Annotated in this window: 50 protein-coding genes; 31 read left to right on the top strand and 19 right to left on the bottom strand. The window is 64.7% G+C overall.

The features are described 5' to 3' along the window. Positions 1-46 precede the first annotated feature (46 nt). A complete protein-coding gene (rpsT, locus tag HU729_RS07715; protein ID WP_029614579.1) occupies positions 47-325 on the bottom strand; it encodes a 30S ribosomal protein S20 in 279 nt (92 codons plus the stop codon). 253 nt (positions 326-578) lie between these two features. Between rpsT and murJ the strand changes: the two genes are divergently transcribed. From murJ to ispH, 6 genes are all read left to right on the top strand, one after another. Next, complete coding sequence (gene murJ, locus HU729_RS07710; protein WP_186709456.1) at positions 579-2,117, top strand: murein biosynthesis integral membrane protein MurJ; 1,539 nt, start codon at positions 579-581, stop codon at positions 2,115-2,117. A gap of 118 nt (positions 2,118-2,235) precedes the next feature. Beyond that, positions 2,236-3,186: a bifunctional riboflavin kinase/FAD synthetase gene (gene ribF / locus HU729_RS07705; protein ID WP_186667585.1), complete on the top strand. Its 951-nt coding sequence runs from the start codon at positions 2,236-2,238 to the stop codon at positions 3,184-3,186. Beyond that, positions 3,183-6,014, top strand: coding sequence for an isoleucine--tRNA ligase (gene ileS / locus HU729_RS07700; protein WP_186709454.1), 2,832 nt, complete (start codon positions 3,183-3,185; stop codon positions 6,012-6,014). Before ribF ends, ileS begins: the two co-directional genes overlap by 4 nt. Beyond that, positions 6,007-6,522, top strand: a complete 516-nt coding sequence (gene lspA / locus HU729_RS07695; protein ID WP_186667587.1) for a signal peptidase II — start codon at positions 6,007-6,009, stop codon at positions 6,520-6,522. Before ileS ends, lspA begins: the two co-directional genes overlap by 8 nt. Beyond that, entirely contained in the window at positions 6,515-6,952 is a 438-nt protein-coding gene (locus HU729_RS07690) for a peptidylprolyl isomerase (protein ID WP_065863423.1), read from the top strand. Before lspA ends, HU729_RS07690 begins: the two co-directional genes overlap by 8 nt. 14 nt (positions 6,953-6,966) lie before the next feature. After that, positions 6,967-7,914, top strand: coding sequence for a 4-hydroxy-3-methylbut-2-enyl diphosphate reductase (gene ispH, locus HU729_RS07685; RefSeq protein WP_186709446.1), 948 nt, complete (start codon positions 6,967-6,969; stop codon positions 7,912-7,914). On the opposite strand, the gene HU729_RS07680 is transcribed toward ispH, so the two are convergent. Continuing rightward, positions 7,915-8,403 (bottom strand): GspH/FimT family pseudopilin, encoded by a 489-nt coding sequence (locus tag HU729_RS07680; RefSeq protein ID WP_186709444.1) that lies wholly within the window; start codon positions 8,401-8,403, stop codon positions 7,915-7,917. Between the two features lie 131 nt (positions 8,404-8,534). Between HU729_RS07680 and HU729_RS26045 the strand changes: the two genes are divergently transcribed. The 5 genes from HU729_RS26045 to thiO are packed head-to-tail and all read left to right on the top strand — an operon-like array spanning position 8,535 to position 11,537. After that, a complete protein-coding gene (locus tag HU729_RS26045) occupies positions 8,535-8,876 on the top strand; it encodes a hypothetical protein (protein WP_346655291.1) in 342 nt (113 codons plus the stop codon). Continuing rightward, positions 8,873-9,538: a prepilin-type N-terminal cleavage/methylation domain-containing protein gene (locus tag HU729_RS07670; RefSeq protein WP_186709442.1), complete on the top strand. Its 666-nt coding sequence runs from the start codon at positions 8,873-8,875 to the stop codon at positions 9,536-9,538. Before HU729_RS26045 ends, HU729_RS07670 begins: the two co-directional genes overlap by 4 nt. Then, positions 9,535-10,017, top strand: a complete 483-nt coding sequence (locus HU729_RS07665) for a hypothetical protein (RefSeq protein WP_186667591.1) — start codon at positions 9,535-9,537, stop codon at positions 10,015-10,017. The genes HU729_RS07670 and HU729_RS07665 overlap by 4 nt, the downstream gene beginning before the upstream one ends. Position 10,018: 1 nt before the next feature. Continuing rightward, positions 10,019-10,408, top strand: coding sequence for a type IV pilin protein (locus HU729_RS07660; RefSeq protein ID WP_186667592.1), 390 nt, complete (start codon positions 10,019-10,021; stop codon positions 10,406-10,408). Positions 10,409-10,439: 31 nt separating this feature from the next. Then, a complete protein-coding gene (gene thiO / locus HU729_RS07655) occupies positions 10,440-11,537 on the top strand; it encodes a glycine oxidase ThiO (RefSeq protein ID WP_186709440.1) in 1,098 nt (365 codons plus the stop codon). A gap of 52 nt (positions 11,538-11,589) precedes the next feature. On the opposite strand, the gene HU729_RS07650 is transcribed toward thiO, so the two are convergent. From HU729_RS07650 to HU729_RS07605, 10 genes are all read right to left on the bottom strand, one after another. Further along, positions 11,590-12,999: an amidase gene (locus tag HU729_RS07650; protein ID WP_186709438.1), complete on the bottom strand. Its 1,410-nt coding sequence runs from the start codon at positions 12,997-12,999 to the stop codon at positions 11,590-11,592. A gap of 1 nt (position 13,000) precedes the next feature. Continuing rightward, on the bottom strand, positions 13,001-14,278 hold the full coding sequence (locus HU729_RS07645) for a Zn-dependent hydrolase (protein ID WP_238348327.1): 1,278 nt from the start codon (positions 14,276-14,278) through the stop codon (positions 13,001-13,003). 111 nt (positions 14,279-14,389) lie between these two features. After that, positions 14,390-15,085: an ABC transporter ATP-binding protein gene (locus tag HU729_RS07640; protein ID WP_063542818.1), complete on the bottom strand. Its 696-nt coding sequence runs from the start codon at positions 15,083-15,085 to the stop codon at positions 14,390-14,392. Continuing rightward, positions 15,085-15,837: an ABC transporter ATP-binding protein gene (locus HU729_RS07635; RefSeq protein WP_186709436.1), complete on the bottom strand. Its 753-nt coding sequence runs from the start codon at positions 15,835-15,837 to the stop codon at positions 15,085-15,087. Before HU729_RS07635 ends, HU729_RS07640 begins: the two co-directional genes overlap by 1 nt. Then, on the bottom strand, positions 15,837-16,841 hold the full coding sequence (locus tag HU729_RS07630; protein ID WP_186667596.1) for a branched-chain amino acid ABC transporter permease: 1,005 nt from the start codon (positions 16,839-16,841) through the stop codon (positions 15,837-15,839). Before HU729_RS07630 ends, HU729_RS07635 begins: the two co-directional genes overlap by 1 nt. Positions 16,842-16,844: 3 nt before the next feature. Further along, on the bottom strand, positions 16,845-17,705 hold the full coding sequence (locus tag HU729_RS07625; RefSeq protein WP_186667597.1) for a branched-chain amino acid ABC transporter permease: 861 nt from the start codon (positions 17,703-17,705) through the stop codon (positions 16,845-16,847). A gap of 65 nt (positions 17,706-17,770) precedes the next feature. Further along, a complete protein-coding gene (locus HU729_RS07620; RefSeq protein WP_054895111.1) occupies positions 17,771-18,973 on the bottom strand; it encodes an ABC transporter substrate-binding protein in 1,203 nt (400 codons plus the stop codon). Positions 18,974-19,064: 91 nt separating this feature from the next. Beyond that, positions 19,065-19,829 carry an FCD domain-containing protein gene (locus HU729_RS07615; protein WP_186667599.1) on the bottom strand — a complete coding sequence of 255 codons (765 nt, stop codon included), beginning with the start codon at positions 19,827-19,829 and terminating at the stop codon, positions 19,065-19,067. Between the two features lie 182 nt (positions 19,830-20,011). Further along, positions 20,012-20,242, bottom strand: coding sequence for a PP0621 family protein (locus HU729_RS07610; RefSeq protein WP_063542822.1), 231 nt, complete (start codon positions 20,240-20,242; stop codon positions 20,012-20,014). Between the two features lie 96 nt (positions 20,243-20,338). Next, entirely contained in the window at positions 20,339-21,358 is a 1,020-nt protein-coding gene (locus HU729_RS07605) for an outer membrane protein assembly factor BamD (protein WP_186667600.1), read from the bottom strand. Between the two features lie 147 nt (positions 21,359-21,505). Here HU729_RS07605 and rluD point away from each other — a divergent pair, with 147 nt between their 5' ends. The 9 genes from rluD (at position 21,506) to HU729_RS07560 (ending at position 30,825) form a co-directional block, all read left to right on the top strand. Further along, positions 21,506-22,468: a 23S rRNA pseudouridine(1911/1915/1917) synthase RluD gene (gene rluD, locus HU729_RS07600; RefSeq protein ID WP_186667601.1), complete on the top strand. Its 963-nt coding sequence runs from the start codon at positions 21,506-21,508 to the stop codon at positions 22,466-22,468. Further along, positions 22,465-23,205 carry a peptidoglycan editing factor PgeF gene (gene pgeF / locus HU729_RS07595; RefSeq protein ID WP_186709434.1) on the top strand — a complete coding sequence of 247 codons (741 nt, stop codon included), beginning with the start codon at positions 22,465-22,467 and terminating at the stop codon, positions 23,203-23,205. The genes rluD and pgeF overlap by 4 nt, the downstream gene beginning before the upstream one ends. A 192-nt stretch (positions 23,206-23,397) precedes the next feature. Next, entirely contained in the window at positions 23,398-26,115 is a 2,718-nt protein-coding gene (locus HU729_RS07590) for a LuxR C-terminal-related transcriptional regulator (RefSeq protein ID WP_186709431.1), read from the top strand. Positions 26,116-26,270: 155 nt separating this feature from the next. After that, positions 26,271-27,878 (top strand): tetratricopeptide repeat-containing response regulator, encoded by a 1,608-nt coding sequence (locus tag HU729_RS07585; protein ID WP_186709429.1) that lies wholly within the window; start codon positions 26,271-26,273, stop codon positions 27,876-27,878. Beyond that, the gene (locus HU729_RS07580) at positions 27,875-28,567 is read left to right on the top strand and encodes a HAMP domain-containing sensor histidine kinase (RefSeq protein WP_186709427.1); all 693 of its coding nucleotides are present in this window, start codon (positions 27,875-27,877) and stop codon (positions 28,565-28,567) included. Before HU729_RS07585 ends, HU729_RS07580 begins: the two co-directional genes overlap by 4 nt. Before the next feature lie 168 nt (positions 28,568-28,735). Then, a complete protein-coding gene (locus HU729_RS07575; RefSeq protein ID WP_186709426.1) occupies positions 28,736-28,990 on the top strand; it encodes an AbrB/MazE/SpoVT family DNA-binding domain-containing protein in 255 nt (84 codons plus the stop codon). Further along, on the top strand, positions 28,987-29,334 hold the full coding sequence (locus HU729_RS07570; protein WP_186709425.1) for a type II toxin-antitoxin system ChpB family toxin: 348 nt from the start codon (positions 28,987-28,989) through the stop codon (positions 29,332-29,334). The genes HU729_RS07575 and HU729_RS07570 overlap by 4 nt, the downstream gene beginning before the upstream one ends. 28 nt (positions 29,335-29,362) lie before the next feature. Further along, positions 29,363-30,007, top strand: coding sequence for an MBL fold metallo-hydrolase (locus HU729_RS07565; RefSeq protein ID WP_186709424.1), 645 nt, complete (start codon positions 29,363-29,365; stop codon positions 30,005-30,007). 95 nt (positions 30,008-30,102) lie between these two features. Continuing rightward, positions 30,103-30,825, top strand: a complete 723-nt coding sequence (locus tag HU729_RS07560; RefSeq protein WP_065863405.1) for an OmpA family protein — start codon at positions 30,103-30,105, stop codon at positions 30,823-30,825. 70 nt (positions 30,826-30,895) lie between these two features. On the opposite strand, the gene pta is transcribed toward HU729_RS07560, so the two are convergent. Both pta and HU729_RS07550 read right to left on the bottom strand, forming a co-directional pair. After that, complete coding sequence (gene pta, locus HU729_RS07555; RefSeq protein ID WP_186667609.1) at positions 30,896-32,986, bottom strand: phosphate acetyltransferase; 2,091 nt, start codon at positions 32,984-32,986, stop codon at positions 30,896-30,898. Between the two features lie 31 nt (positions 32,987-33,017). After that, positions 33,018-33,320 (bottom strand): DUF3565 domain-containing protein, encoded by a 303-nt coding sequence (locus HU729_RS07550; RefSeq protein WP_186709423.1) that lies wholly within the window; start codon positions 33,318-33,320, stop codon positions 33,018-33,020. On the opposite strand from HU729_RS07550, the gene HU729_RS07545 reads away from it, so the two are divergent. The 3 genes from HU729_RS07545 (at position 33,319) to HU729_RS07535 (ending at position 35,691) form a co-directional block, all read left to right on the top strand. Further along, entirely contained in the window at positions 33,319-33,804 is a 486-nt protein-coding gene (locus tag HU729_RS07545; protein ID WP_054925639.1) for a peptidylprolyl isomerase, read from the top strand. The two genes, HU729_RS07550 and HU729_RS07545, sit on opposite strands and share 2 nt — an antisense overlap. 143 nt (positions 33,805-33,947) lie before the next feature. Further along, entirely contained in the window at positions 33,948-34,430 is a 483-nt protein-coding gene (locus HU729_RS07540; RefSeq protein WP_186667611.1) for a glutathione peroxidase, read from the top strand. A 157-nt stretch (positions 34,431-34,587) separates the two neighbouring features. Continuing rightward, positions 34,588-35,691 carry an NADH:flavin oxidoreductase gene (locus tag HU729_RS07535; RefSeq protein ID WP_186667612.1) on the top strand — a complete coding sequence of 368 codons (1,104 nt, stop codon included), beginning with the start codon at positions 34,588-34,590 and terminating at the stop codon, positions 35,689-35,691. Here the strand turns inward: HU729_RS07535 and HU729_RS07530 are convergent. Continuing rightward, positions 35,660-36,874, bottom strand: a complete 1,215-nt coding sequence (locus tag HU729_RS07530; protein WP_186709422.1) for a glycosyltransferase family 1 protein — start codon at positions 36,872-36,874, stop codon at positions 35,660-35,662. The two genes, HU729_RS07535 and HU729_RS07530, sit on opposite strands and share 32 nt — an antisense overlap. A gap of 180 nt (positions 36,875-37,054) precedes the next feature. Between HU729_RS07530 and HU729_RS25955 the strand changes: the two genes are divergently transcribed. Then, positions 37,055-38,371 (top strand): PAS domain-containing methyl-accepting chemotaxis protein, encoded by a 1,317-nt coding sequence (locus HU729_RS25955; RefSeq protein WP_186709421.1) that lies wholly within the window; start codon positions 37,055-37,057, stop codon positions 38,369-38,371. 146 nt (positions 38,372-38,517) lie between these two features. Here the strand turns inward: HU729_RS25955 and cysZ are convergent, their stop codons facing one another. After that, positions 38,518-39,246, bottom strand: a complete 729-nt coding sequence (gene cysZ / locus HU729_RS07520; protein WP_186667615.1) for a sulfate transporter CysZ — start codon at positions 39,244-39,246, stop codon at positions 38,518-38,520. Positions 39,247-39,608: 362 nt separating this feature from the next. On the opposite strand from cysZ, the gene trxB reads away from it, so the two are divergent. Then, a complete protein-coding gene (trxB, locus tag HU729_RS07515) occupies positions 39,609-40,571 on the top strand; it encodes a thioredoxin-disulfide reductase (RefSeq protein ID WP_065863398.1) in 963 nt (320 codons plus the stop codon). A 153-nt stretch (positions 40,572-40,724) separates the two neighbouring features. On the opposite strand, the gene nadC is transcribed toward trxB, so the two are convergent. Continuing rightward, positions 40,725-41,573 (bottom strand): carboxylating nicotinate-nucleotide diphosphorylase, encoded by an 849-nt coding sequence (gene nadC / locus HU729_RS07510; RefSeq protein WP_186667616.1) that lies wholly within the window; start codon positions 41,571-41,573, stop codon positions 40,725-40,727. Between the two features lie 217 nt (positions 41,574-41,790). Between nadC and HU729_RS07505 the strand changes: the two genes are divergently transcribed. From HU729_RS07505 to HU729_RS07490, 4 genes are all read left to right on the top strand, one after another. Further along, complete coding sequence (locus tag HU729_RS07505) at positions 41,791-43,941, top strand: DUF1631 domain-containing protein (protein ID WP_186709420.1); 2,151 nt, start codon at positions 41,791-41,793, stop codon at positions 43,939-43,941. A gap of 83 nt (positions 43,942-44,024) precedes the next feature. Next, positions 44,025-44,585, top strand: a complete 561-nt coding sequence (ampD, locus tag HU729_RS07500) for a 1,6-anhydro-N-acetylmuramyl-L-alanine amidase AmpD (protein WP_186709418.1) — start codon at positions 44,025-44,027, stop codon at positions 44,583-44,585. Continuing rightward, positions 44,582-45,412 (top strand): regulatory signaling modulator protein AmpE, encoded by an 831-nt coding sequence (gene ampE / locus HU729_RS07495; protein WP_186709417.1) that lies wholly within the window; start codon positions 44,582-44,584, stop codon positions 45,410-45,412. The genes ampD and ampE overlap by 4 nt, the downstream gene beginning before the upstream one ends. 125 nt (positions 45,413-45,537) lie before the next feature. Next, positions 45,538-47,550, top strand: coding sequence for a methyl-accepting chemotaxis protein (locus HU729_RS07490; protein WP_186667620.1), 2,013 nt, complete (start codon positions 45,538-45,540; stop codon positions 47,548-47,550). A 10-nt stretch (positions 47,551-47,560) separates the two neighbouring features. Here the strand turns inward: HU729_RS07490 and HU729_RS07485 are convergent, their stop codons facing one another. Further along, positions 47,561-48,718 (bottom strand): hypothetical protein, encoded by a 1,158-nt coding sequence (locus tag HU729_RS07485; protein ID WP_186709415.1) that lies wholly within the window; start codon positions 48,716-48,718, stop codon positions 47,561-47,563. Between the two features lie 65 nt (positions 48,719-48,783). On the opposite strand from HU729_RS07485, the gene HU729_RS07480 reads away from it, so the two are divergent. Further along, positions 48,784-49,368, top strand: a complete 585-nt coding sequence (locus HU729_RS07480; RefSeq protein ID WP_186709413.1) for a D-Ala-D-Ala carboxypeptidase family metallohydrolase — start codon at positions 48,784-48,786, stop codon at positions 49,366-49,368. Here HU729_RS07480 and HU729_RS07475 read toward each other — a convergent pair. Next, entirely contained in the window at positions 49,308-50,225 is a 918-nt protein-coding gene (locus HU729_RS07475; protein ID WP_186709411.1) for a LysR substrate-binding domain-containing protein, read from the bottom strand. The two genes, HU729_RS07480 and HU729_RS07475, sit on opposite strands and share 61 nt — an antisense overlap. A 183-nt stretch (positions 50,226-50,408) precedes the next feature. Between HU729_RS07475 and HU729_RS07470 the strand changes: the two genes are divergently transcribed. Beyond that, on the top strand, positions 50,409-51,026 hold the full coding sequence (locus HU729_RS07470) for a LysE family translocator (RefSeq protein WP_186709409.1): 618 nt from the start codon (positions 50,409-50,411) through the stop codon (positions 51,024-51,026). Positions 51,027-51,077: the final 51 nt, after the last annotated feature.

The raw sequence follows: 51,077 nt of genomic DNA, 5'->3' as shown, positions 1-51,077 counted from the left end.
CAACAAAAAACCGACCCTGAGGTCGGTTTTTGTTAAAGCGCGTCGCTTAGGCAGCTGCAGCTTCTTTCAGTGCCTTGATGTGGCCATTCAGACGGCCTTTGTGGCGAGCAGCTTTATTCTTGTGGATGATACCTTTATCGGCCATACGGTCGATTACAGGTACAGCCAGAGTGTAGGCAGCTTGCGCTTTTTCGGCGTCTTTAGCGTCGATGGCCTTGACTACGTTCTTGATGTAGGTACGGACCATGGAACGCAGGCTGGCGTTGTGGCTGCGACGCTTCTCAGCCTGTTTTGCACGTTTCTTGGCGGAAGGTGTGTTGGCCACCGTCGAGCTCCTCGAAAGACTTTTGGGTAAATAGCAAACAAATAAGGCCGCGAATCATGCCGATGAGTCGGACGGATGTCAAGGCCAGTTGCAAGGATCTGCCGAGTGGCATGCGCGCGCGTAAGGAGAGATTCCTTTCTACGCAACGACCTGTAAACTCGGGAGTTTTTGGCACCCCTGCAAAGAAGCGGGATTATCGCACACTCGGGCGCCAACTGGCAGCGCTCTCAAGTCCCAGGCGTAAAACTTTTCGATGAACCTGCTCAAATCCCTGGCTGCAGTCAGCTCTATCACCATGATTTCGCGGGTGCTGGGCTTCGTGCGCGACACCATTCTGGCGCGGGTCTTCGGTGCCGGCATCGCCACCGACGCCTTCTTCATTGCCTTCAAACTGCCCAACCTGCTGCGGCGTATCTTCGCCGAGGGCGCGTTTTCCCAGGCTTTCGTGCCCATCCTTGCCGAGTACAAGACCCAGCAGGGCGAGGAGGCCACGCGCACTTTCATCGCCTATGTCAGTGGCCTGCTCACGTTGGTCCTGGCTCTGGTCACTGCCCTGGGCATACTCGCCGCGCCCTGGGTGGTGTGGGTCACAGCCCCCGGTTTTGTCGACAGTGCCGAGAAATACGAACTCACCACCGCACTGTTGAGGGTGACATTTCCTTATATATTGCTGATATCCCTGTCGTCGCTCGTCGGGGCGATCCTCAATACCTGGAACCGCTTCTCTGTACCTGCCTTCACGCCAACGCTGCTGAACGTGGCGATGATCGCCTTCGCCGTGTTCCTCACCCCGTACTTCGATCCGCCGATCATGGCCCTGGCCTGGGGCGTTCTGGCGGGCGGCCTGGCGCAGTTGCTGTACCAGCTGCCAGCCTTGAAGAAGATCGGCATGCTCGTGCTGCCACGGCTGAACCTGCGGGATACCGGGGTATGGCGCGTGCTCAAGCAGATGCTGCCGGCGATCCTCGGGGTGTCGGTGAGCCAGATTTCGCTGATCATCAACACCATCTTCGCGTCCTTCCTGGTGGCCGGCTCTGTATCCTGGATGTACTACGCCGACCGCCTGATGGAGCTGCCCTCCGGTGTATTGGGCGTGGCGCTGGGCACCATCCTCCTGCCCACGCTGGCCAAGACCTACGCCAACAAGGACCGCGAAGAGTATTCGCGAATCCTCGACTGGGGCCTGCGCCTGTGCTTCCTGCTGGTGCTGCCCTGCACGCTGGCCCTGGCGATCCTTGCCGAACCACTGACCGTGGCGCTGTTCCAGTACGGCAAGTTCACCGCCACCGATGCGGCCATGACCCAGCGAGCGCTGATCGCCTATTCGGTGGGGCTGCTGGCGATCATCCTGGTCAAGGTTCTGGCGCCCGGCTTCTATGCGCAACAGAACATCCGTACGCCAGTCAAGATCGCCATCTTCACCCTGGTCTGCACGCAATTGTTCAACCTCGCCCTGATCGGTCCGCTGCAGCACGCCGGTCTGGCCCTGGCCATCAGCCTGGGAGCCTGCCTCAACGCCGGGCTGCTGTTCTGGAAACTGCGCAGCCAGGGCCTGTTCCAGCCCCAGGCGGGCTGGGCGATGTTCCTGCTCAAGCTGGTACTGGCAGTTGGGCTGATGTCCGTTGTGCTGCTGTTGGGCATGCACTTCGTGCCGCCATGGGCGCAGGGCGGCATGCTCGAGCGCTTCCTGCGTCTGGGCGCATTGATTGGCGCGGGCGTGGTGACTTACTTTGGTTGCCTTTTCCTGTGTGGTTTCCGGCCCCGGCATTTCGCTCGCAAGGCACTTCACTAGGGCGCGGACAGGGTCAGGCGTCGGTTTTTCGCATTCCATGGCCCACAGTGGCACTGCTGCCTGTCACCAGCGCCCCGGTGTGGTTATAATCGGCCACTTTATGAGCAAGAAGCGCGTTATGCAGCTGGTTCGAGGTCTTCACAACCTGCGCCCCGAGCACCGGGGCTGTGTCGCCACCATTGGCAACTTCGACGGGGTTCACCGGGGCCACCAGGCCATCCTGGCGCGCTTGCGTGAGCGCGGCCAGGAGCTGGGCCTGCCCACCTGCGTGGTAATCTTCGAGCCGCAGCCACGTGAGTACTTCGCCCCGGACACCGCGCCGGCCCGGTTGGCGCGTCTGCGCGACAAGGTCGAGCTGCTGGCCGGCGAAGGCATCGACCGGGTGCTGTGCCTGGCCTTCAACCAGCGCCTGAGCAAGCTCAGTGCCGATCAGTTCGTCAAGGCGGTGCTGGTGGACGGCCTGGGCGTGCGGCACCTGGAGGTCGGTGACGACTTCCGCTTCGGTTGTGATCGCGCAGGTGACTTCGATTTCCTGGTCGAGGCCGGCCAGCAGTACGGGTTCACCGTCGAGGCGGCCAACACCGTGATCCAGGACGGCCTGCGCGTCAGCAGCACCGAAGTGCGCAAGGCTTTGGCCGAAGCCGACTTCGAGCTGGCCGAGCACTTGCTGGGCCGTCCGTATCGTATTACCGGGCGCGTGTTGCACGGCCAGAAACTGGCCCGTCAGCTCGGCACGCCCACCGCCAACATCCAGCTCAAGCGCCGTCGCGTACCGCTGTCCGGGGTCTACCTGACCAGCATCGAGATCGACGGCACGCCCTGGCCGGGTGTCGGCAACATCGGGGTTCGTCCCACCGTCAAGGGTGATGGGCGTCCCCACCTGGAAATCCACCTCCTGGACTACACCGGCGACCTCTATGGCCGGCGTCTGACAGTGGAGTTCCACCACAAGCTGCGCGAGGAGCAGCGATTCGCCTCCCTGGAGGCGCTGAAGTCGGCGATCGACGCGGACATCGCCGCCGCGCGTGCCCACTGGCACGCTCAACCGCTAACCAAGAGCCTGAAATGACCGACTACAAAGCCACGCTTAACCTTCCGGACACCGCCTTCCCCATGAAGGCCGGCCTGCCTCAGCGCGAACCGCAGATCCTGCAGCGCTGGGACAGCATTGGCCTGTACCGGAAGTTGCGCGAGATTGGCAAGGATCGTCCGAAGTTCGTCCTGCACGACGGCCCGCCCTATGCCAACGGCAAAATCCACATCGGTCACGCGCTGAACAAGATTCTCAAGGACATGATCGTCCGCTCCAAGACCCTGTCGGGCTTCGACGCGCCCTATGTACCGGGCTGGGACTGCCATGGCCTGCCGATCGAGCACAAGGTCGAGGTCACCCATGGCAAGCACCTGACGCCCGACCAGACCCGCGAGCTGTGCCGCACCTATGCCGCCGAGCAGATCGAAGGGCAGAAGAGCGAATTCATCCGCCTGGGTGTGCTGGGTGACTGGGACAACCCCTACAAGACCATGGACTTCGCCAACGAAGCTGGCGAGATCCGCGCCCTGGCCGAGATGGTCAAGCAGGGCTTCGTGTTCAAGGGCCTCAAGCCGGTGAACTGGTGCTTCGATTGCGGTTCGGCCCTGGCCGAGGCCGAGGTCGAATATGCCGACAAGAAATCCCAGACCATCGATGTGGCCTTCCCGATCGCCGACCAGGACAAACTGGCCGCCGCCTTCGGCCTGGCTTCGCTGGCCAAGCCTGCCGCGATCGTGATCTGGACCACCACCCCCTGGACCATCCCGGCCAACCAGGCGCTGAACATCCACCCGGATTTCAACTACGCCCTGGTCGATACCGGCGAGCGCCTGCTGGTGCTGGCCGAGGAGCTGGTCGAGTCGTGCCTGAAGCGTTATGCGCTGGAAGGCTCGGTAGTGGCCACGGCGCCAGGCAAGGCGCTGGAGCTGATCAATTTCCGCCACCCGTTCTACGAGCGCTTGTCGCCCATCTACCTGGCCGAGTACGTCGAGCTGGGCGCCGGTACTGGTGTGGTCCACTCCGCACCGGCCTACGGTGAGGACGACTTCGTCACCTGCAAGCGCTACGGCATGGTCAACGACGACATCCTCACGCCAGTGCAGAGCAACGGCGTGTACGCGCCATCGCTGGAGTTCTTCGGTGGCCAGTTCATCTGGAAGGCCAATCCGGCCATCGTCGAGAAACTGCAGGAAGTCGGTGCGCTGCTGCACACCGAAACCATCAGCCACAGCTACATGCACTGCTGGCGCCACAAGACCCCGCTGATCTACCGTGCCACCGCACAGTGGTTCGTGGGCATGGACAAGCAGCCCAACAACGGTGAAAACCTGCGCGAGCGTGCGCTCAAGGCCATCGAGGACACCAAGTTCGTGCCGTCCTGGGGCCAGGCGCGCCTGCACGCGATGATCGCCAACCGTCCTGACTGGTGCATCTCGCGCCAGCGCAACTGGGGCGTCCCTATCCCGTTCTTCCTCGACAAGCAGACCGGCGAACTGCACCCTCGCACCGTCGAACTGATGGAAGAAGTGGCCAAGCGCGTCGAGAAAGAAGGTATCGAGGCCTGGTTCAAGCTCGACGCCCAGGAGCTGCTGGGTGACGAGGCCGGCCAGTACGACAAGATCGCCGACACCCTCGACGTCTGGTTCGACTCCGGCACCACCCACTGGCACGTGCTGCGTGGCTCGCACGACATCGGCCACACCACCGGTCCGCGCGCCGACCTGTATCTGGAGGGCTCCGACCAGCACCGCGGCTGGTTCCACTCCTCCTTGCTGACCGGTTGCGCCATCGACGGCCACGCGCCGTACCGCGAGCTGCTGACCCACGGTTTCACCGTGGACGAGAACGGCCGCAAGATGTCCAAGTCGCTGGGTAACACCATCGAGCCGGAAAAGGTCAACAACACCCTTGGCGCCGACATCCTGCGCCTGTGGGTCTCGGCCACCGACTACTCTGGCGAGATGGCCGTTTCCGAGCAGATCCTGCAGCGCAGCGCCGACGCCTACCGGCGTATCCGCAACACCGCGCGCTTCCTGCTCTCCAACTTGTCCGGCTTCGACCCGGCGCGTGACCTGCTGCCGGCCGAAGACATGCTGGCGCTGGACCGCTGGGCGGTCGACCGCACCCTGCTGCTGCAGCGCGAGCTGGAAGAGAACTACGCCGAGTACCGGTTCTGGAACGTCTACTCCAAGGTGCACAACTTCTGTGTGCAGGAGCTGGGCGGCTTCTACCTCGACATCATCAAGGACCGCCAGTACACCACCGGCGCCAACAGCGTCGCGCGCCGCTCCTGCCAGACCGCGCTGTACCACATCAGCGAGGCGCTGGTGCGCTGGATCGCGCCGATCCTGGCCTTCACCGCTGACGAGATCTGGCAGTACCTGCCGGGCGAGCGCAACGAGTCGGTCATGCTCAACACCTGGTACCAGGGCCTGAGCGAGCTGCCGCAGGACAGCGAGCTGGATCGCGCCTACTGGGACCGCATCATGGCGGTCAAGGCAGCGGTCAACAAGGAGCTGGAGAACCAGCGCGTGGCCAAGGTCATCGGTGGCAACCTGCAGGCCGAAGTCACGCTCTTCGCCGAGGAAGGCCTGAGCGCCGACCTGGCCAAGCTGGGCGACGAGCTGCGCTTCGTGCTGATCACCTCTGCCGCCAGCGTGGTGCCGTTCGTCCAGGCGCCGGCCGAGGCGGTGACAACCGAAGTCGAAGGCCTCAAGCTGAAAGTGGTCAAGTCCGGCCATGCCAAGTGCGGCCGTTGCTGGCACTTCCGCGCCGACGTCGGCAGCCATCCGGAGCACCCGGAGATCTGCGCTCGCTGCGTCGACAACATCAGCGGCAACGGTGAGGTGCGCCACTATGCCTAATCCTGCAGCGGGGCGCTTCGGGCGCCTTGCCTGGCTCTGGCTGAGCCTGGTGGTCCTGGTCCTCGACCAGGCCACCAAGCTGTACTTCGACAACGCCCTGACCATGTACCAGCAGATCGTGGTCATCCCCGACTACTTCAGCTGGACCCTGGCCTACAACACCGGCGCGGCCTTCAGCTTCCTGGCCGACAGCTCGGGCTGGCAGCGCTGGCTGTTCGCCCTGATCGCCGTGGTGGTCAGTGTCGTGCTGGTGGTCTGGCTCAAGCGCCTGGGGCGCAACGAGACCTGGCTGGCGGTCGCGCTGGCCCTGGTGCTGGGCGGTGCCATCGGCAACCTGTGGGACCGCGTCGTGCTGGGGCATGTGGTTGATTTCATCCTCGTCCACTGGCGCAACACCCACTACTTCCCGGCCTTCAACCTGGCTGACAGCGCGATTTCCGTCGGTGCGGTGATGCTGGCGCTGGACATGTTCAAGAGCAAGAAAACCGAGGAGCCGGTCCATGACTGAGACCCGTATCGGCCAGAACACCGAAGTCACCCTGCACTTCGCGTTGCACCTGGAAAACGGCGACACCGTCGACAGCACCTTCGACAAGGCGCCAGCCGTGTTCAAGGTCGGCGATGGCAACCTGCTACCGGGCTTCGAGACTGCACTGTTCGGCTTCAAGGCCGGCGACGAGCGCAAGCTGACCATCGCCCCTGAGAACGCCTTCGGTCAGCCTAACCCGCAGAACGTACAGGTGATGCCCCGTTCGCAGTTCGACGGCATGGAGCTGTCCGAGGGCCTGCTGGTGATCTTCAACGATGCCGCCAACACCGAGCTTCCGGGTGTGGTGAAAGCCTTCGATGACAACCAGGTGACCATCGACTTCAACCATCCGCTGGCTGGCAAGACCCTGAACTTCGAGGTCAAGATCCTCGATGTGAAGGCGCTGTGAGCCTGGAGCCGAGCATGCAAATCAAACTCGCCAATCCGCGCGGCTTCTGCGCGGGTGTCGACCGGGCGATCGAAATCGTCAACCGTGCCCTGGAAGTTTTCGGGCCGCCGATCTACGTGCGCCACGAAGTGGTGCACAACAAGTTCGTCGTCGAGGACCTGCGCAACCGTGGCGCGATCTTCGTCGAAGAACTGGATCAGGTCCCGGACGATGTGATCGTCATCTTCAGTGCCCATGGTGTGTCCCAGGCGGTACGCCAGGAAGCCGCCGGGCGTGGCCTGAAGGTGTTCGATGCCACCTGCCCGTTGGTGACCAAGGTGCATATCGAGGTTGCCAAGTACAGCCGCGACGGCCGTGAGACCATCCTCATTGGCCACGAGGGGCACCCGGAAGTCGAAGGCACCATGGGCCAGTATGACGCCAGCAATGGCGGCGCCATCTACCTCGTCGAGGACGAGAAGGATGTCGCCACCCTGCAGGTCCGCGACCCAGACCACCTGGCGTTCGTCACCCAGACCACCCTGTCGATGGACGATACCAGTCGCGTCATCGATGCCCTGCGCGCACGCTTCCCGAATATCGGCGGCCCACGCAAGGACGACATCTGCTACGCGACCCAGAACCGCCAGGATGCGGTCAAGCAACTGGCCGACGAGTGTGATGTGGTACTGGTGGTCGGCAGCCCGAATAGTTCCAACTCCAACCGTCTGCGCGAGCTGGCCGAGCGCATGAGCACCCCGGCCTACCTGATCGACGGTGCCGAAGACCTGCAGCGTGCCTGGTTCGACGGCGTACAGCGCATCGGCATCACCGCAGGCGCTTCTGCGCCCGAGGTTCTGGTGCGTGGGGTGATCGAGCAGCTCAAGGCCTGGGGCGCTACGGGCGCTGAAGAGCTCGACGGGCGTGAAGAGAACATCACCTTCTCGATGCCAAAGGAGCTGCGGGTTCGCTCGCTGATCTGATCAGGGGTCTGCGCAGCGCGGTGCTTCGCTCGCCCCGCTGCGCAGGCTGACTCGCCCGCTAGGTGCGACAACGACCCGATGCTGACTGTTGCCCTGCGCGCGTTGGCAGACCTGCAAGGTGCCGCCGGAAAATGCGCCATTGTCGCGCAGGGGGACGCCCAGGCCACTGAATCTCAGCTTTTCCAGGTTGGCAGCGATCCTCACGGATCGGCCCAGCCGATGCTCGCGCAGCAGTTGCTGGTCTCCCTCTTGCACTGTTTGCCAACCCTTCCCCCAATCCCCCTCCAGTGGTTGCACCACAACGCTCCGGTTCTGCAGCAGGGCGTGGCTACGTGCACTTCGCAGGCTCTGCGCCAGGTCACGGGCGGCTGCGGCCTGGCGAAGGTCTTCGGTTAAGTTGGCGTAGGCCGGTGCCGCGAGCTGTGTCAGAAGCGCGAGCATGGCCAGTACGCTCATCATTTGTATCAGTGTTACTCCCTGTTGCCGCATCGTGCATTCCTCCCTGGAAGTGCTTCGCTGTAGCTTCGGTGCTGCGGACCAGGAGGTCCAGTCAGCCAGGCCGGTCATGCTTGGCGGGAAATTTCGCAGGAGGCGAAACCATGGTGCACAGGGAGCGGGGCATGACCTTGCTGGAAGTGGTGTTGGCAGTGCTGGTGCTGTCGCTCGGGCTGTTCGCCGCGGCGGCATCGCAGATACGCGCAGTGCAGGTCGGCGAAGGGGCGCGGCGCGATGCGCAGGCCGTGCAGTTGGCGCACTTGTTGTTCGAGCGGGTGAGGGCGAGCGGCACCCTTGAACCCGAGGCGCTGCACAGTTGGCGCGCCCTGATCGGTTCGCTGCTGGGCGAGAGCGGCGAGGGGCGGGCGGTGGTGACCGGGGAGTGGTTGCAACTGGAGATTCGCTGGCACGACCCACGCGGCAGCGAGGCGCAGGTCATCGCGCTGCAGGGCCGGGTGTTGCCATGATGAGCCGACAGCAAGGCTTCGGCCTGTTGGAGGCCTTGCTGGCACTGGCCTTGGGCTTGATGCTGCTGGCCGCAGCGGGGCAGGCCCTGGTCTCGGCCCAGCAGGCCTGGCGCATGCAAGGCGCGTTGTCGCGGATGCAGGATGACGCGTCGCTGGCCTTGCACCGGCTGGCGCAGGACATTCGCATGACCGGCATGTTTGGTTGCCTGGCAGCCGAAACCCTCGAGTTCATCGACCCATCTGCTGCACAGGCCTTTGCCCAGCCCTTGCAGATATCCCACGCCGGCAATGGCCGCGAGGCCACGCTCAGCCTGGTGACCGCCGATGTACCAGGGGCCGGAGGAAACCCGGACTGGACGCTGCTCACCGACTGTCTCGCCTGGGCACAAGTACATCCGGCACGCCAGCCCGGCAGCGGCACCACGCTGGCTTTTCCGCTGCGGCGGCAGACCTACCGCTTTCAAGGCGACAGCCTGATGCTCAGCGGCGGCGGCATGAATGCCGTGCTCATCGACAATGTGCGTGCTTTTCGCGCCACCCGTGTCGTGGGCAATGACGGGGAGCGTGTGGACCTGCAGTTGACCCTTGTCGACCCTGTGCTGGACATCGAGCGGGACTACGCGCTGAGCGTTGCCCTGCGCAACCGGTTGCCACCGTCATGAGCGCCCAGCGCGGAATGGTCTTGCTGCTGGCCCTGGTGCTGAGCCTGCTGCTTGGTCTGTTCTCCATCTCGGCCCTGCGTGACACGCTGCAGCAGATAGCGTTGGCGGGCAGCGCGCTGGCGGCGGCGCGCGCCTTTGAAGAGGCCGAGGCGAGCCTGCTGGCGGGCGCGCTGCAGCTTGCCCTGGCGCCCCCCTCGCCCTGCCAGGTGTGCGCCCCACCGCCCGCACCCCATGACCTGATTGATGGGCGCCCACCTTGGCAGGCCAGCGAGCACGGTTTCTTCCTGGTGCAGCAACTGGGCGTTAGTACCCGCGCTGCGCACATGCCGGAAGGGGCAAGGGTGGTTCTGTTCCGGATCACTGCGGTAAGCCGTCAGGCCCGCGCACGGCAGGTACTGGAGGCGATCTATGCGGTCGAGCCCGGACAGGCCCAGGCACCCCGGCGTATCGCCTGGCGCCAGCGATTCAGGGGGGCTTGAGATGCAACGTGGCCTAAGCCTTATGGAGCTGTTGCTTGTCGTGGCCGTGACCGGCATTCTGGCGAGCGTTGCCTATCCCAGCTACAGCGACCAGCTTCGGCGTGCCGCGCGCGGCGAAGTGGTCGGCCTGCTGCACGATGCCGCCCAGCGTCTGGAATATCACTACGCCCGTACCGGCCAGTATGCCGACAGCGAGCAGTGGCAGACACCGCTGCCCGAGGGTAGCCGTTTCTACCGCCTGCGAGCCTGGCGCGAGCACGGCCAGTATCGGCTACTGGCCGAGCGTCAGGCCCAGGGGCTGATGGCGCGTGATCGTTGTGGCGACTACCAGCTTGACCAGGCCGGTGTGCGCGCAAACCCCGGGGCGCTGGATGAGGCGGATTGTTGGTGAGGCGTTTTTACTTCAGGTGTTGGATCGACAGATGAGCAAGCACGTAGTGATTGTCGGTGGCGGGGTGATCGGTCTGCTGACTGCGTTCAACCTGGCCGCAAAGGTTGACCGGGTGGTGGTGTGCGACCAGGGCGAGGTCGGCCGTGAGTCGTCCTGGGCCGGCGGTGGTATCGTCTCGCCGCTGTATCCGTGGCGCTACAGCCCGGCGGTGACCGCCCTGGCGCATTGGTCGCAGGATTTTTATCCACAGTTGGGCGAGCGCCTGTTCGCCAGCACGGGTGTCGACCCTGAAGTGCACACCACCGGTCTGTACTGGCTCGACCTCGACGATGAAGCCCAGGCCCTGGCCTGGGCTGCGCGCGAACAACGTCCCTTGAGCGCCGTGGATATCTCGGCGGCCTATGACGCCGTGCCAGTCCTCGGCCCAGGCTTCCAGCGCGCCATCTACATGGCTGGCGTGGCCAACGTGCGCAACCCGCGCCTGGTGAAGTCGCTGAAAGCCGCGTTGCTGGCGCTGCCCAACGTCAGTCTGCGCGAGCACTGCCAGATCAGCGGTTTCGCCCAGGAAGGCGGGCGTGTGACCGGTGTGCTGACGAATGAAGGCGTGCTGAGCGCCGACGAAGTGGTGCTCAGTGCCGGTGCCTGGAGTGGTGACCTGTTGCGCTCCCTGGGGCTGGAATTGCCGGTGGAGCCGGTAAAGGGGCAGATGATCCTGTTCAAGTGCGATGCCGACTTCCTGCCAAGCATGGTACTGGCCAAGGGGCGTTATGCGATTCCGCGGCGTGACGGGCATATCCTGGTGGGCAGCACGCTTGAGCACGAGGGCTTCGACAAGACCCCGACCGAGGCAGCGCTGCAAAGCCTGCGGGCTTCGGCGATCGAGCTGTTGCCGCAACTGAAGGACGCGCCAGTCGTTGGGCATTGGGCCGGGCTGCGACCGGGCTCGCCTGAAGGCATTCCCTACATCGGGCCGGTGCCTGGGCATGCGGGGTTGTGGCTCAACTGCGGGCATTACCGCAACGGTCTGGTGCTGGCGCCTGCTTCGTGCCAGTTGTTTACCGACCTGCTGACCGGGGCCGAGCCGATCATCGATCCTGCGCCCTACGCGCCGGCCGGGCGTCTGGGCTGAAAACATGCAGCGGCCTTGCGTTGCGCAAGGCCGCTGCGGACTCTGCCAGCCTTCAGTGCCGGTGCGGCGCCTGCAGGTGCCGACTGGGGTAATGCTGCTCGTACACCTTGCACACCCTGAGCACCTGTTCATCGGCAAAGCGCGCGCCCACCACCTGCAGCCCCACCGGCAACCCCTCGTGCGTGAAACCGCAGGGGACCGACGCCGCAGGCTGCTGGGTCAGGTTGAACGGGTAGCTGAACGGCGTCCACTCCATCCACTGCGCCATGCCCGACCCTGGCGGCACGTTGTGCCCGGCTTCGAACGCGACCAGCGGCAGCATCGGTGACAGCAGCACGTCATGACGCTTGTGGAAGGCGTTCATCTGCGCGATCAGCTCGGCGCGTGCTTCCAGGGCCTGGGTGTAATCGGCCAGGCTGATGCCGGCCCCCTGTTCGGCGATGCCGCGCAGGCCCGGGTCGAGCAAGTCCCGCTGTGCCTCGCTCAGTCCACTGGCCAAGCGTGCCGCGCCAGCGAACCACAGGGTATTGAAGGTCTGCAGTGGGTCGCTGAAGCCTGGATCGACTTCCTCTACCGTTGCCCCCAGGCGCGCCAGGCGCTGCACGGCTTGGGTCACCAGGGCCTGGATCTGCGGATCGACCTTTATGTAGCCGAAGTCGGCGCTGTAGGCGATGCGCAGGCCGCGCAGGTCGGTCGAGTCGTCCAGCCAGGGCGACTGGCGCGGGGCTCCTGCCAGGCCGTCGCGCGGGTCGGGGCGGGCCACGCAGTCGAGCATCAGCACGGCGTCATCCACCGTACGAGTCATCGGCCCCAGGTGCGACAGCACGGTCATGGCGCTGGCTGGCCACTGCGGTACGTAGCCGAAGGTCGGCTTGATGCCGAAGGTGCCGGTGAAGGCGCAGGGGATTCGAATCGAGCCACCGGCATCGCTGCCCTGGTGCAGCACGCCGAGGTTGAGCGCCGCTGCTGCTGCCGCACCGCCAGACGACCCGCCCGCGGTCAGACGGGTATCCCAGGGGTTGCGGGTGATGCCGTACAACGGGTTGTCGGTGACCCCTTTCCAGCCGAACTCCGGCGTTGTGGTCTTGCCCACCAGCACTGCGCCAGCCTCGCGCATGAAGGCGCTGAAGGGCGCATCGACTTCCCACGGCCCGGCGCCTGAGCTGGTGCGCGAGCCTTTGCGGGTCGGCATGCCGCGGGTCAAGGTCAGGTCCTTGATCGACGCGGGCAGGCCGTCCAGGCGCCCGCACGGCTCGCCACGCTGCCAGCGGCGTTCGCTGGCGCGGGCCGCGGCGCGCGCGCCTTCACCGTCGACATGGCAGTAGGCGTTGACGGCAGGGTTGTGCAGGTCGATGCGGGCCAGCACGTCGTCGATCACTTCGAGCGGCGACAACTGGCGGCGGCGGTACAGTTCGAGCAGCTCGGTGGCACTGAATTCACCGATGGCGGTCTTGCCTGTCATCTCAATGGGCTCCCGGGTTGGCGGCCTGGACCATGGCGCGCAGCAGCACATCGCAGCCGTCTGCCAGGTCCTGCGGCGCGGCGTTCTCGATTTCGTTGTGGCTGATGCCGCCTTCGCACGGCACGAAGATCATCCCGGCCGGGCCCAGCTCGGCGAGGAAGATCGCATCGTGGCCAGCGCCACTGACGATGTCCATGTGGCTCAGGCCCAGCGTGCGCGCACCCTGGCGTACCGCATCGACGCACTGCTCGGCGAAGTACAAGGGTGGGAAGTCGGCGGTGGGGGTCAGCTCGAAACTCAGGCCATGGCGGGCGGCACTGGCCTCGATCACCTCGCGTACCTCGGCGACCATTGCATCCAGGTGGGCGGGGTCGAGGTGGCGCAGGTCGAGGGTCATCTGCACCTGGCCGGGAATCACGTTGCGCGAGCCAGGGTGCAGGTTCAGGCAGCCGACGGTGCCGCAGGCATGGGGCTGGTGGGCGTGGGCCACGCGGTTGACTGCGGCCACCACCTCGGCAGCGCCAACCAGCGCATCCTTGCGCAGGTGCATCGGCGTCGGGCCTGCATGCGCCTCGACGCCAGTGAACACCAGGTCGAACCATTTCTGGCCCAGGCAGCCCTGAACCACACCGATGGTGGTGCGCTGGTCTTCCAGCACTGGTCCTTGCTCGATATGCGCTTCGAAATAAGCGCCGACCGGATGCCCGGTGGGCACCCGCGGGCCGGCGTAACCGATGCGCTGGAGCTCCGCGCCCACCGAAAGGCCTTGTTCGTCGACCTTGTCGAGGGTCTCCTGCAGGCCGAACTTACCGGCAAACACCCCCGACCCCATCATGCACGGTGGAAAGCGCGAGCCTTCTTCGTTGGTCCACACCACCACTTCCAGTGGGGCCTCGGTCTGCAGGCCAAGGTCATTGAGGGTGCGCACCACTTCGAGCCCGGCCATGACGCCGTAGCAGCCGTCGAACTTGCCTCCGGTGGGTTGGGTATCGATATGGCTGCCGGTCATGACCGGCGCCAGTGCCGGGTTGCGTCCTGCGCGGCGGGCGAAGATGTTGCCGATGGCGTCGACACTGACCGTGCAGCCGGCCTCCTCGCACCAGCGCACGAACAGGTCGCGGGCCTGTCGGTCGAGATCGGTCAGCGCCAGGCGGCACACGCCGCCCTTGGCCGTGGCGCCGAGCCGGGCCAGGTCCATCAGCGATTGCCAGAGGCGCTCGCGGTTGACCAGGGCGCCCTGGCCGAGCAGGTGTTGCGAGGGATCGATGCGGGTGTTCATGGGGCGTCTCTCCTGTAGCAAATAGGGGGCTTCTTCGCGGGCGGCGCGTGGCGATATCCCAGTGCGAGCGGGCTTGCCCGCGAAGAGGCCGATACAGAGCAATGCCTGAAATCAGGCACTCAGCGCCAGGTAGCGGTTCTTGATGCTCGGGTCGTCGCGAAACTGTGCGGCGGTTCCCTGGTAGGCCACGCGACCCTGTTCGAGCACGTAGTGACGGTCGGCCAAGGCATCGCAGACCATCAGGTTCTGCTCCACCAGCAGGATCGACAGGCCCTCGTCCTTGATCCGCCGCAGGATCTTCACCAACTCGTCGACGATCACCGGCGCCAGCCCCTCGGTCGGCTCATCGAGGATCAGCAACCGCGGGCCATTGAGCAGGGCCCGGGCGATCGCCAGCATCTGCTGCTCGCCACCCGACAGCGCGAAGCCGCCGTTACGGCGGCGCTCTTCCAGGCGCGGGAACATCGCGTAGACGTCACGCAGTTGCCAGCGGCTCTCCTTGCGCGTGGCGATCTTCAGGTTTTCCTCGACACTGAGCTGGCGAAAGATGCCGCGGTGCTCCGGCACCAGGGCGATGCCCCGGCGGGCGATATCGAAGATTTCGCGGCCGACCAGAGGCTGGCCATCGAAGCTGATCTGGCCCTGGCGTGGCCGCACGATGCCGAGGATGCTGCGCAGGGTGGTGGTCTTGCCGGCGCCGTTACGCCCCAGCAGGGTCACCAGTTCGCCGGCACCGACCTGCAGGGAGACGCCTTCGAGCACGTGGCTTTTGTCGTAGTAGGAATGGATCGAGTCGACGTTGAGCATCAGGCGGCCTCTCCAAGGTAGGCGGTGCGCACGCGTTCGTCGTTGCGCACGAATTCCGGGGTGCCCTCGACCAGGATCTGGCCGTGGCTCATGACGGTGATGCGTTGGCTGATCGACATGACGATGCTCATGTTGTGCTCGATCAGCAGCACGGTGTGGTCGCGGCCCAGATCGCTGATCAGCTCGGTCATCAGCGGAATGTCGTCGATGCCCATGCCGGAGGTGGGTTCGTCGAGCATCAGCAGGCTTGGCCTGGCGCAGATCGACATGCCGACTTCCAGTACGCGCTGCTGGCCATGGGAGAGTTCGCCGGCGAGGGTGTCGGCACGGCCTGTGAGTTTCAGGCGCTCGAGCACCTGGTCGGCGGTGTCCCAGTGGCTGCGCTTGTGCTCGATGCTACGCCAGAAGTTCAGCGCGCCCAGGCCATCGCGGCCCTGGGCGGCCAGGCGCAGGTTCTCGCGTACCGAGAGGTTCTGGAACAGGCTGGTGAGCTGGAACGAGCGCGCCATGCCCAGGGCCACGCGGCCATGGGAGGGCTTGCGGACGATGTCGCGGCCATTGAACAGGATGCTGCCGGCGGTGGCCTGGCGTTCGCCGGTCAGGCAGTGGAACAGGCTGGTCTTGCCGGCGCCGTTGGGGCCGATGACCGTGTGGATGGTGCCAGGGCGGACTTTCAGGTCGACACCGCCGACTGCGCGGAACGGCCCGTAGGCCAGCTCCAGGTTGCGGGTTTCCAGCAGGAACTCGCTCATCACAAGGTCTCCTTGGTCTTGGTCGACAACGTACGCCCCGGACGCAGGCGCTTGCCCAGTTCGGCCAGGCCGCCCCACAGGCCGCCACGCATGAACACCACCACCAGGATCAGGATGAGCCCGAGCAGCATCAGCCAACGCGGCCACAGCTCCGACAGCACGTCGCCCAGCACCACGATGGCGCCGGCCCCCAGCAGCGAGCCGAACAGCGAGCCCGTGCCGCCGATGATGGTCATGATCAGGATGTTCTCGCTCATCATCAGGTCGATGTTCGACAGCGGTGCAAAGTGCAGCAGCATGGCGTACAGCGCCCCGGCGATACCGGTGATGGCACCGGACAGCATGAACACCAGGATCTTGAAGTGGCGGGTGTCGTAGCCGATCGCCGCCGCGCGGGTCTCGTTCTCGCGGATCGCCAGCAAGGTGCTGCCGAAGGGCGAGCGGATCACCCGCAGGGCGAAGGCGAAAATCAGCAGGAACAGCAGGGCGACGAAGGCATAGAAATGCCGAGGGTCGGCCAGATCGACCAGTACATGACCGAAGACCTCGATATTCGGCCGCGGCACGTCGAGCAGGCCGTTGTCGCCACCGGTCCAGCCGCTGAGGGTGTAGGCCAGGAAGTACGCCATCTGGCTGAAGGCCAGGGTCAGCATGACGAAGTAGATGCCCTTGCGCCGGATGGCCAGTGCGCCGACCAGCAGCGCCAGCAACGCACCGAATACCGCAGCGCCCAGCAGCGCGGCGAACAGCCCCCATTTCAGATGGATCATCAGCAGTGCCGCGCCATAGGCACCCACGCCGAAGAAAATGCCCTGGCCGAACGACAGCAGGCCGGTGTAGCCCAGCAGCAGGTTGCAGGCGAGCGCCGCCAGGGCAAAGATCAGGATCTCGGTGGCCAGCGTGGCCGAAGGCAGCACCAACGGCAGCAGCACCAGGCTGGCGACCACCAGCAACAGCAGGACCGGCGTGCGCGGCCCGACCGGTAATGGATTCTTCTCGCTCATCAATCATGCTCTCCCGAACAGGCCATAGGGACGGACCAGGATCACCGCGGCCATCGCCCCGTAGATCATCAGGCTGGCGCCTTGCGGCCAGAGGCTGGTCATCATGCTTTGCACCACGCCGACCAGCAGTCCACCGACCAGCGCGCCGCCGAACGAACCCATGCCGCCGATCACCACCACTACGAAGGCGATGCCGAGGATCTCCGGGCCGACGAAGGGCTGGGCACCGCGCAACGGCGCGAACAGCACCCCGGCGACACCGGCCAGGCCCACACCGAGGGCGAAGGTCAGGGAGAACAGGCGGAAGATGTTGGTGCCCAGCAGCGACACGGTTTCGGTGCTTTCACTGCCGGCGCGTACCAGGGCACCGAAGCGCGTGCGTTCGAGCAGCAGCCACAAGGCCAGGCCGATCAGCGCGGCGAAGCCGATCAGGAACAGGCGGTAGTAGGGGTAGATGAAGTCGCCCAGGATCACCACGCCACGGAGCTCCGGCGGTACGGCGATGTTCTTGCCCACCGGCCCCCAGATCAGGACCGAGGCTTCCTGGATGATCAGGGCGATGCCAAGGGTGACCAGGATCTGGAAGGTGTGCGGCAGGTGGTAGATGCGCTTGATCAGCAGGCGCTCCACCGCCCAGGCCAGCGCTGCCACGACCAGCGGGGCAATCAGCAATGCCAGCCAGAAGTTGCCGGTCAGAGCCACGGCGGTGTAGCACAGGTAGGCGCCGAGCAGGAAGAACGCCCCGTGGGCGAAGTTGACGAAGTTCAGCAGGCCGAAAATGATCGTCAGGCCTACGGCGATGAGGAAGTAGATCATCCCCAGGCCCAGGCCGTTGAGCAGTTGGAACAGGTACAATTCGAGCATGAGCGTGCCCTCGACAGCGCGCGGCGCGGCTGCCTGTACAGGTGTGTTTGACTGGCGGCGCGGCCTCAGGCCAGGGCGCAACCGGTGTGATCGACCTCAACGAACGAGCGGCCCGAACTGATGACTTCAGCCAGGTCGTCCTCGTCGCGCAACTGACCCTGGGGCTTGCCGCGCAGCAGGTAGTAGTCCTTGAGCACCTGGTGGTCGCCAGGGCGGATCAGCTCTTCGCCGGTCGGGCCCTGGAAGCGCATGCCCTGCAAGGCCCTGGCGACGCTGGCGCCGTCGAAGGTGCCAGCCTGGACGATGGCGTCGAGCATGACCTTGGTGCCGATGTAGTCGGCGGCCAGCGGATAGTTGGGGTTGATTCCATAGGCCTTCTGCGTGGCGGCGACCAGCGCCTTGTTCAGCGGCGTATCCACCTGATGCCAGTACTGGGCGCCCAGGTAGACCCCTTCGAGCACATCGCTGCCCAGCTCCTGGAACTGGTCGAGCCCTGCCGACCAGACCAGCAGCACCTTCATCCGCTCCTTGATGCCGAAGTTGACCGCCTGGCGCAGGGCGTTGGACGACTGGCTGCCGAAGTTCAGCAGCACCAGCACGTCGGGCTTGGCGGCGATGGCATTGGTCAGGTACCCGGAGAACTCCTGTTCCTGCAGCGAGTGGTAGCTGTTGCCGATGTGCTCGACACCGAACTCGGCAAAAACCTTGCGCGCATTGTCCAGCAGCGCATCGCCGAACACGTATTGCGGGGTGATGGTGTACCAGCGCTTGGCTTGCGGCAGCTGGCGGATCATCGGCACCAGGGTTTCGCGAATCGCGCCGTAGGTCGGCACCGACCAGCGGAATGTCGAGAGATTGCAATCCTTGCCGGTGATCTCGTCGGCGCCGACCGGGGTCATGAATACGCCGCCGGCCTTGTTGATTTCCTTGGACACGGCCAGGGCGGAGGAAGACAGGGTGCAACCCTGGAAGAATCTCGCACCGTCCTGGCCGATGGCTTCCTGGACCTTGCGCACGGCCTTGCCGGCATTGCCTTCGGTGTCGATGACCTTGTACTGCAGCGGCCGCCCCAGCAGTTGCGGGTGCTCGGCGATGGCCAGGCGCGAGCCCATGTCGGCGTACTTGCCGTAGCTGGCGAAGGCGCCGGACATCGACTTGAGCCCGTAGAAGACCAGCGGCTGTTCGGCGAATGCCCGCTGCGCTCCCAGGGGGAGGCTGCCGAGGGCACCCAGGGCAAGACCTGCCTTGAGCAGGGTACGTCTTTGCATGGATAACTCCTTGATTCTGGTTATTAGGCAGGAGTGGCAATGGCAAAGCGGGTACGGCCGGGCCTGTAGGCAGGCCTCTGTGCAGGCTGGATCAGTGGTGGTGCTCGAACTCCAGCAGGAAGTTGCGTTCGACCTCGCCCTCCAGCGCGGTCATGTGATGTTCGGCGTCGCACATGTGCTCGTGCATCAGCCGGCGCACGGCCTTTTCATCGCTGGCGCGCAGGGCGACCAGCAGTTGCTTGTGGTAGTCGATGTTGGCCGCGGCGAACTGCTGGCGCTTGGGCAGGTAGGCCTTCTTCAGTACCACCAGGTCGCGCAGCAGGTCGTTGAGGAACACCGCCATGAAGCGCAGCAGCGGATTGGGGCAGCGGCGTGCCAGCAAGGTGTGGAACTCGATTTCCGCCAGGCGCTGTTCGCGCTGGCCCTGCTCGCTGTCTTCCGGGGTGCTGCAGAAGTCGATGTTGGCCTGCAGTGCGGCATAGTCGGCGTCGCTGAGCTGCCCCATCACGGCCACTGCCAACTCGACCTCGATGACCTTGCGCAACTGGTAGACCTGTTCGCCGTCCAGATGCTGGAAGTGCAGGTAGTTGCGCAGCGCACGACTGGCCGGCTCGGTGCCCACTTCAGCGAGATAGGCGCCGCCGGTCGGGCCGGTGCGGGTGTTGACCAGCCCTTCGACCTCCAGGGCCTTGAGCGCCTCGCGGGCGGTCCCTTTGGAGCATTCGAAGTGCTCCATCAGCTCGCGTTCGGTGGGCAGGCGATCACCGGGGCGCAAGGCTTCGGTGACGATCGAGCGCTTGACCGATTCGACGATCAGGTCCGAGAGCTTCTGGCGCTTGCGTTTGGGCTTGAGCATTTCGCTATTTTTCATATTTATGCGGATAAATAGGATTTAGCGAGTTTTGTCGGGCAGGGTCAATGGTGGCGGGGGAGAGGGGTCGCAAATGGAGCTAAAGGGTCGGGGAGGGATAAGCGGGCCTTGCCCAGGAATCTGAAAACTGGCCCCCTCCTGCACTGGGGGGAGCCAGTTGTCGGCAATCAGCCTTGTCGGCCAGGACCCTGCTCGAGGTGGGCCTGGCTGCAGTACCAGTCCTTGCCGAGCTTGAGCGCCCGGTCGTTGGGCAGGTGTACGCCGCAATGGGCGCAGCGCACCATGGTCAAGGGGTCTTCGAGGCGTGGCTCGGGGCGTGATTGCTGGCTGATCTTGAATTTACGCCACAGCCAGAACGCGGCGGCGATCAGGGCGATCCAGAAGAGTAGACGAACCATGGTGTCCAGCTTGTCGTGAAGGAAGAGGCCACAGTCTAGGACGCGGCCATGAAAAAAGGGAGGCCTGGGCCTCCCTTTCCGTCGTTGCGCGATCTGTCAGTCGAACAGACCGAAGGTCAGGTAGCTGAACCAGGAACGATCCTCTTCGGCTTCCTTGGGGCCAGCCGGCAGGATCGGATCGCCGTTCTCGTCCTTGGGCAGCAGGTCGGCCGGCATTTCCGAGCGGGCGTCCTTGAACTGACGGACCACGTCCTGGTTGGCGCGGGTTTCACCCGGTGGCAGCGGGGTGTCGGTCTCGATCAGGCCCAGGGTAGCCTTGGACAGCCAGGAGCGACCGTCGGACTCGCTCTGCTTGGGTACGAACTGACCGTCGACCAGGCTCGGGTGGTTCGGGTAGTTGAGCTTGAGGGTTTCCAGGCTGGTGGCGGCCAGGTCGTCCAGGTGCATTTTCTGGTAGGCCTCGGTCATCACGGCCAGGCCGTCGGCAACCGATGGCGTTTCCTGGAAGTTCTCCACCACGTAGCGGCCACGGTTGGCGGCGGCAACGTAAGCCTCGCGGCTCAGGTAGTAGTCGGCGACGTGGATTTCGTAGGAGGCCAGCAGGTTGCGCAGGTAGATCATGCGCTGCTTGGCGTCCGGGGCGTAGCGGCTGTTGGGGAAGCGGCTGGTGAGCTGGGCGAACTCGTTGTACGAGTCGCGCGCCGCGCCCGGGTCACGCTTGGTCATGTCCAGCGGCAGGAAGCGCGCCAGCAGGCCGCGGTCCTGGTCGAACGAGGTCAGGCCTTTCAGATAATAGGCGTAGTCGACGTTCGGGTGCTGCGGGTGCAGGCGGATGAAGCGTTCGGCAGCAGACTTGGCGGCCTCCGGCTCGGTGTTCTTGTAGTTGGCGTAGATCAGCTCGAGCTGGGCCTGGTCGGCGTAGCGGCCGAACGGGTAGCGCGATTCCAGGGCTTTGAGCTTGTTCACGGCACTGGTGTAGCTGTGGTTGTCCAGGTCGGCCTGCGCCTGCTGGTACAACTCGGCTTCGCTGAGGTTCTCGTCAATGACTTCCTTGTTCGAGGAACAGGCAGCAGTGAGCCCGAGGATGGCGATCAGCAGCAGGTGTTTCACTTGCATGGCGGCTTGCGTCCTTTGACGGCCGCTGTCTTGGGCGGTGCCGTCCTGTTATGATGAGCGCCCCCGGCCAACCCCGGGGCAAAAGAAGCCGTATTTAACCACAAGCACGCAGCTGAAACCAAAGGCTGTAAGCCCATCGATTCGAGCATGTCCGAGATCATTCAACTTAGTGCAGAGGTCCCGTCCGAGCTGGGCGGCCAACGCCTCGACCAGGTCGCCGCCCAATTGTTCGACGAGTACTCGCGTTCGCGCCTGACTTCGTGGATCAAGGAAGGCCGCCTGACCGTCGATGGTGCGGTGCTGCGCCCGCGCGATACCGTCCACACCGGCTCCGTTCTCGCCCTGGAGGCCGAACAGGAGGCCCAGGGTGAATGGGAGGCAGAGGAGATCGATCTGGACATCGTCTATGAAGACGACCAGATCCTGGTGATCAACAAGCCTGCCGGGCTGGTGGTCCACCCGGCTGTCGGGCATGCCAGCGGGACCCTGCTCAACGCCTTGCTGCACCATGTGCCGGACATCATCAACGTGCCGCGCGCCGGCATCGTCCACCGCCTGGACAAGGACACCACCGGCCTGATGGTGGTCGCCAAGACGCTGCAGGCGCAGACCAACCTCGTCGACCAACTGCAGAAGCGCTCGGTCAGCCGCATCTATGAATGCATCGTGGTTGGCGTGGTGACGGCCGGTGGCAAGATCGATGCACCGATCGGTCGCCACGGCGGCATGCGTCAGCGCATGGCGGTCACCGATGGCGGCAAGCCGGCGGTCAGCCACTATCGCGTGCTCAAGCGCTTCCGCTCGCACACCCATGTGCGGGTCAAGCTGGAGACCGGGCGTACCCACCAGATTCGTGTGCACATGGCCCATGTCGGTTTCCCGCTGGTGGGTGACCAGACCTACGGCGGTCGCTTCCGCATCCCGCCGGCGGCCAGCGTGGCCATGGTCGAGGCGGTCAAGCATTTCCCGCGTCAGGCGCTGCACGCACGCTTCCTGGCGCTGGACCATCCGACGACCGGTGAGCGCATGGAGTGGAAATCGCCCTTGCCGGACGACTTCATGTGGCTGCTGTCGCTGCTCGACCAGGACCGCGAGAGCTTCATCGGATGAGCGAGCTGACGCAATCGCTGATCTTCCCCGACTGGCCGGCCCCGGCCTCGGTTCGCGCTTGCGTCACCACGCGTGAGGGTGGCGTCAGCCTGCCGCCCTACGACACCTTCAACCTGGGTGACCACGTGGGCGACGACCCTGCGGCGGTTGCCGAGAATCGCCGCCGCTTGGGCGATGAATTCGCTATCCAGCCGGCCTGGCTCAAGCAAGTGCATGGCCTGGTCGTGGCAGACGCCGATCCGGCCGTGGTGGCCGAAGCGGATGCCAGCTGGACCGACCAGCCTGGTATCGCCTGTACCGTGATGACCGCCGATTGCCTGCCCGCGCTGTTCTGCGATCGTGCCGGCACGCGTGTGGCGGCCGCCCATGCGGGCTGGCGCGGGTTGGCCGGTGGCGTGCTGGAAGCCACCCTTGATCGTCTGGCGCTGGCACCTGAACAGGTGCTGGTTTGGCTGGGCCCTGCCATCGGCCCGCAAGCGTTCGAGGTGGGCCTGGAAGTGCGCGATGCTTTCACCGCCGTGCATCCGGAGGCTGCCAGTGCCTTCGTCGCGGGCGAGCGCCCCGACAAGCTGATCGCCGACATCTATGCCCTGGCGCGTATCCGTCTGGCCGCGCGCGGCGTGACGGCCGTGTATGGCGGCGGTTTCTGCACGGTCAGCGATCCGCGTTTCTTCTCCTATCGACGCACCCCACAGGGCGGGCGTTTCGCCTCGCTGGTCTGGCTCGAACCTCGCTGAGCCTTTGCGCCCTTGCCGGGGCGGTCTGTGCTATGCCGTGCAATAGATCTCACTGATGTCCATCAGTGTTGTTGCTTTTTGTCGTAGTCTTTTCCCTCTCAAGCGTTTCGATTTTCTTCAAATGCGCCGCAATAGCCGTTAGTCTCGCAACAATCCGTACCGCCGTGATCTTCCAACCAGAACGAGTCGGCCATGACAGATTTGTCCCGTACGCATGGAGTCGCCAGCCAGGCCCTGGGTCTGCTGGACGGGCGTTTCTTCCGGCCACCGCTGCCGGACGGGCATGTGCTGCGCGCGCGCTTGTGCCAGCGCCTTGAAGCCGGGCTGGATGGGCGGTTGCTGCTGGTCAACGCACCGGCGGGGTTCGGCAAGAGTTCGCTGGCCATCGAGTTCTGCCAGCAACTGCCCAGCCACTGGCGCAGCCTCTGGTTGGGCCTGAGCCAGCGCGATGCCGACCCCGGTCGTTTCCTCGAGCGTCTGCTCGAAGGCTTGCAGCAGTTCTGCCCGGCGTTGGGTGGTCAGGCTATGGGCTTGCTAAAGATGCGCCAGCGCCATCAGCCGTTCGCCTTCGAAGAATGGCTCGACAGCCTGCTCGACGAGCTGGCGCTCTACCTGAATAGCGATACGCCGCTGCTGCTGGTGCTGGATGACTACCATCTTGCCCAGGGGCCGGTTCTCGATCGCTGCCTGCAGTTCTTCCTCAACCATTTGCCGCCGGGTCTGGCATTGCTGGTCACCAGCCGTCAGCGCCCCGACTGGCATCTGGCGCGGCTACGCCTGTCGCGCCAGTTGGCCGAACTCAACGAACAAGACTTGCGCCTGACCTCCGACGAAGCCCTCGCCGTGATTGGCCGCCAGCCCACCGGCCTGCGTGGTCAGGCGCTGGACAACCTGATCCAGCGCAGCGACGGCTGGGTCGCCGGGCTGCGTTTCTGGCAACTGGCGACCAGCGAGTCTGGCGAGGACCATGCCTTGCCCCAGGCGCTGCACGGTGGTGAAGGGTTGATCCGCGATTACCTGCTCGAAGAGGTCATCGAGATCCTGCCGGTAGAAGTCCAGGCCTTCCTCTATGACACCGCCTGCCAGGAGCGCTTCTGCATCGAACTGTGCGACGCCCTGCGCGAGCGCGAGGACAGCGCGGCCATCCTGCGTTACCTGCAGGCTCACCAGGTGTTCCTGGTGCCGCTGGATGAGCACGGTCGCTGGTTCCGGTATCACCACCTGTTCTCCGACCTGCTGCGCAGTCGCCAGGCCAGCGAGCCTTCGGCGGCGCTGCATCTGCGTGCCTGTCGCTGGTTCGAGCGCCAGGGGCTGCTCGACGAAGCAGTGGAGCAAGCCTTGCGTGCGGGTTCTCTGGATGTCGCCGCCGATCTGGTGCAGAGCCTTTCCGAAGAGCAACTGCTGGCCGAACAGAACGTCGGCATGCTGTTGCGCTGGAAGATGGACCTGCCTGACAGCCTGCTGATCAGTACGCCACGCTTGATCGTGCTGTACAGCTGGGCACTGGGCCTGGCCTGCCAGTTGGATGCTGCCGAAGAACTGGCGGCCTATCTCAGCCGTTTCCTCCCAGCGCCCTCGGCGACCGCCCAGAAATCCATGCTCGCCCAGTGGCTGGCGCTCAGCGGCGTGATCGCGCGCGGCCGCGGCGATCGCGAGCGCACCCTGGCCTACTGCGAGGAAGCCCTGCAGAGCCTGCCCTGCAAGCGCTATGGCCAGCGTCTGGTGTGCCTGTCGACGCTGTCCAACCTGGCCATTGCCGACGGTGACTTCTGGCGGGCGCGGGGCTGGAACCGTGAGGCGCTGGAGTTGGCCCAGCGTGTTGGCAATCCATTGTTCGAGGCCCTGGCCCATTACGATCGCGCCAGGGTATTGCACGCCCGCGGCGAGGTGTTGCGCGCCCTGGACGAGGTGCGTCAGGGGTTGCAGCGTCTGCAGGGGTTGTCGGGGCAGCGCCTGTACGCCGTGCGCGCCCGCTTGATTCTCTACGAAGGCTACCTGTATGCCTCGCGCCTGCAACCAGGCCAAGGGCGGGCGCGGTTGCGCGCCGGGCTGAGCGAAGCGCGGGCGTGTCGTGATATCAGCGTACTGATCGGCCACTGCGTGATCGCCTCGCTGGAGGGGCGCGACGGTCGCTTCGCCGAGGCTTTTGCGGAGCTCGCCGAGGCCGAGCGGCTGATGCACATCTGGGACGTGCCGCCGATCTTCTACCTGGCCATGATCACGCTGGTGAAGTGCGAACTCTGGCTGGCCCAGGGCCGCACCGACCTTGCCGAGTCCTGGCTGCTGCGCCTGGGGCAGACCTACGGCGGAGAGCAACCGGCCGCTGCACCGGAATTTCATCCATTGCTGCCACTGCATATCGAGCTGCAACAAGCGTTGCTGGAGCGCACCCTGGCACGACCGGAGCCCGCCGAGCAGCGCCTGCGGGCACTGGTGGCACAGGGGGAGGCCAGTGGTGGAATGATGCTGGCGGTCAGCGCGCTGTGCCAGTTGGTTGATCTGTTGCTGGCGCAGGGACGCGAACAGGAAGCGGGCAAGTTGCTGGCCAAAGCACTCGAGGCTGCGCATGGCGGGGCTTTGCACGCTTTCCAGCGGCTGCTGGAGGAGCGTCCGATATGGTTGCGCGAGCAGCTCGCCGCCAGCCCCGTGTGCCCGGTCCAGGCCGAATTGCTGGCACGCCTGCCGCAGACTCCGCCTGTCAGCGTGGCCAGCAACGAGGCGCTCAGCGGCCGTGAGCTGGCGGTGCTGGAGCTGATCGCGCAAGGCTGCTCCAACCAGCAGATCAGCGAGCGCCTGTTCATCTCCCTGCATACCGTCAAGACCCACGCCAGCCATATCAACAGCAAGCTGGGCGTGGAGCGCCGCACGCAAGCAGTGGCACGGGCCAAGTCGCTGGGCCTGCTGGTCTAGAAAGCGCCTTGCAGTTAAAATGATGGCTAGTTGCCATTATCTCGTCATGCGCTGACTTCCCGGTCTCATCTTTCCCGCCGCCCGGCCGATACAGCATTCGCCGGGCCCAGTCGCCGCAGGCCTTTTTCCACTTCTTCTCAATACAGGTCGTGTTGATGCTGCAGTATGGGCAAAAAAGCTTTCTGATCGTCGACGACTTCACCGACTTTCGCACCTCGACGCGCTCCATGCTGCGCGAGTTGGGTGTGCGCGACGTGGATACCGCCGACAGCGGCGAGCAGGCCCTGCGCATGTGCGCGCAGAAGCGCTATGACTTCATCCTCCAGGACTTCCACCTGGGCGATGGCAAGAAGAATGGCCAGCAGGTGCTCGAGGACCTGCTGCTGGACAAGCTCATCAGCCATGAATGCGTGTTCATCATGGTCACGGCCGAAAGCAGCCAGTCGATTGTCCTCAGCGCCATCGAGCATGAACCGGATGCCTATCTGACCAAGCCGTTCAACCGTCTGGGCCTGGCGCAGCGCCTGGAAAAGCTGGTGCAGCGCAAGACCTTGCTCAAGCCGATTCTCCAGGCGCTGGACCGTGGGCGCCCGGCCGAGGTGCTGGCGGCCTGCGCCGAGCTGTGCAAGCAGGATCCGCGTTTCGCGCCGTTGTGCCTGCGCTACCGGGCCGATGCACTGCGCGACCTCAATCGCTTCGACGACCTGGAAAAGTTTCTCACCAACATTCTGGCCAGCCGCCCGCAGCCTTGGGTGTATGCGGCGCTGGGCAGCCTGATGCACAAGCGTGGCCAGTACGAACAGGCCCAGGGCGTCTATGAGCAGGCGCTCAAGGCCTTCCCGATCATGCCAGGGCTTTACGACGGGCTGGCTGAAGTGCTGGTGGCCAAGGGCGACAACAAGCGCGCCCAGCACATGCTCGAGGAAGCCGTGCGCCTGTCACCGCTGGCGGTACGGCGCCAGGCGGCGCTGGGCAAGCTGGCCCTGGACAACGAAGACTACGAAGGCGCATCCAAGGCCTACCGGCACGCCGTGAGCCAGGGGCAGAGCTCGCGCTACAAGAGCGCCGAGAGCAACCTGGGCCTGGTCCAGGCGCTGATGAACAAGAACGCCGGCAATGGCCTCGATGCGCGTACGCGGGTCGAGATCAATACCGTGCTCAGCGAAGTTGCCAAGGAACACACCGAAGACCAGGGCCTGCAAGTTCGCGCCCGCCTGATGAAGGCTGCCAGCCTGCAGCAGGCCGGCGATGCGGAAACTGCGGCCAAGCTCACCGAGCAGGCCATGCAGCGTCTGGAAAAGATGGATCAGTTCTTCTCGGTCGATGCCGCGCTGACCGTGGCCAAGCAGCTCAAGGACCTGGGGCAGGAGTCGGCCGGGACTTCGATTCTCAAGGGGTGCGTGGAAACCTACGGGGATGACCCGAAAGTCATGCAGAGCGTGGCCAAGGTCACCGACGATCCGACGGTGCTCGGAGCCGTCACCGAGGCTGTCGACCTCAACCGCCAAGGGGTGCGCAGCTATCAGGGCGGCCAGTTGAACGAGGCCCTGGAGATGTTTCGCAAGGCCCTGTCGCTGCAACCGAAGAACATCAGCATTGCCCTCAATACCGCCCAGGCGCTGCTGCGTATCGGCGGTGAGAGCCCGTCGGAGCCGATCATGCTCGAATGCCGCAACTGCCTGAACAGCGTGGCTGGCATCCCCGCCAGCGACAGCCGTTTCGACCGCTACCGCAAGTTGCACGTGCGGGTGTTCGGCGCATGAGCCGGGATGAGCAGGGGCTGGATTTCTCGACGGTGATCGCCTCCACCGTGCACGACATGAAGAACTCGCTCTCGGCGCTGATCCAGGCCCACGATCAGTGGCTGGCGCGTTTGCCCGAACAGGCCCGCAGTGGCAGCGAACAAGGGGTGATGGAGCATGAGTTCCGCCACCTCAACGGGATGCTGGTGCAATTGCTGGGGTTGTACAAGCTGGGCATCAACCAGTTGCCGATCTGCCCCGACTACCACGAGCTCGAGGATTTCGTCGAAGCCCAGTTGGCGGCGCAGCAGGAAGTCATCCGCCACCGCGACGTGCTGGCGACCTGGCGCATCGACACCGAAAGCCCGCTGGGCTTCTTCGACCGCGAACTGGTCGCCTCGGTGGTCGCCAACGTACTGACCAACGCCATCCGCTATGCCGGGCATACGTTGCTGATCAGTGTCGAGGAGGAGGGCGAGCAGTTGGTGATCAGCGTCAACGATGATGGTCCCGGTTATCCACAGCGCATGCTCGAGCGACAGCAGGACTACGTGCAGGGCATCGACCAGCAGAGCGGCAGCACCGGCCTTGGCCTGTACTTCGCCGCCAGGATCGCCGCCCTGCACGAGCGCAACGGCGTACGCGGGCGGATCGAAATCGCCAACGGTGGTGCGCTGGGTGGCGGGTTGTTCAGGTTGTATTTGCCTTGACTCTGGCTGTTTGAGTGTCACTTCCCACTGCGTTGTGGGATAGCTCCTGACCTCGGTTTCATGACTTCAGAAGCAGCGCTTCAGATGACAATGTAGACACGTTGTTTCTACAAGTTACTTGCAATCATCTGGAGGGTTTCTACTATGTATCTACCTTTGGAGATACTTATGGAAGTCAAGATTCAACAATGGGGCAACAGTGCTGCCATTCGCCTGCCATCGACCATTCTCAAGCAGATGCGCCTGAGCGTGGGCTCCGTCCTCTGCCTGGATACCGCCACCGGGTCGCTGGTTTTCAAGCCCGTGCGATCAAAACCCAAGTACAAGCTTGAGGAGCTGATGGCCCAGTGCGATCTCGATGCACCTGAGCCGGATGAGCTCGCGGCGTGGAACGCCATTCGTCCTGTCGGTCGTGAGGTATGAGGCGGGCGGGATTCGCCAGGGGCGATATTGTGCGAGTCGATCTTGAGCCTGTTGTCGGTCGCGAGCAGCAAGGTGCGATGCGCCCGGTGCTTGTACTGACGCCGGCTGCCTACAATACCGCGGGCCTGGCCGTGGTCGTCCCGATTACTCAAGGTGGGGATTTCACCCGGCATGCCGGGTTTGCAGTCACGCTCAGCGGGGCAGGTACGCGAACCCAGGGCGTGGTGTTGTGCAACCAGTTGCGTACGCTGGATCTCGAGGCGTGTGGTGCCCGGCGTATCGAGTCTGTTCCCGACGTCGTCATCGATGATGCGCTGGCGCGCGTACAAACCTTATTCGAATGAGCGTGAAGTCGCTTGGAGCTGGACTCCCATGACCCATATCCCTGTATCGCTGATCCGCGAAACCATCCCCGTAGGCCCCCTGCAATGCAACTGCACGCTGATCGGCGACCCGGTCAGCAAGAAGGCCATCGTCGTCGACCCCGGTGGCGACGAGCAGAAGATTCTCGCACGCCTGCAACAGCATGGCCTGACGCTGGTGAGCATCATCCATACCCACGCCCATTTCGATCATTTCCTGGCCTCCGGCAGGCTCAAGGAACTGACCGGTGCGACCCTGCACCTGCACAAGGACGACCAGCCGCTGTGGGACAACCTGGAGATGCAGTGCCAGATGTTCGGTGTGCCCTACACGCCCGTTCCTTCCCCCGACCGCTGGCTCGCCGATGACGAGGCGCTGGCCTGCGGCTGTGGCGTGGCGCTGCACACACCCGGGCATACGCCGGGCTCGATGAGTTTCTGGTTTGCCGAACACAAGCTGCTGATTGCCGGCGACACTCTGTTCCGGCGTGGCGTGGGGCGCACCGATTTGTGGGGGGGCGATCAACGGGCTATCGTTCGTTCCATCAAGGAGCGGCTGTACCGCCTGGATGAAGAGGCGATCGTGGTGACCGGCCATGGTCCGGACACTCGCCTCGGCGAAGAGATGCGTGAAAACCCGTTCGTGCGGGCGTGAAGTTTCATGGAATTTTTCCGCGTCGCTGCAATCCAAGGCTGGCACTGATCCGTATACGATCCGCTGCACTTTCGAATTTCACCAGGAGCTTGTCCATGTTCACCATGCGTCGTCTGATTATCGTCGCTACCGCTGCTGCCCTGATGACCGGCTGTGCCGGCCAGAACCCCTACGACAACCAGGGCCAGGCGCAGGGCGGCTCCACAGGGATGAGCAAGACTGCCAAGTACGGTGGCCTGGGTGCACTGGCCGGTGCCATCGCCGGTGCGGCCATCGATCACAACAACCGTGGCAAGGGTGCGCTGATCGGCGCTGCTGCGGTAGGCGCCGCTGCCGCCGGTTATGGCTACTATGCCGACAAGCAGGAAGCCGAACTGCGCGCGCAGATGGCCAACACCGGTGTCGAAGTGCAGCGCCAGGGCGACCAGATCAAGCTGATCATGCCAGGTAACATCACCTTCGCTACCGATTCGGCGAACATCGCCCCAAGCTTCTACTCGCCGCTGAACAACCTCGCCAGCTCGTTCAAGCAGTTCAACCAGAACACCATCGAAGTGGTCGGCTTCACCGACAGCACCGGCAGCCGCCAGCACAACATGGACCTGTCGCAGCGTCGCGCGCAGGCCGTCAGCACCTACCTGACCTCGCAGGGCGTCGATGCGTCACGGGTGTCGGTTCGTGGCATGGGCCCGGACCAGCCGATCGCCAGCAACGCCGATGCCAATGGCCGGGCGCAGAACCGTCGCGTCGAGGTTAACCTGAAGCCGATCCCTGGCCAGCAGTATGACCAGCAGGGCACCGTTCAGCAGTATCCCTGACCTGTAACGCAGCCGCTTTGCGGCCCTGTCGCGGGACAAGTCGGTACGCCGGCTTGTCCCGCGATGCGTTTCAGCGCACGTGACTGGCCTGGATCGCCGTCAATGCGATGGTGTGCACGATATCGTCCACCTGCGCACCGCGCGGCAAGTCGTTCACTGGCTTGCGCAGCCCCTGCAGCATCGGCCCCAGGCTTACGCAGTCGGCACTGCGTTGCACTGCCTTGTGCGTGGTGTTGCCGGTGTTCAGGTCCGGGAACACGAACACCGTGGCGCGACCCGCTACCTGGCTGTGCGGTGCCAACTGCCGGGCAATCTCCGGGTTGGCTGCGGCGTCGTACTGCAACGGCCCGTCGATCAGCAGATCATGTTCGGCCTGCTGCGCCAGGCGCGTGGCTTCGCGCACCTTTTCCACTTCCTCGTCGCTGGCCGCCGAGTCGCTCGAATAACTGAGCATCGCCACACGCGGTGCAATCCCGAAAGCCTGCGCCGATTCGGCGCTTTGCCGTGCGATTTCCGCCAGCTCCACGGCGCTGGGGTGCGGGTTCATGATGCAGTCGCCATACACCAGCACCTGCTCGGGGAACAGCATGAAGAACACCGACGACACCAGGCTGCAGTCTGGCGCGGTCTTGATCAGTTGCAGGGCCGGGCGGATGGTGTTGGCGGTGGAGTGCACCAACCCTGAAACCAGGCCGTCGACCTCATCCAGCGCCAGCATCATGGTGCCGATCACCACTGGATCCTCCAGCTGCTGCTCGGCCATCGGGGCGTTGAGGTTGCGGCTCTTGCGCAGCTCGACCATCGGCTCGACGTAGCGTGCGCGAATGAGCTCGGGGTCGAGGATTTCCAGGTCGGCGGGCAGGGTGATGCCCTGGGCGCGGGCCACCGCCTCGACTTCCTCGGGCTTGGCCAGCAATACGCAGCGGGCGATGCCACGCGCCTGGCAGATGGCGGCGGCCTGCACCAGCAACGGTTCGGCGCCCTCGGGCAGGACGATGCGCTTGTTGGCCTGCTGCGCGCGTTGGATCAGTTGATAGCGGAACACCGCTGGCGACAGGCGCATCTCTCGCGGCGTACCGCAACGCTGGTGCAACCAGTGGGCGTCGAGGTGGCTGGCGACGAAGTCGGTGATGAACTCGGCGCGCTCGCGGTCGTCCACCGGGATCTCGCGGTTCAGCGAGTTGAGCTGGTTGGCGGTGTCGTACGAGCCGGTGCTCACCGAAAGGATCGGCAGGCCGGCCTGCAGGGCGCCGCGGCACAGTTCGAGGATGCGCGGGTCAGGCTTGCTGTCGCTGGTCAGCAGCAGCCCGGCCAGCGGAACGCCGTTGATCGCTGCCAGGCTCACGGCGAGGATGATGTCGTCGCGATCCCCGGGCGTCACCACCAGGGTGCCCGGCTTGAGCAGCGGCACGGTGTTGGCCACGGTGCGCGCGCAGATGATGATCTTGTTCATCCGCCGCTGTTCGTAGTCGCCGGCATTGAGCACCTGGGCGCCGAGCAGCTCGGCCACATCGCGGGTGCGCGGGGCGTTGAGGTCGGCCTGGTAAGGGATGCAGCCGAGCAGGCGGAAGTCGTTGCCGCGCAGCAGTGGCGAATGCTCGCGCAGGCGCGTGGCGAAATCGGCCATGCTTTCGTCGGTACGGACCTTGTTGAGAATGACCCCGAGGACTTTCGGGTCGCGTGGGCCACCGAACAGTTGGGCCTGCAGTTCGACCCGCCCGGACAGTTCGCTGAGCACCTCGTTCTCCGGTGCCGAGACCAGGATCACCTCGGCGTCCAGGCTCTTGGCCAGGTGCAGGTTGACCCGCGCCGCATAGCTGGCATGACGGGTCGGCACCATGCCCTCGACCACCACCACGTCGTTGCCGACGCAGGCTTGCTGGTACAGGCGGATGATTTCTTCGAGCAGTTCGTCGAGTTGGCCATCGCCCAGCATGCGCTCGACCTGGGCCAGGCTCAGCGGCGTGGGTGGCTTGATGCCGTGGGTGCGTGCGACCAGCTCGCTGGAGCGCTCAGGGCCGGTATCGCCGGGATGCGGCTGGGCGATCGGCTTGAAGAAACCGACTTTCAGGCCGCCGCGCTCGAGGGCGCGTACCAGGCCGAGGCTGATGGAGGTCAGGCCGACACCAAAGTCGGTCGGCGCGATGAAAAATGTCTGCATGCGTGCTTCTCGGAATAAGCGGTGCAAGGGATCAACGGCCAAGGGTAGCGCTATCGGCCCCCTGCGCGCACCAGCCGCAGGCAAAAGCCTGGCCGATGCGCCGGGTGCGCTCGCGTGCATCGAGCACCCAGGGGCGTGCCTGCCACGGCGGCTGGTGGCGCAGGTGCTGGGTATGGCCGCAGGACAGCTCGACCACCCATTGGCCTTCCTCGTCCTGGTGAAAGCCGATGATCCGACTGATGGGCCGTTCGCCACCCGCCGCGCGTTCGCAATCGGGCGAGGCCTTGGTTACACTTGTGCGCTCTACATTCTTTTGCAAAAGGTCTTGCCCCATGCTGATCGCCGCCAACAAGGCAGTCTCCATCGACTATACCCTGACCAACGACGCCGGGGAGACCATCGACAGCTCCGCCGGTGGCGCGCCACTGGTTTACCTGCACGGTGCCGCCAACATCATCCCGGGTCTGGAGAAAGCCCTGGAAGGCAAGCAGGCCGGCGACGAACTGACCGTTGCCATCGAGCCGGAAGACGCCTACGGCGAGTACCTGGCCGAGCTGGTCAGCACCCTGAACCGCAGCATGTTCGAAGGTGTCGACCAACTGGAAGTCGGCATGCAGTTCCACGCTTCGGCGCCGGACGGCCAGATGCAGATCGTCACCATCCGCGACATCGACGGCGACGACGTGACCGTCGACGGCAACCACCCTCTGGCAGGTCAGCGCCTGAACTTCCAGGTCAAGGTGGTCAACGTGCGTGACGCCAGCGAAGAAGAAATCGCTCACCGTCACATCCACGGTGAAGGTGGCCATCACCACTGATTTCTCAGCTAAGCTCTGAGAGTCGTCAGGCGCTCGAGCAAGCCGACCTACCCTCTGCGGGCGGGTACACGGCTTGATCGCGCGCCTTTTTAGTGGGCGCAATTCGCCCCAGCGGCAACCGGCAACCTGAGAGGGGAATCAAGATGAGTGCATTTCACGATCTGACGCTCAAGGCGCTGAACGGCCAGGACCTGCCCCTGGCACCGTTCAAGGGTAAGGTGCTGCTGGTGGTCAATGTCGCCTCCAAGTGCGGCCTGACGCCTCAGTACGCGTCGCTGGAGAAGCTGCACCAGCAGTTCAAGGGCCAGGGCTTCAGTGTGCTCGGCCTGCCGTGCAATCAGTTCGCCGGCCAGGAGCCAGGGAGCGAAGACGAGATCCAGAAGTTCTGCAGCCTGAACTATGGCGTCAGCTTCCCCTTGAGCGCCAAGCTCGAGGTCAACGGGCCTGAGCGTCATTCGCTGTACCGCCTGCTGGCAGGCGAGGGCGCGGAGTTTCCCGGCGATATCACCTGGAATTTCGAGAAGTTCCTGGTGGGCAAGGACGGCCGCGTCCTGGCGAGGTTTGCGCCCCGCACTGCGCCGGACGATCCGACGGTGGTTCAGGCGGTCGAGAAGGCACTGGCCTGATGCATGCTGGAGCGGCGAACCGCCGCTCAGTTTTGCCACAGGTGCAGGAGCAAGCTGCGCCATATCGTGCTCAATCACCCAAATCAATAATGCTGTGCCCGCCACTCGGCTGGCTCTAAGCTCAGGCGCATTTCCTTACCCTCATCGGGAGCGCCGCATGTCCAGCAACCCACTGTTCCAGCCCTTCACCCTGGGCTCCCTCGAGTTGCCGACCCGCGTGGTCATGGCGCCGATGACCCGTACTTTCTGCCCTGGCGGCGTACCGCACGACGGCGTCATCGAGTACTACCGGCGCCGCGCTGCGGCTGGCGTGGGCCTGGTCATCACCGAGGGCACCACGGTCGATCACAAGGCTGCCAACGGTTATCCGAATGTGCCGCGCTTCCATGGCGAAGACGCCCTGGCTGGCTGGAAGAAGGTGGTCGATGCCGTGCACGCCGAAGGCGGGCGCATCGTTCCGCAGCTGTGGCATGTGGGCAGCGTTCGCCGCCTGGGCACCGAACCGGACGCCAGCGTGCCGGGCTATGGCCCGAGCGGTAAAAGCAAGGATGGCCAGGTGGTGGTTCATGAAATGACCCACGATGACATCCGTGAGGTCATCGCCGCCTTTGCACAAGCGGCCCGCGATGCCAAGGCCATCGGTATGGATGGCGTCGAGATCCACGGCGCGCACGGCTACCTGATCGACCAGTTTTTCTGGGCCACCAGCAACCAGCGCAGTGACGAATACGGCGGCGATCTGGCGCAACGCTCGCGCTTCGCCATCGAACTGGTCCAGGCTGTGCGTGCTGCGGTGGGGCCTGGTTTCCCGATCATCTTCCGGTTCTCCCAATGGAAACAGCAGGACTACAGCGCGCGTCTGGTCGAAACGCCCGAGGCATTGGCAGCCTTCCTTAAGCCGCTGGCCGATGCCGGTGTGGATATCTTCCACTGCTCCACCCGCCGTTTCTGGGAGCCGGAGTTCGACGGCTCGCCACTGAACCTGGCCGGTTGGACCCGCAAGCTCACCGGCAAGCCGAGCATCACCGTTGGCAGCGTCGGTCTGGATGGCGAGTTCCTGCAGTTCATGGTCGACACTGACAAGGTGGCCAAGCCAGCCAGCCTGGAAGGCCTGCTGCAGCGCCTGGGCGATGAGGAGTTCGACCTGGTCGCGGTCGGCCGCGCGCTGCTGGTGGATGCCCAGTGGGCGCAGAAAGTCCGCGAGGGCCGTGAGGACGAGATTCTGCCGTTCAGCCGCGAGGCGCTGTCGAGCCTGACTTGATCGTCAGTGGCGTGGCCGCGCGCTCACCCTGGGCGGCGGTCTGCCGACAGGCGCTGTACAAGTGCCCCTCGAACTCTTCGACGATCGCCTGCCAGCCCTGGCGACTGGCGTGCTGGCGGGCATTGAGACGCACCCTGCGCAGGGTCTCGGCGTCCTCGAGCAGCCAGCATGCGGCGTCGATGAATGCTGGCTGATCCCCCGGCATGGCCAGCGCGCCGCTGTGTCCGTGGCGAATATGCTGGGCTGCGGCGGCCTCGTCGTACGCCACTACCGCAAGGCCCGAGGCCAGTGCTTCGAGCACCACGTTGCCGAAGGTTTCGGTGAGGCTGGGGAACAGGAACAGGTCGCCGCTGGCGTAATGTTCGGCCAGTGTTTCGCCGCGTTGCACGCCACAAAACACCGCATCGGGGAACTGCTGCTGCATCTGCGCCCGCAGTGGCCCGTCGCCGACCACGATCAGGCGCAGGCATCGCTGTGGATAACTCTTTTGCAGCCCCTGCATGCAAGGCAGCAGCAGTGCGAGGTTCTTCTCCGCCGCCAGGCGGCCGACGTGCAGCACCGCGACGTCATCCGGGCCAAGGCCCCACTGCTCACGCAGCGCCTGGCTGCGCCGTGCCGGGTTGAACAGTTGCGCATCGACGCCACGCGCCATCAGTGCCAGGCGTTCGAAACCACGGCGCTCCAGTTCCAGGCGCTGGCTGGCGCTGGGGACCAGGGTGGTCGCGGTGCGGCGGTGGAACCAGCGCAGGTAGTGGGTGAGCAGGCGTGCCAGCAGACCCAGGCCGTACTGGCCGGAATACTGCGGGAAATTGGTGTGAAAACCACTGACCACGGCAATCCCCAGGCGCCGTGCGGCGCGCAGGGCGCTGAGCCCGAGCGGGCCTTCGGTGGCGATGTACAGCACATCCGGGCGCAACCGACGCCAGCGTCGCCACAGCTTGTGCATCGACACCTCGCCCCATTGCAACCCCGGGTATCCCGGCAGTGGCCAGCCACGGCACAGCAGTAGCGCGTCGTCGGCGTTGCCCGGCGCATCACCGGCTTGGCGCGGGCGCACCACTTCCACTTGGTGGCCGCGCAGGCGCAGGCCTTCGCTGAGGCGACCAAGGGTATTGGCCACACCGTTGATCTCGGGCGGGAAGGTTTCGCTGACCAGGGTGATGCGTAGGGGCGGTGTATTCATATCAAAAAGTTTCCCCCTGCTGGGTTGCCGTTATGTGACATCCAGATGATCCCCCGGTGACGCCTGTTCTCCAGGTTTTTCCGGCCCCTGGAATATTTCCTTGCCGGGCACTCAAGAACCTCCTGCCCGCAGCCGATGAAGATGCATTCGATGGATGGATTGCGCTCCGGGAGAGCGGTGATGTTCAACAGCAAACTGAAAAAAGAAATCCAGCAACTGCGCGAGGAGCTGCAATCCATCGAGCAGGTGAAGAACAGCCTCGACAGCGAGATGCTGGTCTTGCAGCTCGACCCTCAGGGACGGATCGAAGTCGCCAACGGCAACTTCGAAAAAGAGATGCTCTACAGCAGCGATCGTCTGATCGGCCGCAACATCGAAGAGATCGTCCCGGAGCACGTGAAGAAGCTGGATTTCTACCAGCGCATGAAGGCCGCAATCACCCGCGGCGAGCACCTCAACGGCGCGTTCCGCCTGCTGCGTGGCAATGGCGAAGAAGCCTGGCTGCGCTCGATCCTGCAACCGGTCAAAGGTGTCGACGGGCGGATCAAGTACTTCACCCTGCATTCGAGCGACCTGACCCGCACCATCGAGACTTCGCGCGAGCATGAAAGCCTGATCAAGGCACTGATGCGCTCAACCGCGGTGATCGAGTTCAACCTCGACGGCCAGGTGCTGACCGCCAACGACCGTTTCCTGCAGACCATGGGCTACAGCCTGGAGCAGGTGCGCGGCAAGCATCACCGCATGTTCTGCGAACCCGAGGAAGTCAGCTCGGCGGGTTACCAGCAGTTCTGGGACAAGTTGCGCCGGGGCGAATACGTGGCCGAGCGTTTCAAGCGCATCGACGCCCATGGTCGAGTCGTCTGGCTGGAGGCTTCGTACAACCCGATCATCGATGCCCATGACGTGCTCTACAAAGTGGTGAAGTTCGCCACTGTGATCACCGACCAGGTCAACCAGGAAATCGCCGTGGCCCAGGCCGCCGATATCGCCTACAGCACCTCGCAGGACACCGACGCCAGCGCCCGCAAGGCCACCGGCGTGGTCACCCAGACGGTCGAGGTGATGCGTGGCCTGGAAAGCTCGATGCAGGAGGCGGCCGAGGGCATCCAGGCGCTGGACAAGCAGTCCAAGGTGATCGGCTCGATCATCAAGACCATCAGCGACATTGCCGGGCAGACCAACCTGCTGGCGCTCAATGCCGCCATCGAAGCCGCCCGTGCCGGTGAGCAGGGCAGGGGCTTCGCAGTGGTTGCCGACGAAGTGCGCCAGCTTGCCTCGCGTACCAGCAGCGCCACCGAGGAGATCGCCCGGGTGGTGCAACAGAACGAGCAACTGGCCCAGGCGGCGGTGGACATCATCGACACCAGCAAGCGCCAGGCCGAGCAGGGCCTGACGCTGGCCGGGGAAACCGGCAGCGTGATCGTCGAGATCCAGGACGGGGCGAGGAAGGTGGTCAATGCGGTGGGGCAGTTCTCCAGCCAGTTGAGTCACTGACTGCCGGGCGGTGCCCGCTGCTGAAGGCGGTAGGCGAAACTAAAGACCAGCCCAATCCCTCTGTAGAGCGGGCTGGTCCCGCGAACACGGGCGTAGCCCGTGCCATCCAACGGGGGTGTGAGTTTCGGCACAAGAGCCCGGACGCCTCAGTTGCGCTCCCGCACCCAGAACAACGTCGCCCCCGCCACCGCCGCCGGCATCATCAGCACGTTCACCCCCGGAATCATCAACGCCAGGTAGGTGATGCCACCAAACCCCATCGACTGCCAGCGCTTGCTGCGCAACCAGGCGAGCATGTCCTGCCAGCTCATCTTGTTGTTGTCCGCCGGGTAGTCGATGTACTGGATGGCCATCATCCAGATGCCGAACACCAGCCACAGCGGCGCGGCCACCACGTTCACCACCGGGATGAACGACAGGATGAACAGGCCGATGGCGCGCGGCAGGAAGTAGCCGAGCTTGCGCATCTCGCGGCTGAAGGTGCGCGGCACCATCGCCGCCAGTTCACCCCAGCTGAACGCCGGGAAGGTGTCTTCACCGCGTACCACCACCTCGACCTTCTCCGCGAGAAAACCGTTGAACGGCGCAGCGATGATGTTGGCGAACAGGGTGAAGGTGAAGAACACCATCAGCACCACCAGGGCGACGAACAGTGGCCACAGGATGTAGGTGAGGAAACTCAGCCAGCTGGGCAGGGTCGGCATCAGTGCATCGACCCACAGGCTGAACTGGTGGCCGGCAAAATAGATCAGGCCGCCGAACAGCAGCAGGTTGACCGCCAGCGGCAACAGCACGAACAACCGCAGGTTCGGGCTCAGGACCAGTTTCAGGCCCTCGCGCAGGTACTGGGGGCCGGACAGGACGGGGGCTTGCATCGGGATGCTCCACAGAAGGAAAACGGGCTGACATTACCGAGTTTGAGACGCCGACGAAAGGCGCGACACCGGCTGTAACAAAGCATAGGGACAATCGCAGATCGGATTCGTCCCTGGATAGAGCCTGTCTATAAGGTGGATTGTCGAAGGATATTTCCTTAATCTTTGCCACCTCGCTACAGTGCGCTCAATTTCTGAACGCCGTGAAACGCCGCGAGCCCTCAGTGGGAGGTGGCACCCAGGTTTTCGGACCTGTGCGTTGTAGCCTTCCCCAAGTGCTGCGCAGGTCCTTTTTCATTTCCAGCCGGCGTCGCCGGCACACTGGTGTCGGCCTCATGTGGCCGGCTCGACAGGAGCACGACATGTCCGAAGTTCGTCATTCCCGGGTCATCATTCTCGGTTCCGGCCCTGCCGGTTACAGCGCTGCGGTCTACGCTGCCCGTGCCAACCTCAAGCCGCTGCTGATCACCGGCATGCAGGCTGGCGGCCAGCTGACCACCACTACCGAAGTCGACAACTGGCCGGGCGATCCCCATGGCCTGACCGGCCCGGCACTGATGCAGCGCATGCAGGAACACGCCGAGCGCTTCGAGACCGAGATCGTCTTCGACCACATCAATGCCGTCGACCTGGCCAGCAAGCCGTTCACCCTGACCGGCGACAGCGGCACCTACACCTGCGATGCGCTGATCGTCGCTACTGGTGCCAGCGCCCGTTACCTGGGCCTGCCGTCGGAAGAAGCGTTCATGGGCAAGGGCGTGTCGGCCTGCGCCACCTGCGACGGTTTCTTCTACCGCAACAAGCCGGTTGCCGTGGTCGGTGGTGGCAACACCGCCGTGGAAGAGGCGCTGTACCTGGCCAACATCGCCAGCAAGGTGACCCTGGTGCACCGTCGCGATACCTTCCGCGCCGAGAAGATCCTGATCGACAAGCTCAATGCCCGTGTCGCCGAAGGCAAGATCGAGCTCAAGCTCAACGCCACCCTGGACGAAGTGCTGGGTGACAACATGGGTGTGACCGGTGCGCGCCTGAAGAACAACGATGGCAGCAGCGACGAAATCAAGGTCGACGGCGTGTTCATCGCCATCGGTCACACCCCGAACACCTCGCTGTTCGAAGGCCAACTGACCTTGAAAGACGGCTACCTGGTGGTCAACGGCGGCCGTGAAGGCAATGCCACTGCCACCAACGTCGAGGGTGTGTTCGCTGCCGGCGACGTGGCCGACCACGTCTACCGCCAGGCGATCACCTCGGCCGGTGCCGGCTGCATGGCGGCACTGGACGTGGAGCGCTACCTGGACGGCCTGGCCAACGCCTCGTTCTGAGTCGCTGCCTGATCACGAAAGAACCGGCCCTCTGGCCGGTTCTTTCGTTTCAGCCTGCCACCGCCGCACTGCGAAACACCGTGAGCGACGGCCCGCTCAGCCGCTAAGTCATTGCTGAAAGCGCAAGCATTGGTCGGCTGACGGGCAGCGGAATCAGAGGCTCAGGCGCATCGACAGGTCGACGGCCTTCACATCCTTGGTCATCGCGCCGATGGAGATGTAGTCCACTCCGGTTTCGGCGATGACCCGCAGCGTGGTTTCGTTGACCCCGCCGCTGGCTTCGAGCTTGGCCTTGCCCGCAGTGATGCGCACCGCTTCGCGCATTTCGTCCAGGGTCAGTTCGTCGAGCATGACGATATCGGCACCGGCCGCCAGGGCCTGACGCAGTTCGTCCAGGCTTTCCACTTCGATTTCCACTGGCTTGCCCGGCGCGATGCGGTGCGCGGCGGCGACGGCTTCGGCCACGCCGCCGCTGGCCGCGATGTGGTTCTCTTTGATCAGGAAGGCGTCATACAGGCCGATGCGGTGATTGTGGCAACCCCCGCAGGTGACCGCGTACTTCTGCGCAAGACGCAGGCCCGGCAGGGTCTTGCGGGTATCGAGCAAGCGTACCTGGGTGCCCTCGACCAGGTCGGCGAGAAAGCGTGCGCGGGTGGCCACGCCCGAGAGCATCTGCAGGAAATTCAGTGCCGAGCGCTCGCCGGTCAGCAGCGAACGGGCCGGGCCTTCGAGGTGGAACAGCACCTGGTTGGCAGTGGCGCGTTCGCCATCGGCCACCTGCCAGTGCACCGCCACCCGTGGGTCGAGCTGGCGGAACACGGTATCGACCCAGGCGGTGCCGGCGATCACGCAGTCTTCGCGCGTGATGATGGTGGCCTTGGCCAGCCGCTCGGCCGGAATCAGCTGGGCGGTGATGTCGCCGCTGCCGACGTCTTCCAGCAGCGCGCGGCGCACGTTGGATTCGATTTCGGCGGTGAGATCGGCGAGACGTAGGTTCGGCATGGTCGGCTCCACAAGCTAGATGCCGGCGATTATAGGGCAGGGGGGCGCGGTGTACAGCCGTCGACCCTGCAGTCGGGAAGTGTGCGCCTGGTCGCGTCCTGTAAATGGCGTGTTGGCAGCTTTCATCTTTTTCACTGATAATGGCGCCTTGTATTTGGCGTCATAGCTTTGACGATGTTTCCTCGCCAGTCGACCAATACCCTGCAAGGAGTTCGGGATGCATGAAGAAGGCAAGATGGGGCCCTTGGTGGCCGCCATCGACAGAGGGGTGCGTACGCCCTTGCCTTGCCTTCCCGTCGTGCTCCTGCAAGTGCGTGACAAAGCTGCACTGCACCTGCGCCAGGGGCTGCGTGCCCTGTTCGACAACGCTGACGACACCCTCTTCGAAATGGCCGACAAGGCCTGCGCTGGCGATCAGCAACACCTCTATTTTGAAGCCATGCGCGACTTGCGTCTCAAGCGCAAGAGCATCGAGCGGGCCTTTCTCGACACCTTCCACGACACCTTCAGCCGCATCGGCCAGGCCGACCCGCTGGGCGCGCTGGGCAGTATCGACCTGCCCGTCGGCAAGGCCCAGCGCGAACGAACCCTGGCCGTTGGGGCCATGGTCGAGCGCGTGCTGGCGCGCGACGGCTTTGCCCTCGAGCAACTCGGCCAGCGCCTCGCCGCCCTGCTCGAAATCCCCCTGGATGCGCGCTGCAATCCGCTGGGGCCTGCGTGCCTGTGTGGCTACTTTCTGGACGCCGGACGCAGCCTGGGGGTAGACCTCAAGGTCAAGCTGGTCCTGCTCAAGCTGTTCGAGCGCTATGTGCTGCGCGACGTCGACCTGCTCTATGGCGAGGCCAACCAGCTACTGGCCGCGGCGGGCGTGCTTGGCGAACTTGCCCCCGCCCCGCGCCGGCGAGCCGAGGACCGCAGCCTGGCCGCACGCCGCACCCAGGCCTCGTTGATCGCGGGTGAAGACATTGGTGCGGACAGCGCCGGCCAGGCGTACTTCGCCTCGCTGGAAGGCCTGCTGGCACCGGTACGTGGCAGGCTGGCGCCGCGCTTGCAGAGTGTCTCGACGGCGCAGCCGATCGGTAGCGCCGACCTGCTGCGCCTGCTCACCCACCTTCAGCACTACGTGCCTGGGCCGTTCGAGGCCGACGACTTCGACCTGGGCCAGCAGCTCGAGCAACTGTTGCTGCGGGTCAGCGTTCGCAGTGGCACGCGCCGCCGCCTGGCCACCGCCGACGAGGACATGATCAACCTGGTCGGCCTGCTGTTCGATTACATCGAGCGCGACGATAACCTGCCGCCGCCCCTGCGTGCCCTGCTTGGACGCCTGCACATCCCTCTGCTCAAGGTCGCCCTGCTCGACAAGAGCCTGTTCAGCCGTGCCAGCCATCCGGCGCGCCGCCTGCTCAACGAAATCGCCGCCATGGCCATCGGTTGGGAAGGGGCGGGTGAAGGGCTGCAGGCGCGGGTGGAGCGTATCGTCCTGCGGCTGCTCAGCGATTTCACCGACGATGCTCGGCTGTTCGCCGAGGTGCTCGACGAGTTCCTGCTCTTCAGCACTGAAGAGCGCCGGCGCAACGAGCTGCTGGAGCAGCGCACCCGCGATGCCGAAGAGGGCCGGGCGCGGACGCTGCAGGCACGCCAGCAGGTCCAGCACGCGCTCAACCAACGCCTGCGCGGGCGCGTATTGCCGCGGGTGGTGGTGCAGATGCTGGTGGACTCCTGGAGCCAGGTGCTGCTGCTGGCCTGGCTCAAGCAGGGCGAGGCATCGGCGGCCTGGATCGATGGTCTGGCGACCATGGACGCGCTGCTGGCCAGCATCGCCCCGCACCCGGGGGCGCAAGCGCGCCAGGCCCTGCTCGAACAGGTGCCGGGCCTGCTCAAGGCGTTGCGCGATGGGCTGGCGGGGGTGGCACTGGACTCGGCTGCGCTGCGCGAGTTCTTCCTGCAACTGGAGCGTCTGCACCTGCGCGCCTGTGCCGAGCCTGGCCACTGGCAGGACGAGGCTGACGATGTGCGGGTCGAGTCGGACATCGTCCTGGCCGTCGCCGAGGAGTCGGCAGGTGGCCTGATGCCGGTGCTGGAGGAACACAGCCCGCAACTGCGCCAGGTCCAGCGCCTGCGCCTGGGCACCTGGATCGAGCTCAGCGACGAGGACGAGCCGCTGCGCTGCAAGCTGGTGGCGCGTATCGACAGCAGTGATCGGCTGGTCTTCGCCAACCGCACCGGCATGAAGGTGCGCGAGTGGAACAGCATCGGCCTGGCCCTTGCCCTGCACCGTGGCGAGGCACGGGTGCTGGACGACGGGCTGCTGTTCGAACGCGCCCTGGATGCAGTGCTCGACAGCCTGCGCATCGCCCAGGTACGTTGAGGCGCCAACAATCATTTACATGCAAGCGCGCGGTTGGCGGGGCATACTGAAGCCTCGTATCCGGCGTTTTTCAGGATCTGCCCATGCAATTGGACCGCGCCACTGGCTGGTTCTCCGGTGTCACTCACTGCCCCTCGCCGAACTTCAACGCCCGCCCCGACGGCGAGGCGATTTCCCTGCTGGTGATCCACAACATCAGCCTGCCGCCGGCCTGTTTCGGCACGGGCAAGGTTCAGCAGTTCTTCCAGAACCGGCTTGATCCGGCCGAGCATCCCTACTTCGAAAGCATCCAGCACCTGACTGTGTCGGCGCACCTGTTCGTCGAGCGCGATGGCGCGGTCACCCAGTTCGTGTCGTTGTTCGACCGCGCCTGGCATGCCGGGGTGTCGTGCTTCGACGGGCGCGAGGGATGCAATGACTTTTCCATCGGCATCGAGCTCGAAGGCACCGACGATATGCCCTACACCGATGCCCAGTACACCGCCCTGCAACAACTGACGCGGCAGATCCGCAGCCGCTGGCCTGCGATCGGTCCCGAACGCATCCAGGGTCACGACCATATCGCGCCGGGGCGCAAGACCGATCCCGGGCCGGCCTTCGACTGGCCCCGCTACCGCGCCGCGCTGAACGAGGACAAGGCATGAGTTTCCTGGTGTTGGTACTGGTGTTGTGGGTCGAACAGTTCTCGTCCCTGCGCCATCGCTTGCAACGTGACGGGTTCTTCCTGGGGGAGTTGGTACGTCTGGAGCGCAGCGGCAAGGTGCACCCCTGGTGGAGCCTGGCGATCCTGGTGCTGGCTCCGGCGCTGGTGCTGGCCTTGCTGCTGCACGTGTTGCAGCCGGTGGCCTACGGCCTGCTGGCACTGCCGGTGCACCTGCTGGTGCTGATCTACAGCCTCGGGCGCGGTGATGCCAAGGCGGCGCTCGGCCCGTTCCGCGATGCCTGGCGTCGGGGTGATGAACAGGCGGCGCTGCATGTGGCCGAGCGCGACCTGGGCCTGGCGGCAGACGATCCGCGCGACCTGCTGGCACGGGTGCAGGGCAACCTGGTGTGGCAGGCGTACCAGAGCTTCTTTGCCGTGATTTTCTGGTATTTCCTGCTCGGTCCGGCCGCAGCGCTGGGGTATCGCTTGCTGGCGCTGAGTGCGGCGAACAGCCGTCAACCGGCGCTCAAGGAGCGCGCGGCGCAGCTGCGCCATGCCATGGACTGGCTGCCGGTGCGGGTGCTGGCGCTGAGCTTTGCGCTGGTCGGCAACTTCGTTTCGGTGACCCGGGTGATGCTGCACGAAGTGCTCAACTGGCACATCAGCGCCGGGCAGTTGATCGCCCGTGTCGGGCGGGTGGCCGATGACATTCCCGAGGAAGAAGAGGCGCAGAGTGCGCTGGCGCGCCTGGACAGCCTGTGGGAGCTGCTGCTGCGCAGCGCGGTGCTGTGGTACGCGGTGTTTGCACTGTGGACGGTGCTGCTCTGAGGTGAGCGGCGAGGCTGCTTAACCTTAAGTTACAAACCTTGGATTGATTCTGCGCTATACAGAGTCTCGGCCAGTTATGGCCTTGTGCTACCCCGCAGAACAATAAAAATCCAAGGAGGTGACCCATGAAGCGCCTGCTCCATCCGGCCATCGCGTTGATGAACCGGCTGAGCTTCGGCATGAAGTTCAGCCTGATCAGCGTCCTGTTCTTTCTGCCCATGCTGGTCACCAGCTTCTACCTGGTTCGCGATGCCTATCGCCAGTTCCATGTCACAGGCGTCGAGCTGAACGGCCTTGGCCCCGTGGCTGGCAGCCTTAGCCTGCGGGGCGATCTCGAAAGCCTGGGCAATCTCCTGCAGATCAACGCCGTGCTCGGTCAGTCGGGCCAGGCAGGGGATGTCGAAGCGCGTATCGATGCCCTTGAGGACAAGGTCCAGGCCCAGCTCCAGGCCCTGGCGAGCCAGGATCCGCAACTCGAAGCCAAGCGCGTCGAGCTGGCCGACGCCTTCGCCAGGGCTCGTGCCGAAACCTCCCTGCAAAACAAGACCGCACTGTTCGACAAGCTGCTGGCCCAGGCCCAGGTGCTGGGCAAGCTGGTGGCCAGCCAGACGGGGTTGACCCAGGACAACCAGGCATCGGTACGCCAGTTGAGCGACCTGATCGGTGCCAGCACCGCACAGGTCACCCAGATGCTCGGCGAAGGACGGGCCATCGGCGCCGTTGCCCTGGGCCGCGGTTTCATCGATTCGGCAGGGAGTGCCCGTTTCGAAGACTTGCTGCAACGCCTGGAGCGTCTGTCGGCTGACTACGCCCTGCGAGTGGACGACGCCTTGGCAGCCGATGCCGAGGCCAAGGCCAGCCTCGGTACGCAGGCCCAGCTCAGCCAGGCGACGGTGCGCCGGGCTGCGGCGCTGTTCGAGGAACAGGTCGTGGTGGCCGAAACCCTCGACGCACCCTGGCCTGCGTTCTACGAGCAGGTCAGTGCCCTGATGGGCGAAACCTACCGGCTCAACGACGCAGTGGTCGCCCACCTGCAGCAGCAATTGCAGGCGCGCCTGGACGAGCACCGCTTGCACATGATCGCGTTGGTTGCGGCGCTGGCCAGCGTGTTCCTGTCGATCCTCTATCTCTACAGCGGTTTCTATGTGTCGACCCGGCGCACCCTCGGCAATCTTGGCGCGGCCATGGACAGGGTGGCCGGTGGCGATATGACGGTCAGCTTCGAGGTACGCAGCCAGGATGAGCTGGGCGAGCTGGGCCAGGGCTTCAACGAGACCGTACGACGCATCCGGGGGCTGATCGAGCAGGTCGGGCGTACCGTGGCGACCGTCGAGGAGCAGGCCGGGCAGGTGCTGTCGGTGTCGACACGCAGCAACCAGGCCGTGAGTGGCCAGCGCGAACAGATCGAGCAGGTGGCCACGGCCATGAACCAGATGAGCGCCACCGCCCAGGAGGTGGCCCGCAGCGCGGCGCTGGCCGCCGATGGCGCGCAGCAGGTCAACCGCGAGAGTGCCAACGGGCGTAGCCTGGTGGCGCACCAGCAGGACAGCATTGCTCGCCTGGCCGGCGAGATCGACCAGACGGTGGCTGCGGTCAACCAATTGGTCGGCGACAGCCAGGCCATCGGCCGGGTACTGGAAGTGATCCGCAGTATTGCCGAGCAGACCAACCTGCTGGCCCTGAACGCGGCCATCGAGGCGGCGCGTGCGGGCGAGCAGGGCAGAGGCTTTGCCGTGGTTGCCGATGAAGTACGTACCTTGGCACGCCGCACCCAGGACTCCACCGAGGAAATCGCGCAGATGATCCAGCGCCTGCAGGAGGGGGTTGGTGCTGCGGTGCGCGCCATGGGCAGCAGCCACCAGATGGCGGCGGGGACCGTGGATGAGGCGCGGCAGGTGCAACAGGCACTGGCCAATATCCTGGGCGCGGTGGGTGGCATCGTCGAGCAGAACCAGCAGATCGCCGCGGCCGTCGAGCAGCAGACGGCCGTGGCCCATGACATCGACCAGAACATCGTGGCGATCAACCGCGCGGCGCAGGACACCACCCAGGGTGCCTGCCAGACGGAGGACGCCAGCCGCGCGCTGTCGAGCCAGGTGGTGGAGTTGAAGCGGCTGATCGGGGCCTTCAGGGTCTAGACGACGCCTGTCAGCCCTGCGGCGCCGTGATCTCCACGGGTTTGCGCAGGTCCCTCAGGCTGCGGGTCACGGTGCCGGTGTTGCACTTGGCCGCAGCCTGCTCCGGGGTCATGTCGCGGATGGTGCGGTAGAACAGTTCGCAGGTCTGTTTTTTCTGGGTTACCTGCCATTTGTTCGAGCAGGCCTGCAGCGTCAGCTTGGCGTCAGCCTGCGGGTTGCGGCCCATGCCGGCCTGCCAGCAGGCGGCGCTCAGGTCCTGGCCCATCATCTTCAGGCCCGCAGCGTCCGCCTTGTCCTGATCTCCGCCGGTGTTGTTCTTGTCGGCCGCATACCAGATCGCGCTCGGGTGGTTGGCGCCCAGCACCGGTACCTGGGTGCCGGCTTCTGGGCTGATGCTGACCAGCCCCAGCACATTGACCTTCGGCCCGTACTGCTGCTGGATCCAGCTGCGCACCGGGGCGCCGAAGGCCACCATCGGCAGGGGCTTGGCGTCGTGGCGCAGGGTCATCTCCTTGACCATGCGCGTCTGATAGTCGGCGAAGTAGCTGTAGGTGCCTTCCAGGTCCTTGCCGGCGCTGGCGGGCGCGGCGATCGGGGCGATGTCGACGATGGTCTGGTAGGCCGGGGTCTGGCTGGCCTCGACACCGTTGAAGGTCAGCAGCTGTGCCCAGCGATCGGTGGTGTTGGAACGCAGGTAGTCCTGGGCCTGGGTCAGCGAATAATCCGGCGGGAAGTGCAACAGCTCGATGCTGCGGCGATTTTCCAGGGCCATGCCCAGTGGCAGGAACAGGTACCAGTCGTAGGCCCACTTGCCATCGTTGTTCAGGCGCGTGGCGCCCTGGTAGGCCAGCTCGCCGCTGTCGAGCAGCTTGCGCAACGGCTCGGCATAGCTGGGCGGAACGTCGCTGATATGGGCATGCAGCCTGTCGTTGTCGCGACGCACCTGTACCTGGGCGTTGGCATAGCCGTCGCGGCGTACGCTCTGGGTCAGGTAGTGCTCGACGGTCTGTTCCAGCGTCCAGTCGCGAAAGCAGATCACGTGGCAGTTGTTGGGGAAGGCGAACAGGCGGGTGACCCGTTGCGCATCGCCCAGGTCGACCTGAGCATCCGCCAGTGCCAGGCCGCTGAAGGCGAGGGCGGCCAGGCCCGATACAGCCATCTTTTGCATGCTTAACTCCTTGTCAGTGGCCGCCAGGATCGGCGGGCTGCTCATACTGGATGAAGAGGTGGGGGATGAAAAGCGTCGGAACATGGCTGTTGGCGACGTCGCTTTTGGCGATGACAGGGGTCTGCGCGGATGAGCGTGATGTGCGGATGTTCGCCCATTGGGCGGGCGATCACGAGACCCGCGCGTTTCGCCAGATGCTGGTGGATGCGCGGTTGTACGGGGTGGTGCCGATCCACCAGTTGCTGCGCTCGGCGTCGGACTGGCGTCTGTGCCGCGCCTCGCCGTTCGCCGTGGCGCCCACCGCGCAATGGCCGGCGGTGCGCTCGACCCTGGCCCTGATCCGCACCCTCGATGAGCAGGGCATCCTGCGCCGGTTCGAGGTGGTGTCCGCCTACCGCGACCCCAAGCTCAACGCCTGTGCCGGGGGCGCGGTGGGCAGCGCCCATACCCGCGCCTTCGCTGTCGACCTGTTGCTGCCCGACTGGGCCGATCCCAATCCGCTGTGCGTCTTCTGGCAGCAGCACGGACAGGCCTGGAACATGGGGCTGGGGCGCTACCCTTCAGGCCGTATCCATCTCGATACCGCGGGCTACCGCACCTGGGGTGGCGACGGCAGCGCAGGTTCGTCGTTCTGTGCCAGGCCCAGGTGATCGAGACTGCCCTGGCACTGGCACAAGACCCATTCGGCGAAGCGCTGGCGCTTGCTGTCATCGTCCAGGGGCTGGGGGCTGAGCAGATGATAGGCCGAGCCGTCGCGCATAAATCCGTAGGGCGCCTGCAACTGGCCGCTGTGTAGTTCATCGCCAACCATCAGGGCCGAGGCGATGGCCATGCCCAGCCCGGCACTGGCGGCCTGGATTGACAGATAGAAATGCTCGTAGTCGCTGCGTTCCGTATGGGTGACGCTGTTGCCGCTCAGGCTCAGCCAGGTGTTCCAGGCTGTGGTGCGGGTGTGGCTGTGCAGCAGACGCTGGCCATCGAGCGTTGTGGGCGCGCCCGCGCGGACGACCGGGCCGATCCATTCCGCGCAGATCTTCATGCTGTGCAGTTGGCGATCCCAGCGGAAGTCGTCACGGCGTAATGCCAGGTCGATACCTCCGCGGGTGAAGTCGACCGGGCCGCCCGCGGCCACCAGGTGCAATTGCAGGTCCGGGTGGCGGGCATGGAAGTCCGGCAGGCGCGGGATCAGCCAGCGCATGGCGAGGGTGGGCTCGCACGACAGCACCAGGACGTTGTCCTGGGCGTGTTCCTGAAGGCGCTGCACCGTGCTGGCGAGCTGTTCGAAGATCGTTTGCGTAGTGTCGAACAGGGTGCGACCGGCGGCGGTGAGAAAGACTGCGCGGTTGCGGCGTTCGAACAGTTCGATCCCCAGGCCCTCTTCAAGCAGGCGGACCTGGCGGCTGACTGCGCCATGGGTGACGTGCAGTTGCTCGGCGGCGCGCACGAAGCTTTCGCTGCGAGCGGCACTGTCGAAGTAGCGCAGGGCGGTGAGGTGGGGGAGTTTCATGGGGGAGTCCGCTGTCTGTTCCGGGCTGCCGCTGGAGTGGCTGGCGTGAACAAGCCATGTCCGTCAAAGAATAGGTGATGAAAACTAGCAGATAAAGCCGCGATAAAATCGATTTTTACTCGTGCCAGCGCCTTCGATAATCGTCCCTCCTGTGTACTGACGTCACCTATCGAGGCCTCCTGCATGACCGAACTGATCGCCGTTGCCCTGTTCACCCTCCTGGCTGTCATCAGCCCCGGCGCCGACTTCGCCATGGTCACTCGCAGCAGTTATGCACAAGGGCGTCGGGCCGGATTGGCGGCAGCGCTGGGGATCGCCCTGGGGGTTCAGGTGCATGTGTTGTACACACTGTTCGGCATCGCGGTGCTCATCAGCCGCAGCCCGACGCTGTTCGTGCTGATGAAAACCCTGGGGGCGGGGTATCTGGTCTACCTGGGGTACAAGTCGCTGACCAATACTCAGCGCATCCGGCTCGACAGCCAGAAGCCGGCGAATGCGGGGGGCACATTCGCGGCCCTGCGCACGGGCTTTCTCACCAACGCACTGAACCCCAAGACCATGCTGTTCGTGATCAGCGCCTACACGCAGGTGGTAAAGCCGGGCAGCGAACTGGCGATAAACCTGGGTTATGGTGCCTTCATGTCGTTGGCCCATTGGGCGTGGTTCAGCCTGGTGGCGGTGTTTTTCTCCAGCACCGGGCTGCGCAAGGCGATGATCGAACGACAGATCGTGGTGGATCGGGTGATCGGCGTGGCATTGATTGGCCTGGGGGTGGCCGTCGCCATGGCGGGAATACGCTGAAGGGGATTCTCGAGGACAAAGAAAAAGGGCTTACCTTGCGGTAAGCCCTTT

This window comes from Pseudomonas sp. RW10S2, from assembly GCF_014268985.1.
GTDB classification, from domain to species: Bacteria; Pseudomonadota; Gammaproteobacteria; order Pseudomonadales; family Pseudomonadaceae; genus Aquipseudomonas; species Aquipseudomonas wayambapalatensis.
The sequence above is the reverse complement of the archived record's forward strand: the minus strand, read 5'-3'. Positions and strand labels throughout refer to the sequence as shown.

Excerpts from the sequence above, each read along its gene's own strand:
- HU729_RS07640 (WP_063542818.1), bottom strand. The coding sequence starts at position 15,085 with ATGCTCAACGTCGACTCGATCCATTCCTACTACGACAAAAGCCACGTG.
- ispH (WP_186709446.1), top strand. The coding sequence starts at position 6,967 with ATGCAAATCAAACTCGCCAATCCGCGCGGCTTCTGCGCGGGTGTCGAC.
- thiO (WP_186709440.1), top strand. The coding sequence starts at position 10,440 with ATGAGCAAGCACGTAGTGATTGTCGGTGGCGGGGTGATCGGTCTGCTG.
- HU729_RS07485 (WP_186709415.1), bottom strand. The coding sequence starts at position 48,718 with ATGCAAAAGATGGCTGTATCGGGCCTGGCCGCCCTCGCCTTCAGCGGC.
- HU729_RS07575 (WP_186709426.1), top strand. The coding sequence starts at position 28,736 with ATGGAAGTCAAGATTCAACAATGGGGCAACAGTGCTGCCATTCGCCTG.
- HU729_RS07570 (WP_186709425.1), top strand. The coding sequence starts at position 28,987 with ATGAGGCGGGCGGGATTCGCCAGGGGCGATATTGTGCGAGTCGATCTT.
- HU729_RS07605 (WP_186667600.1), bottom strand. The coding sequence starts at position 21,358 with ATGCAAGTGAAACACCTGCTGCTGATCGCCATCCTCGGGCTCACTGCT.
- ribF (WP_186667585.1), top strand. The coding sequence starts at position 2,236 with ATGCAGCTGGTTCGAGGTCTTCACAACCTGCGCCCCGAGCACCGGGGC.
- cysZ (WP_186667615.1), bottom strand. The coding sequence starts at position 39,246 with ATGCAAGCCCCCGTCCTGTCCGGCCCCCAGTACCTGCGCGAGGGCCTG.
- HU729_RS07630 (WP_186667596.1), bottom strand. The coding sequence starts at position 16,841 with ATGAGCGAGAAGAATCCATTACCGGTCGGGCCGCGCACGCCGGTCCTG.
- HU729_RS07490 (WP_186667620.1), top strand. The coding sequence starts at position 45,538 with ATGAAGCGCCTGCTCCATCCGGCCATCGCGTTGATGAACCGGCTGAGC.
- HU729_RS07690 (WP_065863423.1), top strand. The coding sequence starts at position 6,515 with ATGACTGAGACCCGTATCGGCCAGAACACCGAAGTCACCCTGCACTTC.
- rluD (WP_186667601.1), top strand. The coding sequence starts at position 21,506 with ATGTCCGAGATCATTCAACTTAGTGCAGAGGTCCCGTCCGAGCTGGGC.
- HU729_RS07565 (WP_186709424.1), top strand. The coding sequence starts at position 29,363 with ATGACCCATATCCCTGTATCGCTGATCCGCGAAACCATCCCCGTAGGC.
- HU729_RS07480 (WP_186709413.1), top strand. The coding sequence starts at position 48,784 with ATGAAAAGCGTCGGAACATGGCTGTTGGCGACGTCGCTTTTGGCGATG.
- pgeF (WP_186709434.1), top strand. The coding sequence starts at position 22,465 with ATGAGCGAGCTGACGCAATCGCTGATCTTCCCCGACTGGCCGGCCCCG.
- HU729_RS07615 (WP_186667599.1), bottom strand. The coding sequence starts at position 19,829 with ATGCTCAAGCCCAAACGCAAGCGCCAGAAGCTCTCGGACCTGATCGTC.
- HU729_RS07590 (WP_186709431.1), top strand. The coding sequence starts at position 23,398 with ATGACAGATTTGTCCCGTACGCATGGAGTCGCCAGCCAGGCCCTGGGT.
- HU729_RS07635 (WP_186709436.1), bottom strand. The coding sequence starts at position 15,837 with ATGAGCGAGTTCCTGCTGGAAACCCGCAACCTGGAGCTGGCCTACGGG.
- HU729_RS07475 (WP_186709411.1), bottom strand. The coding sequence starts at position 50,225 with ATGAAACTCCCCCACCTCACCGCCCTGCGCTACTTCGACAGTGCCGCT.
- HU729_RS07625 (WP_186667597.1), bottom strand. The coding sequence starts at position 17,705 with ATGCTCGAATTGTACCTGTTCCAACTGCTCAACGGCCTGGGCCTGGGG.
- HU729_RS07680 (WP_186709444.1), bottom strand. The coding sequence starts at position 8,403 with ATGCGGCAACAGGGAGTAACACTGATACAAATGATGAGCGTACTGGCC.
- HU729_RS07545 (WP_054925639.1), top strand. The coding sequence starts at position 33,319 with ATGCTGATCGCCGCCAACAAGGCAGTCTCCATCGACTATACCCTGACC.
- HU729_RS07505 (WP_186709420.1), top strand. The coding sequence starts at position 41,791 with ATGCATGAAGAAGGCAAGATGGGGCCCTTGGTGGCCGCCATCGACAGA.
- HU729_RS07650 (WP_186709438.1), bottom strand. The coding sequence starts at position 12,999 with ATGACAGGCAAGACCGCCATCGGTGAATTCAGTGCCACCGAGCTGCTC.
- HU729_RS07530 (WP_186709422.1), bottom strand. The coding sequence starts at position 36,874 with ATGAATACACCGCCCCTACGCATCACCCTGGTCAGCGAAACCTTCCCG.
- murJ (WP_186709456.1), top strand. The coding sequence starts at position 579 with ATGAACCTGCTCAAATCCCTGGCTGCAGTCAGCTCTATCACCATGATT.
- pta (WP_186667609.1), bottom strand. The coding sequence starts at position 32,986 with ATGCAGACATTTTTCATCGCGCCGACCGACTTTGGTGTCGGCCTGACC.
- ileS (WP_186709454.1), top strand. The coding sequence starts at position 3,183 with ATGACCGACTACAAAGCCACGCTTAACCTTCCGGACACCGCCTTCCCC.
- nadC (WP_186667616.1), bottom strand. The coding sequence starts at position 41,573 with ATGCCGAACCTACGTCTCGCCGATCTCACCGCCGAAATCGAATCCAAC.
- HU729_RS07670 (WP_186709442.1), top strand. The coding sequence starts at position 8,873 with ATGATGAGCCGACAGCAAGGCTTCGGCCTGTTGGAGGCCTTGCTGGCA.
- HU729_RS07580 (WP_186709427.1), top strand. The coding sequence starts at position 27,875 with ATGAGCCGGGATGAGCAGGGGCTGGATTTCTCGACGGTGATCGCCTCC.
- HU729_RS07470 (WP_186709409.1), top strand. The coding sequence starts at position 50,409 with ATGACCGAACTGATCGCCGTTGCCCTGTTCACCCTCCTGGCTGTCATC.
- HU729_RS25955 (WP_186709421.1), top strand. The coding sequence starts at position 37,055 with ATGTTCAACAGCAAACTGAAAAAAGAAATCCAGCAACTGCGCGAGGAG.
- HU729_RS07540 (WP_186667611.1), top strand. The coding sequence starts at position 33,948 with ATGAGTGCATTTCACGATCTGACGCTCAAGGCGCTGAACGGCCAGGAC.
- HU729_RS07665 (WP_186667591.1), top strand. The coding sequence starts at position 9,535 with ATGAGCGCCCAGCGCGGAATGGTCTTGCTGCTGGCCCTGGTGCTGAGC.
- ampE (WP_186709417.1), top strand. The coding sequence starts at position 44,582 with ATGAGTTTCCTGGTGTTGGTACTGGTGTTGTGGGTCGAACAGTTCTCG.
- HU729_RS26045 (WP_346655291.1), top strand. The coding sequence starts at position 8,535 with ATGACCTTGCTGGAAGTGGTGTTGGCAGTGCTGGTGCTGTCGCTCGGG.
- HU729_RS07585 (WP_186709429.1), top strand. The coding sequence starts at position 26,271 with ATGCTGCAGTATGGGCAAAAAAGCTTTCTGATCGTCGACGACTTCACC.
- trxB (WP_065863398.1), top strand. The coding sequence starts at position 39,609 with ATGTCCGAAGTTCGTCATTCCCGGGTCATCATTCTCGGTTCCGGCCCT.
- HU729_RS07645 (WP_238348327.1), bottom strand. The coding sequence starts at position 14,278 with ATGAACACCCGCATCGATCCCTCGCAACACCTGCTCGGCCAGGGCGCC.
- ampD (WP_186709418.1), top strand. The coding sequence starts at position 44,025 with ATGCAATTGGACCGCGCCACTGGCTGGTTCTCCGGTGTCACTCACTGC.
- HU729_RS07560 (WP_065863405.1), top strand. The coding sequence starts at position 30,103 with ATGTTCACCATGCGTCGTCTGATTATCGTCGCTACCGCTGCTGCCCTG.
- HU729_RS07660 (WP_186667592.1), top strand. The coding sequence starts at position 10,019 with ATGCAACGTGGCCTAAGCCTTATGGAGCTGTTGCTTGTCGTGGCCGTG.
- HU729_RS07535 (WP_186667612.1), top strand. The coding sequence starts at position 34,588 with ATGTCCAGCAACCCACTGTTCCAGCCCTTCACCCTGGGCTCCCTCGAG.
- HU729_RS07610 (WP_063542822.1), bottom strand. The coding sequence starts at position 20,242 with ATGGTTCGTCTACTCTTCTGGATCGCCCTGATCGCCGCCGCGTTCTGG.
- lspA (WP_186667587.1), top strand. The coding sequence starts at position 6,007 with ATGCCTAATCCTGCAGCGGGGCGCTTCGGGCGCCTTGCCTGGCTCTGG.
- HU729_RS07620 (WP_054895111.1), bottom strand. The coding sequence starts at position 18,973 with ATGCAAAGACGTACCCTGCTCAAGGCAGGTCTTGCCCTGGGTGCCCTC.
- HU729_RS07550 (WP_186709423.1), bottom strand. The coding sequence starts at position 33,320 with ATGGGGCAAGACCTTTTGCAAAAGAATGTAGAGCGCACAAGTGTAACC.